The 56,612-nt window shown below is 73.5% G+C and carries 47 protein-coding genes, 1 pseudogene and 2 riboswitches (2 of these 50 cut by a window edge); of the genes and pseudogenes, 19 read left to right on the plus strand and 29 right to left on the minus strand.

Annotation, left to right across the window (positions count from 1 at the left end; translation table 11 throughout):
- From ACZ3YO_RS19965 to ACZ3YO_RS19985, 5 genes and pseudogenes are all read right to left on the minus strand, one after another.
- Positions 1 to 121 carry the start of a thioesterase domain-containing protein gene (locus tag ACZ3YO_RS19965; RefSeq protein ID WP_465571003.1) on the minus strand. The gene continues 719 nt to the left of window position 1, outside the view, so the window shows 121 of its 840 coding nt (coding positions 1-121); it begins with the start codon at positions 119 to 121; the stop codon falls past the left edge of the window.
- A gap of 147 nt (positions 122 to 268) precedes the next feature.
- Positions 269 to 475 (minus strand): annotated as a pseudogene (locus ACZ3YO_RS19970) (acyl carrier protein); the annotation flags it as partial.
- 190 nt (positions 476 to 665) lie between these two features.
- On the minus strand, positions 666 to 2,000 hold the full coding sequence (locus ACZ3YO_RS19975) for an MFS transporter (protein WP_465570903.1): 1,335 nt from the start codon (positions 1,998 to 2,000) through the stop codon (positions 666 to 668).
- Positions 1,997 to 2,671: an ArsR/SmtB family transcription factor gene (locus ACZ3YO_RS19980; RefSeq protein ID WP_465570905.1), complete on the minus strand. Its 675-nt coding sequence runs from the start codon at positions 2,669 to 2,671 to the stop codon at positions 1,997 to 1,999. Before ACZ3YO_RS19980 ends, ACZ3YO_RS19975 begins: the two co-directional genes overlap by 4 nt.
- A gap of 118 nt (positions 2,672 to 2,789) precedes the next feature.
- A complete protein-coding gene (locus ACZ3YO_RS19985; RefSeq protein WP_396322547.1) occupies positions 2,790 to 3,410 on the minus strand; it encodes a histidine kinase in 621 nt (206 codons plus the stop codon).
- A 534-nt stretch (positions 3,411 to 3,944) separates the two neighbouring features.
- On the opposite strand from ACZ3YO_RS19985, the gene ACZ3YO_RS19990 reads away from it, so the two are divergent.
- Positions 3,945 to 5,783, plus strand: coding sequence for a helix-hairpin-helix domain-containing protein (locus tag ACZ3YO_RS19990; RefSeq protein WP_465570907.1), 1,839 nt, complete (start codon positions 3,945 to 3,947; stop codon positions 5,781 to 5,783).
- A 457-nt stretch (positions 5,784 to 6,240) separates the two neighbouring features.
- On the opposite strand, the gene ACZ3YO_RS19995 is transcribed toward ACZ3YO_RS19990, so the two are convergent.
- From ACZ3YO_RS19995 to ACZ3YO_RS20005, 3 genes are all read right to left on the minus strand, one after another.
- A complete protein-coding gene (locus tag ACZ3YO_RS19995) occupies positions 6,241 to 6,897 on the minus strand; it encodes a response regulator (protein ID WP_465571005.1) in 657 nt (218 codons plus the stop codon).
- Positions 6,898 to 7,091: 194 nt separating this feature from the next.
- Positions 7,092 to 7,511, minus strand: coding sequence for a hypothetical protein (locus tag ACZ3YO_RS20000; RefSeq protein ID WP_465570910.1), 420 nt, complete (start codon positions 7,509 to 7,511; stop codon positions 7,092 to 7,094).
- Positions 7,512 to 7,775: 264 nt separating this feature from the next.
- Complete coding sequence (locus ACZ3YO_RS20005; protein WP_465570912.1) at positions 7,776 to 9,158, minus strand: sensor histidine kinase; 1,383 nt, start codon at positions 9,156 to 9,158, stop codon at positions 7,776 to 7,778.
- 463 nt (positions 9,159 to 9,621) lie between these two features.
- Here ACZ3YO_RS20005 and ACZ3YO_RS20010 point away from each other — a divergent pair, with 463 nt between their 5' ends.
- Positions 9,622 to 10,350 carry a (2Fe-2S)-binding protein gene (locus tag ACZ3YO_RS20010; RefSeq protein WP_465570915.1) on the plus strand — a complete coding sequence of 243 codons (729 nt, stop codon included), beginning with the start codon at positions 9,622 to 9,624 and terminating at the stop codon, positions 10,348 to 10,350.
- Between the two features lie 182 nt (positions 10,351 to 10,532).
- Here the strand turns inward: ACZ3YO_RS20010 and ACZ3YO_RS20015 are convergent, their stop codons facing one another.
- Both ACZ3YO_RS20015 and ACZ3YO_RS20020 read right to left on the minus strand, forming a co-directional pair.
- On the minus strand, positions 10,533 to 11,330 hold the full coding sequence (locus tag ACZ3YO_RS20015) for a FadR/GntR family transcriptional regulator (protein WP_465570917.1): 798 nt from the start codon (positions 11,328 to 11,330) through the stop codon (positions 10,533 to 10,535).
- 607 nt (positions 11,331 to 11,937) lie between these two features.
- Positions 11,938 to 12,897, minus strand: coding sequence for an SMP-30/gluconolactonase/LRE family protein (locus tag ACZ3YO_RS20020; protein ID WP_465570920.1), 960 nt, complete (start codon positions 12,895 to 12,897; stop codon positions 11,938 to 11,940).
- Positions 12,898 to 13,448: 551 nt separating this feature from the next.
- Here ACZ3YO_RS20020 and ACZ3YO_RS20025 point away from each other — a divergent pair.
- Entirely contained in the window at positions 13,449 to 14,669 is a 1,221-nt protein-coding gene (locus ACZ3YO_RS20025; protein WP_465570922.1) for a CaiB/BaiF CoA transferase family protein, read from the plus strand.
- Positions 14,670 to 14,718: 49 nt separating this feature from the next.
- Here the strand turns inward: ACZ3YO_RS20025 and ACZ3YO_RS20030 are convergent, their stop codons facing one another.
- The 5 genes from ACZ3YO_RS20030 to ACZ3YO_RS20050 all read right to left on the minus strand — a co-directional run bounded on the left by ACZ3YO_RS20030 (position 14,719) and on the right by ACZ3YO_RS20050 (position 21,597).
- Positions 14,719 to 15,801, minus strand: coding sequence for an ABC transporter permease (locus ACZ3YO_RS20030; protein WP_465570925.1), 1,083 nt, complete (start codon positions 15,799 to 15,801; stop codon positions 14,719 to 14,721).
- A gap of 212 nt (positions 15,802 to 16,013) precedes the next feature.
- Positions 16,014 to 17,678 (minus strand): alpha-amylase family glycosyl hydrolase, encoded by a 1,665-nt coding sequence (locus ACZ3YO_RS20035; RefSeq protein WP_465570927.1) that lies wholly within the window; start codon positions 17,676 to 17,678, stop codon positions 16,014 to 16,016.
- A 156-nt stretch (positions 17,679 to 17,834) separates the two neighbouring features.
- Complete coding sequence (locus ACZ3YO_RS20040; RefSeq protein ID WP_465570930.1) at positions 17,835 to 18,482, minus strand: bifunctional 4-hydroxy-2-oxoglutarate aldolase/2-dehydro-3-deoxy-phosphogluconate aldolase; 648 nt, start codon at positions 18,480 to 18,482, stop codon at positions 17,835 to 17,837.
- A complete protein-coding gene (locus ACZ3YO_RS20045; protein ID WP_465571008.1) occupies positions 18,479 to 20,119 on the minus strand; it encodes an N-acyl-D-amino-acid deacylase family protein in 1,641 nt (546 codons plus the stop codon). The genes ACZ3YO_RS20040 and ACZ3YO_RS20045 overlap by 4 nt, the downstream gene beginning before the upstream one ends.
- A 164-nt stretch (positions 20,120 to 20,283) precedes the next feature.
- Positions 20,284 to 21,597, minus strand: coding sequence for a type III PLP-dependent enzyme domain-containing protein (locus ACZ3YO_RS20050; protein ID WP_465570932.1), 1,314 nt, complete (start codon positions 21,595 to 21,597; stop codon positions 20,284 to 20,286).
- A gap of 129 nt (positions 21,598 to 21,726) precedes the next feature.
- Between ACZ3YO_RS20050 and ACZ3YO_RS20055 the strand changes: the two genes are divergently transcribed.
- The 3 genes from ACZ3YO_RS20055 to ACZ3YO_RS20065 are packed head-to-tail and all read left to right on the plus strand — an operon-like array spanning position 21,727 to position 24,068.
- Positions 21,727 to 22,875: a sugar kinase gene (locus ACZ3YO_RS20055; protein ID WP_465570934.1), complete on the plus strand. Its 1,149-nt coding sequence runs from the start codon at positions 21,727 to 21,729 to the stop codon at positions 22,873 to 22,875.
- Positions 22,872 to 23,624: an IclR family transcriptional regulator gene (locus ACZ3YO_RS20060; RefSeq protein WP_465570936.1), complete on the plus strand. Its 753-nt coding sequence runs from the start codon at positions 22,872 to 22,874 to the stop codon at positions 23,622 to 23,624. The genes ACZ3YO_RS20055 and ACZ3YO_RS20060 overlap by 4 nt, the downstream gene beginning before the upstream one ends.
- A gap of 27 nt (positions 23,625 to 23,651) precedes the next feature.
- Positions 23,652 to 24,068 (plus strand): RidA family protein, encoded by a 417-nt coding sequence (locus ACZ3YO_RS20065; RefSeq protein ID WP_465551664.1) that lies wholly within the window; start codon positions 23,652 to 23,654, stop codon positions 24,066 to 24,068.
- A 190-nt stretch (positions 24,069 to 24,258) separates the two neighbouring features.
- On the opposite strand, the gene ACZ3YO_RS20070 is transcribed toward ACZ3YO_RS20065, so the two are convergent.
- Complete coding sequence (locus tag ACZ3YO_RS20070) at positions 24,259 to 25,512, minus strand: MFS transporter (protein ID WP_465570939.1); 1,254 nt, start codon at positions 25,510 to 25,512, stop codon at positions 24,259 to 24,261.
- A gap of 194 nt (positions 25,513 to 25,706) precedes the next feature.
- On the opposite strand from ACZ3YO_RS20070, the gene ACZ3YO_RS20075 reads away from it, so the two are divergent.
- Entirely contained in the window at positions 25,707 to 26,426 is a 720-nt protein-coding gene (locus ACZ3YO_RS20075; protein WP_465570942.1) for a DUF2470 domain-containing protein, read from the plus strand.
- A 406-nt stretch (positions 26,427 to 26,832) separates the two neighbouring features.
- Here ACZ3YO_RS20075 and ACZ3YO_RS20080 read toward each other — a convergent pair whose 3' ends face one another.
- A complete protein-coding gene (locus ACZ3YO_RS20080) occupies positions 26,833 to 27,873 on the minus strand; it encodes a M23 family metallopeptidase (protein WP_465570944.1) in 1,041 nt (346 codons plus the stop codon).
- Positions 27,874 to 27,876: 3 nt separating this feature from the next.
- A riboswitch (cyclic di-AMP (ydaO/yuaA leader) is annotated at positions 27,877 to 28,036 on the minus strand.
- A 311-nt stretch (positions 28,037 to 28,347) separates the two neighbouring features.
- Here ACZ3YO_RS20080 and ACZ3YO_RS20085 point away from each other — a divergent pair.
- A complete protein-coding gene (locus ACZ3YO_RS20085; RefSeq protein ID WP_465570947.1) occupies positions 28,348 to 29,886 on the plus strand; it encodes an MFS transporter in 1,539 nt (512 codons plus the stop codon).
- Between the two features lie 58 nt (positions 29,887 to 29,944).
- Here ACZ3YO_RS20085 and purB read toward each other — a convergent pair whose 3' ends face one another.
- From purB to ACZ3YO_RS20105, 4 genes are all read right to left on the minus strand, one after another.
- The gene (gene purB, locus ACZ3YO_RS20090; RefSeq protein ID WP_396322567.1) at positions 29,945 to 31,375 is read right to left on the minus strand and encodes an adenylosuccinate lyase; all 1,431 of its coding nucleotides are present in this window, start codon (positions 31,373 to 31,375) and stop codon (positions 29,945 to 29,947) included.
- Between the two features lie 294 nt (positions 31,376 to 31,669).
- Positions 31,670 to 32,125, minus strand: a complete 456-nt coding sequence (locus ACZ3YO_RS20095) for a MarR family winged helix-turn-helix transcriptional regulator (RefSeq protein ID WP_396322569.1) — start codon at positions 32,123 to 32,125, stop codon at positions 31,670 to 31,672.
- A gap of 83 nt (positions 32,126 to 32,208) precedes the next feature.
- Positions 32,209 to 32,628 carry a DUF3037 domain-containing protein gene (locus ACZ3YO_RS20100; protein ID WP_465551677.1) on the minus strand — a complete coding sequence of 140 codons (420 nt, stop codon included), beginning with the start codon at positions 32,626 to 32,628 and terminating at the stop codon, positions 32,209 to 32,211.
- On the minus strand, positions 32,625 to 33,380 hold the full coding sequence (locus ACZ3YO_RS20105) for a HipA family kinase (RefSeq protein WP_465551679.1): 756 nt from the start codon (positions 33,378 to 33,380) through the stop codon (positions 32,625 to 32,627). The genes ACZ3YO_RS20100 and ACZ3YO_RS20105 overlap by 4 nt, the downstream gene beginning before the upstream one ends.
- 272 nt (positions 33,381 to 33,652) lie before the next feature.
- On the opposite strand from ACZ3YO_RS20105, the gene ACZ3YO_RS20110 reads away from it, so the two are divergent.
- A complete protein-coding gene (locus ACZ3YO_RS20110) occupies positions 33,653 to 35,011 on the plus strand; it encodes an NAD(P)/FAD-dependent oxidoreductase (protein WP_465570950.1) in 1,359 nt (452 codons plus the stop codon).
- A gap of 132 nt (positions 35,012 to 35,143) precedes the next feature.
- Here ACZ3YO_RS20110 and ACZ3YO_RS20115 read toward each other — a convergent pair whose 3' ends face one another.
- Together ACZ3YO_RS20115 and ACZ3YO_RS20120 are read right to left on the minus strand one after the other, a co-directional pair.
- A complete protein-coding gene (locus ACZ3YO_RS20115) occupies positions 35,144 to 36,352 on the minus strand; it encodes a GDSL-type esterase/lipase family protein (protein ID WP_465570953.1) in 1,209 nt (402 codons plus the stop codon).
- 156 nt (positions 36,353 to 36,508) lie between these two features.
- Positions 36,509 to 37,846, minus strand: coding sequence for an aminotransferase class I/II-fold pyridoxal phosphate-dependent enzyme (locus tag ACZ3YO_RS20120; RefSeq protein ID WP_465570956.1), 1,338 nt, complete (start codon positions 37,844 to 37,846; stop codon positions 36,509 to 36,511).
- Positions 37,847 to 37,880: 34 nt separating this feature from the next.
- On the opposite strand from ACZ3YO_RS20120, the gene ACZ3YO_RS20125 reads away from it, so the two are divergent.
- From ACZ3YO_RS20125 to ACZ3YO_RS20150, 6 genes are all read left to right on the plus strand, one after another.
- The gene (locus ACZ3YO_RS20125) at positions 37,881 to 38,543 is read left to right on the plus strand and encodes a pyridoxamine 5'-phosphate oxidase family protein (protein WP_465570958.1); all 663 of its coding nucleotides are present in this window, start codon (positions 37,881 to 37,883) and stop codon (positions 38,541 to 38,543) included.
- 13 nt (positions 38,544 to 38,556) lie between these two features.
- Positions 38,557 to 39,189 (plus strand): FMN-binding negative transcriptional regulator, encoded by a 633-nt coding sequence (locus ACZ3YO_RS20130; RefSeq protein WP_396322576.1) that lies wholly within the window; start codon positions 38,557 to 38,559, stop codon positions 39,187 to 39,189.
- Between the two features lie 118 nt (positions 39,190 to 39,307).
- Entirely contained in the window at positions 39,308 to 40,720 is a 1,413-nt protein-coding gene (locus ACZ3YO_RS20135; protein WP_465570961.1) for a sugar porter family MFS transporter, read from the plus strand.
- A gap of 64 nt (positions 40,721 to 40,784) precedes the next feature.
- Positions 40,785 to 41,486: a dienelactone hydrolase family protein gene (locus tag ACZ3YO_RS20140; protein ID WP_465570963.1), complete on the plus strand. Its 702-nt coding sequence runs from the start codon at positions 40,785 to 40,787 to the stop codon at positions 41,484 to 41,486.
- Between the two features lie 61 nt (positions 41,487 to 41,547).
- Positions 41,548 to 42,825 (plus strand): MFS transporter, encoded by a 1,278-nt coding sequence (locus ACZ3YO_RS20145; RefSeq protein ID WP_465570965.1) that lies wholly within the window; start codon positions 41,548 to 41,550, stop codon positions 42,823 to 42,825.
- Between the two features lie 101 nt (positions 42,826 to 42,926).
- A complete protein-coding gene (locus tag ACZ3YO_RS20150; RefSeq protein ID WP_465570968.1) occupies positions 42,927 to 43,460 on the plus strand; it encodes an HAD domain-containing protein in 534 nt (177 codons plus the stop codon).
- Here the strand turns inward: ACZ3YO_RS20150 and ACZ3YO_RS20155 are convergent.
- Entirely contained in the window at positions 43,438 to 44,226 is a 789-nt protein-coding gene (locus tag ACZ3YO_RS20155) for a CPBP family intramembrane glutamic endopeptidase (protein WP_465551697.1), read from the minus strand. The genes ACZ3YO_RS20150 and ACZ3YO_RS20155 overlap by 23 nt on opposite strands.
- Positions 44,227 to 44,319: 93 nt before the next feature.
- The gene (locus ACZ3YO_RS20160; RefSeq protein ID WP_465570971.1) at positions 44,320 to 45,825 is read right to left on the minus strand and encodes a glutamate-cysteine ligase family protein; all 1,506 of its coding nucleotides are present in this window, start codon (positions 45,823 to 45,825) and stop codon (positions 44,320 to 44,322) included.
- A 367-nt stretch (positions 45,826 to 46,192) separates the two neighbouring features.
- Here ACZ3YO_RS20160 and ACZ3YO_RS20165 point away from each other — a divergent pair, with 367 nt between their 5' ends.
- The gene (locus ACZ3YO_RS20165) at positions 46,193 to 46,765 is read left to right on the plus strand and encodes a hypothetical protein (RefSeq protein ID WP_465551701.1); all 573 of its coding nucleotides are present in this window, start codon (positions 46,193 to 46,195) and stop codon (positions 46,763 to 46,765) included.
- 405 nt (positions 46,766 to 47,170) lie between these two features.
- The gene (locus tag ACZ3YO_RS20170) at positions 47,171 to 47,362 is read left to right on the plus strand and encodes a DUF5999 family protein (protein ID WP_396322584.1); all 192 of its coding nucleotides are present in this window, start codon (positions 47,171 to 47,173) and stop codon (positions 47,360 to 47,362) included.
- A 121-nt stretch (positions 47,363 to 47,483) separates the two neighbouring features.
- Here ACZ3YO_RS20170 and gcvP read toward each other — a convergent pair whose 3' ends face one another.
- Positions 47,484 to 50,384 (minus strand): aminomethyl-transferring glycine dehydrogenase, encoded by a 2,901-nt coding sequence (gene gcvP / locus ACZ3YO_RS20175; protein ID WP_465570974.1) that lies wholly within the window; start codon positions 50,382 to 50,384, stop codon positions 47,484 to 47,486.
- Between the two features lie 240 nt (positions 50,385 to 50,624).
- A riboswitch (glycine riboswitch) is annotated at positions 50,625 to 50,728 on the minus strand.
- Between the two features lie 223 nt (positions 50,729 to 50,951).
- On the opposite strand from gcvP, the gene ACZ3YO_RS20180 reads away from it, so the two are divergent.
- Complete coding sequence (locus ACZ3YO_RS20180) at positions 50,952 to 52,229, plus strand: PRC and DUF2382 domain-containing protein (RefSeq protein WP_465570976.1); 1,278 nt, start codon at positions 50,952 to 50,954, stop codon at positions 52,227 to 52,229.
- Between the two features lie 191 nt (positions 52,230 to 52,420).
- Complete coding sequence (locus tag ACZ3YO_RS20185) at positions 52,421 to 53,911, plus strand: MFS transporter (RefSeq protein WP_465570978.1); 1,491 nt, start codon at positions 52,421 to 52,423, stop codon at positions 53,909 to 53,911.
- 142 nt (positions 53,912 to 54,053) lie between these two features.
- Here the strand turns inward: ACZ3YO_RS20185 and ACZ3YO_RS20190 are convergent, their stop codons facing one another.
- From ACZ3YO_RS20190 to ACZ3YO_RS20200, 3 genes are all read right to left on the minus strand, one after another.
- Positions 54,054 to 55,457 carry a DNA polymerase IV gene (locus ACZ3YO_RS20190; RefSeq protein WP_465570981.1) on the minus strand — a complete coding sequence of 468 codons (1,404 nt, stop codon included), beginning with the start codon at positions 55,455 to 55,457 and terminating at the stop codon, positions 54,054 to 54,056.
- Positions 55,458 to 55,591: 134 nt separating this feature from the next.
- Positions 55,592 to 56,323 (minus strand): SanA/YdcF family protein, encoded by a 732-nt coding sequence (locus ACZ3YO_RS20195; RefSeq protein WP_465570983.1) that lies wholly within the window; start codon positions 56,321 to 56,323, stop codon positions 55,592 to 55,594.
- Positions 56,324 to 56,431: 108 nt separating this feature from the next.
- A protein-coding gene (locus ACZ3YO_RS20200; protein ID WP_465570986.1) for a MerR family transcriptional regulator crosses the window boundary here: on the minus strand, positions 56,432 to 56,612 show its final stretch. 479 nt of this gene lie beyond the right edge of the window; 181 of the gene's 660 nt are visible here — the last part of the coding sequence; the start codon falls outside the window, past its right edge; the stop codon is at positions 56,432 to 56,434.

The following is a 56,612-nucleotide window of genomic DNA, read 5'->3' on the forward strand; positions in this document are numbered from 1 at the left end:
CGGAGAACTGCTCCGAGAGGACGAGGAACAGCGGCTCCCCGACACCGTCCGCGACGAGCAGGGTCAGGGCCGGCCCGCCGTGCGCGGGGGCGGGAGTGGGGGCGGGAGTGGGAGCTGACACGGCAGCTGGGGCCGACGCGGGGACGGACGCCGGCGTGCTGCCGGAGTCAGGCGCGGGGGCGGAATCCGTCAGCACGGCCGGGACCGGAATCCCGGCCGGCGGATCAACGGACCCGACGCCGCCCACCGTCAGGCTTTCGGCGAGCCGGGCCGGTGTGGGATTCCGGAACACCGCCGAGCTCCGCACGGATATTCCGCGTTGCCGTGCAGCGATGACGACATCGACCACCTTGAGCGAATTCCCGCCCAGATCGAAGAAATCGTCGTGCGGCTGGGCCGTGACGCCGAGGACGCCCGCCCAGATGTCACAGAGTTCTTGCTCGATCACCCGACACGATTTATTTTCTCCGGTCACTTGACGGACAGTAGGAGATCGCCGCAGCCGTCATCGGCAAGTCAACGGGCAACTGACCGGCAATCGGTGTCCGCCCGTTCCCCGGGCGAAACACCCTCGGCCGGCGCCCACGGGATCCAGCGTGCCGGGCATGCTGGGCGCGCCCGGTCAGCGTCCGTTCCGGGCGAGCCCGACGTCCGGAGGAACGGCGTCAGGCCGAGGCCGCCGACCGCGTGGGTTCCGACACCTCGCCCGCCGGGCCGTGGCCGCGCAGGCGGTCCATCTCCCGCCACTCCGGGCGGAGTCCGGCGAGCGTGGTGGTCGCGAAGTACAGGCCACCGCAGACGAACAGCACGGGTATCAGGCCGGTGAGGGCGACGGCGGCGCCGGCGAGAAGGCCGCCGAGGGGGATGCCGGCCCAGGCCAGGGAGTCACCGAGGGCACCGACACGGCCGAGCAGGTGCCGCGGCACCCGTTCGAACAGCATCGCGCCGAGGATCGGGTTGAGGAAGCCGGAGCCGAACCCGCCCACCACGAAGACGGCGAGCACGACGCCCATCGGTGCGTCCATGGCGAGGACCAGGAACCTCGGCGCCCCGCAGAGCAGGAAGCCGGTGAAGAAGACGATCCGGCGCGGGAGCCGGTGGGCGAACGCCGCCGCTATCAGGCTGCCGCCGACCGCGGCGATCCCCCAGGCGCTGCCGGTCAGGCCGATCGCCGCCGGGCCGCCGCCGGACTCCTGCGCCCAGACCGGCACCAGGACCGTCATGAACCCGGCGTCCAGCAGGTTGGTCAGACCGATCATCACGATCACGGTGAGCATCAGCGGCTCGCTGCGCACGAAGGCGAAGCCCTCCCGGAACATCCGCCAGTAGCCGGCCTCCTGCTCCGGCGCGTTCTCCCCTGTCGGCCGCGGAGCGGTGGCCGCCCGGCCCATGCCGCGCGGCAGCACGAGCGCGATGACGAGCGAGCCGAGGGCGAACGCGACCGCGTTGACCGTCAGACCGGCCATCGGGCCGAGCAGCGCGATCAACCCGCCGCCGATCGCCGGGCCGACCGTGGAGGCCAGCCGCTCGGTGACCCCGGAGAGCCCGGTGGCCCGCTCCAGCGGGATGCGGGCACGGTCGGCCGCCTCGGGGACCATCACCTCCTTGGCCAAGTCCCCCGGGCCGCGGACCGCTCCGACCAGCCCGACCATGACCAGCAGCAGCCAGAAGGGAAGCACCCCGAGGCCGTGCAGCAACGGGATCAGGCCCGCGGCCACGGCGCTCACCGCATCCGTCGTCCAGGAGATGACCCTCGGGCCCAGCCGGTCGATGACCGGCCCGGCCAGCGCCTTGACCAGGACGTAGGGCGTCATCTCGACGAAGGCGACGACACCCGTCATGGTGGCGCTGCCGGTGGTGGCGAGGACGAACCAGGGCAGGGCGATCGCCGAGACCCGCGTCCCCGTCAGGGAGATCGCCATCGCCCCGAGCACCCCGGCCAGCGGCCGGACCGTGCGCGGAGCGGCGGACCGGGGAGGCGCATCGGGGACGGCGCTCACCTCCGCCCCTCCGATTCGTCCGCCTCCGGCTCGCCCGCGGGGTCGGGCAGGACCTGGAGCACCACCGCGACCCGCTCGGCCCCCTCCGGCACCGCCTCGGCCTCCGGGCCGGCCCCAGCGGACCCGGCACCGGACTCGGGCCCCGCGGCCCAGCGGTAGCGGGCGACCACCTCCGCAACCTCCTCGGCGAGGCGGCGCGCCTCATCCGGCGTCAGCCGCAGCGCCCAGTCGCTGAAGTCGAAGGCGTGCCGCCACTCCCGCGGCATCGTCTCGAAGGAGTTCAGCGCACGCTGGGTGGTCAGTGCGTTGGCGGCGACGACCGACCGCAGATAGGCGAACGCGGCCTCGGGTTCCTCGTCGGCCAAGTCCCGGTCGGCGAACCAGGTCATCTGGTGGAGCGGCTTCCACCACCGCTCACGGGCGTTGCCGCGCTCGGTGTCCTCCGCGACGAAGCCGGCGGCCGCCAGCTGGCGCAGGTGGTAGCTGGTCGCGCCCGACGTCAGCCCCATCCGCTCGGCGAGCCTGGTCGCCGTGGACGGTCCGTGCCGGCGCAGCAGCCCGACCAGTTGCACGCGCACGGGGTGGGCGAGGGCCCGCAGGCCCTTGGCGTCGAGGACGACGACATCGGTCTGCGGATCCGGGCCGTGCGGCCACTTCTGCTCCTCGGTCATGGCAGCAGATTAAAACCGCAAGCACTTCTTTGCAAAGGGTTATTTGCAAAGAAGTCTTGGCGATCTTCCGGGTGCCGGGCCGGCCCGCTCGATACCGCGGGGTGGCCGTCCGTTGCGCTCAGTCGCCGGCCACCGCCAGGATCAGGACCACGGTGATGCCGCCACCCGGGGTCGGCTCCACCGCCAGCCGCCCACCGGCCGCGCGGATCAGCCCGTAGCCGGCCGGGCCCACCGGGCCGTCCGGGCGCACTCCGGCGAGCAGCCACTCACGGGCCTCCGGAAGTTCACAGGGACCGCGGTCCACCACCCTCAGCTCCACCCGGGCCCGGTCCGACGCCGCCCCGGCCGGCCCCGGCTCCCGGCCACGAACGGCCCGCGCCACGGTGCCCGACCCACCCGGACCGCGCGCGCCTCCGACGCCGCCCCAGCCGCCCGAACCCTTCCGGCCGGACACCGCGTCGACCCGGACCAGCACCCGGTCCCCCGCCGGGCTGCGCCGGATCGCATGGTCGACCAGCCCCGCCAGCGCGGACTCCAGCCGCCGGGCGTCCACGGCCACCACCGGCAGGCCGGCCGGTATCCGCACCGAAACCGACGCCGCCCGGCCGCCGCCCCGCAGCACCCGCTGCACCACCTCGGCCACCTGGACGTGCTGCGCCTGCGGATCGCAGCCCTCCGTACGCTCCGTCCACCGCACCCGCTCCAGTTCGGGCCTGCTGAGTGCCCGCGGTGCGGCCATCTCCCCTGGCGGCCACCCCGGGCCGCCCGCCCAGCCGGAGCCGGCGCCACCGGACCCGCCCGCGTCAGCGGCACCGTCCGAACCGCTCGCGAATCCACCGTCCCGGCCGCCGCCCCTGCGCCCGGCGGCCCCGGAGCCGCCCGGGCCGCCGAGTCCACCGAACGCGCCCAGCCCACCAAGTACCCGGGCACCTCCCGACGCGACATAGCCCCAGAGCTTCCCGCGTGCCATCGCCCTGCCCCTCGTACGTCACCGGCCGCCACCGCCGGAGGCGCAGCAGGCCGGACGGGGCCGCTCTCCGGGCCCCTGCGCCAAGCCTGCGCCTCCGCCACCCGGGTGACAATCCGGCTCATGGACGCAAATCGGCCACCGCACCCCGCCGGTCGGCGGGTACGGCCCGGCCGACCGGCGGGTCCGGTCCGCCGGATCCGCCGGTCGGCCGGGCCGTCGGAGCGCCGCCTGCCCGGAATGCCGTCCGGCGCCCACCCACCCGGCCACCCGGCCCGATCCGACCGCCGAACCTAGACTGACCCCATGACCCGGCTCAACGACCAGGTCCAGGAGCTGCTCCAGGAGTACGCCGACCTGATCTCGATCACCGGCGGGGACGCCTTCCGGGCCCGCGCCTACGAGAAGGCCGCCCGCGCCGTGGGCGGTTACCCGGAGGACGTCGCCGGGCTGGACGCCAAGGGCCTCCAGCAGATCCCCGGCGTCGGGAAGTCCACCGCCGAGAAGGTCGCCCAGTACCTCGCCACCGGCCGGATGGAGGCGCTGGAGACGTTGCGCGCCGCGATCCCGCCCGGGGTGCGCGAGATGATGGCCGTCCCCAGCGTGGGCCCCAAACGCGCCCTCGCCCTCTACCGCGATCTCGGCATCGCCTCGGTCGACCAGCTCGCCGAGGCCATCCGCGCGGACCGGCTGAGCGGGGTGGCCGGGTTCGGCGAGCGCAGCGGCGAGAAGATCCTGCACGGCATCGAGATGATGCGGCAGTCCGGCGGGCGGACGCTGCTCGACGCGGCCACCGAGCAGGCCGATCAGATCGTCGCGGCGATCGCGGCCGTGCCGGGCTGCACCCGCTGCGCGTACGCGGGTTCGCTGCGCCGGATGCGCGAAACCGTCGGCGACATCGACGTGCTGGCCACCGCCGAGGACTCCGCGCCGCTGATGGCCGCACTCACCGAACTCCCCTACGTGGCCGAGGTGATCGTGCGCGGTCCGACCAAGACCTCGGTGCGCACGACCAAGGGCCTCCAGGTGGACCTACGGGTGGTGCCGGAGGAGGACTGGGGTGCGGCGCTGGTCTACTTCACCGGCTCCAAAGCCCACAACATCAAGCTCCGCACCATGGCCGTCCGGGCCGGCCTGAAGCTCTCCGAGTACGGGCTGTTCGAAGCCGAGAACACCGAGGAAGCCGAGGACGCGGAGGGCGCGCAGGACGCGGAGGGCGCGGAGAAAGCCGAGGGCGCGGAGCAGACCGACAGCGGCACCGGCGACCGTGGCGCGGGCGCGGACGGCGCGAAGGTGGCGTCGGCGACCGAGGAGGAGGTCTACGCGGCGCTCGGGCTGCCGTGGATCGCGCCGCCGCTGCGCGAGGACCGGGGTGAGGTCGAGGCGGCGCTGCGCGGCGAACTGCCGGAGCTGGTCACCGAGGCGGACCTCCGCGGTGACCTGCACTCGCACACCAACCTCACCGACGGGCTGGCCACCCTGGAGGAGATGATCGACACGGCGGCCGCCCGCGGCTACGCCTACTACGCCGTGACCGACCACGCACCCGACCTGGTCATGCAGCGGATGACCGACGAGAAGATGCTCGCCCAGCGCGATCAGCTGCGCGAACTCGCCGGCCGGCACCGGCGGATGCGCCTGCTGCACGGCACCGAGCTCAACATCAGCCCGGACGGCGGAGTGGACTGGCCCGCCGAGTTCCTGGCCGGCTTCGACGTCTGCGTGGCCTCCGTCCACTCGCACTTCGGTGCCGACCGGGCCACCCAGACCCGTCGGCTGATCCGCGCCTGCGAGAACCCGTACGTTCACATCATCGGCCACCTCACCACCCGCCGGATCGGCCGGCGCGGGCCGATCGACGTCGATCTCGACGCGGTCTTCGAGGCCGCTGCCCGTACCGGCACCGCGATCGAGATCAACAGCTCACCGCAACGGCTCGATCTCCGCGACGAGGACGTTCTGCGGGCGAAGCGCTACGGAGTGAAGTTCTCGATCGACAGCGACGCCCACGCCACCGGCCACCTCGCCTACCCGCGCTACGGGATCGGCACCGCCCAGCGGGCCTGGCTGACCACCGAGGACGTGATCAACACCTGGACGTGGCAGCGGCTGAAGCGGTTCCTGCGCAAGGACGCCCTGCGATAGCGGCCGTCCCTCCTCACCAGCGCCCGAGGAGCCCCCGAGGAGCCCCCGAGCAGCCCCGGACGTCCTCCAGGCATCCCCTCGGGCCGGTCTCCCGACCTCGCGCCCTCCCGCCCGCGCCCGACCTGCATACTTTGCCCGATTTCGCACCGGAAGACTCTGGTGCAACCGGCACGGGAGGAGCATCATGGAGATGGACCTGCGAGGTAGATGAGGGAGTTCGACCGCAGGAGGCAGTGGCGACAGATCGAGACGGATCAGGGTCTGCCGCTGGTACCTCGGTCGACGATCGAACTGTGAGGCCGGAGGACAGGATGTCCGGAGGCCACCCCCGCCTCGCAGGTTCCCCGTGCCCGCCCCTCCCCGTATCCCCGGCGCTCTCCCCCCATCCCTCGCTCTCCCCCGCATCCCCTGCCCTTCCCGCCGAACGGCCGGGCAACGTGCGAGGGACACAGCGCCACTACGCGGTCGGGACCGCGTACCCCATCTCCCAGGCGTGCACGGCAATGCCGACCCGGTTCTGCACGCCCAGCTTCCGTTGGATGCTGGCGACGTGCGTCTTCACCGTGCCCGGTGAGATGAACAGCTCGGCGGCGATGTCCGCGTTGGTCCGGCCCGCTGCGACGTGACCGGCGACCTCCACCTCCCGTTCGGTGAGCGGCACGACGTGACCACGACGGCTCTCCGGACGCCGGGGCGCCGTCACGTGCTTCAGCAGCCGGACCGTGACGGACGGGCTGATCAGGCTCTCCCCGCTCGCCGCCGCCCGGACCGCCTCGGCCAGCAGGGCGGGCCCGGACCGCTTCAGCAGGAAGCCCGACGCCCCGTGCTGAAGAGCCGGGTAGACGTACTCGTCGAGGTCGAAGGTGGTCAGCACCACCACCCGCACCGGTGTCACGGCACCCGGCCCGGCCAGGCGTCGGGTCAGCTCCAGGCCGTCCATCCGGGGCATCCGGATGTCGACCAGCGCGACGTCCGGGCGCAGCTGCCCGGCGAGTTCGAGCGCGGCGGCGCCGTCGGCTGCCTCGCCGACCACGGTGATGTCGGGCTGCGCCTCCAGGATCCGCCGCACGCTCCGGCGGACCGCCTCCTGGTCGTCCGCGATCAGCGTGCGGATCGGAGCGTGGGCGGCCTCCGGCGGCTCCGCGCCGGCCACCGTCGCGGACGCGACCCCTGGCGGCACCGCAGCGGGCAGCGCTGCACGCGCCGCGGCAGACACGGGACTCCTCGGGCTGCGCTCCGGATGGGGACTCGTCACGGGGAGCAGTCTCGCACGCCCCGCACCGCCCCCACCCCGCGTCGCCCAGCGGCTCAGGCGGTGTCGCCCTTGAGCTCCGTCGCCCTGCCGTCGCGCAGCACGGTTATGTGCGGCGGGACTTCGACGCGGAACCGCGCGTCACAGTTGGCGATTCCGCTACAACTCGCTTCCAGAGTGGGGGTGTCGTCGTCCAACGCCCAGCTGCTTCTCTGCTTTCCGATGACGTCCGCCTTGAACCAGCGGGTGACCTTGATGTCCTGACGGTCCGCCACCACCAGATCGGCCGGAACGTGGTGGAGCGATACAACGTCGAGAGTGGTGCCGTGATAGCCGAAGGTCTTGTCCTCCGGCGTGGCTTCGTCGGCCTTCGCGCAACCGGTGACGGCCACCAGCGCAGCGAGGGCGACCAGCGCGACCACGGTGGCAAGCACCCGGCGGACGGGCGTGTCCGGCACAGCCGGTGTGGCGGTCATGGGATGGGTCCTCCCGGGGAATCGACGACGGCGGTGAGGGTGAGGGTGAGGGTGAGGGTGAAGGAGAGGGTGGTGATGGTGAGAGTGAAGGAGTGACGGTGACGGCTACGAGCTTCGCCGTTCCGCACGCCGCTGCCATCTGCCGTTCGGCAGATTTCCGGCCCCGAATTCGCCACGCTCAGCCCCGGTTCCGCCGGTAACCCCTGCCGAACGGCCTACCGACCGACCACCCCACCGGCTCCACACCGGCTCCCGCAGCTGCAACTACCGCACCGGCAGCTCGCAGCTGATCCGCCAGCCCGACGGCCGGTGCGGACCCGCGACGAGCGTCCCGCCGTGGGCGCCCACCCGCTCGGCCAGGCCGGTTAGTCCGGTACCGCCGCTACCCGGGAGCCGCCGCAGTAGCCCCTTCGGACCTCCCCCGCGCCCACCGTCGTCCGTCACCGACACCACCACCGACCGGAGCGCCACCGCCGCAACCCCGCCCCCATCACGCGAACCACCCGAGTCGTGGGACCCACCCGGACCCGCCGACCCGACCGGGCCGCCCACAACCGCCACCCGCACGATCACCTCCGCCGCACCGGGCGCATGCCGCCGCACATTGGTCAGGCCCTCCAGCACGACCGCGTAGGCAGTGGCCTCGGCCTCGCGCGACAGCAGCCCGGTGGCCTCCGGCGCCAGCTCGACGGCGGCCCGGGTCGAACCGCTCCCCGAGAAGCGCCCGCCCAACTCCGGCAGGTCGGCCAGCCCGTGCACCCGGGTGGCCCCGACCGCCCGACCCTCCGCCACCTCGTCCGTCTGCGGGTCGCGCAGCGCGCCCACCATCGCGTCCATCGAGTCCAGCGCCCGCAGACCGGCCTCCTCCAGTCGGCGCAGCAGGGCGACCGCCTCCGTTGCGTCCAGGCCGGGCAGCTGGCCGGCCTGGGCCTCCAGCACGATGCCGGTGATCTCGTGGGCGACGAAGTCGTGCAGTCCCCGGGCCACTTCGAGCCGCTGCTCGCGGCGGGCGCCGGCCACTGCCCGCTCCCGGCGGGCGTCCAGGGCCCGCAGGTAGAGGCCGGCCCCGGCCACACCGACTGCCGGAAGGAGCGAGAACAGCAGGGCGACGAGCGAACCGGTCCAACCCGCCTGCGGTACCCGGAGGGTGAAGCGCAGCGGCACCAACAGCACGGCCAGGCCGACCGCCACCCCGACCGGCCCCGCCCACCGGCCGGGCACCCGCCGCGCCGCCCGGCCGAGCAGCACCAGGAGCGCAAGCCACTCGAACGGCAGCCAGAACGCGGCGAGGCGGTACGGACCCGAGTAGCCCGCGTCCAGCACCAGCGAGGCGACCGCCACGGCACCCGCCGCGGCCGCCGGCGTCACCCGGCGGGACGGCCACCGCAGGAGCGCCACCGCCGCCGCGAGCGCGGCCATGGCGGCGACGAGCAACGCGGCCGCACGCTGGCCCGGGTGCGCCAGCACCACCGGCGCCAGCATGCCGAGCGCCGCGACGGCGGACAGCGGCCGGCGAAGCCGCGCCGCAAGGGCGGCCGGGGGCCCGGTCGGAGCCGGTCGATCCGGGGCCGGCCTGGGCGGGGCCGGCTGCTGGGGAGGGACAGCCGAAGTGGACCGGCCGTCCGGCGCCGGGATTTCGGAACGCATGCGCCCGAGCCTATGCGCGGCGCCCACCGGATTCCTCGGGCCCAGCTCCCGGGGGAGGCCGGGATCCTCCCCGAGACAATCACATCCCCCACCACAGACAGAGTGCTGACTGAACGTCAGATCGATCCGCCGGCGCCGAACATGCACCCTCGCCCTCCGTCACGACTCCCGGACAGCGGCGGCACCACCCTCACCAATGGTGCGGCGCGGTCACAACCCGGGGCGAGGGGCGTCCCGGTCCCGGGCCGCGGGGGCGCGGTACCGTTCGTCGGTACCGCCAACGGCAACGTCACGTACGGGGCCGACCGCCCGACCCGCCCGACCCGAAGGACCGCCCGATGCCCCACCACCGCCCGACCGCCGGCCGCACCGTCCGCGCCGCCCGCCCTCGGTCCGGCACAGGCGTCACAGCGGGCCCCACGGCGGGCCCGGTGGCGGGCCCGACGGACCCGGTGACCACCCGATGACCACCACCCCTCCCGGCTACCGCCGACTCGCCACCGTCGGCCCGTACTTCGCGCTGAACGCCGCCGCCGCACCCACCGACACGCCGCCTCCCGGCTTCCGGCCGCTGCACGAGCTCTACGCGAAGGGGCCGGACGGGTTGCTCCCCGCACGCGTGCGGGAGGTCGCGCGACGGCTCGGCACCGGCGAGCCCCGGGTGGCGGCCTCGATCCTGCACCTCGGACTGGCCGCCCGGTTCTGCTCGGTGAGCCTCGGCGCAGCCGTCCTGCTCGGCGTGGTCCCCTCCTTGGACCCCGGCAGTGCGTACGTACGCGTGCCGGAGCAGGGGCCGATCGATCTCTGGACGCCGTACGAGCTCCGGTCGGAGGACACGTGGGCCGACGGCGAAGAAGCCCTGACCCAACGCCTTCACCGAGCTCTCGTCCAGGGCCAGTTGGCGCCGCTTGCCGCCGCCGTCCGGGCCGCGGTGCCGCTCTCGGAGCGGCTCCTCCAGGGCAACGCCGCGTCCGCACTCGCGGGCGCGTTGCGGATGGTCGGCCCCCACGCGGCTCCCGGCCGGGCCAGGGCACTGGTCGCGGGGCTGCTCGACCGGCCGCCGCTGGCCGGCGCCGGGGTGTTGGACGACACCGGCTTCCGGCGGAACAGCTGCTGCCTCTACTACCGCGTGGGCCCGGGCGCGGGAGTCTGCGGCGACTGCTGCTTCACCCGGCCACCCCGTCGCACCTGAGCACCTCTCCTCCGCCACTGACGGCACCGCCGACACGGCCACAAGCGCAGCCACAGCCACAGCCGGACGGGATACCTCCGAGGTCGAAGGTCAAGCGCGCCAGCCCGGCACGCCCAGCCGGAAGGCCTTTCCCCGGCCCGGGACCAGGCCGGGGAACAGGCCCGGGGACCAGGCCGACACGCTCATGACCGCTCCGCCAGGAAGGTCGAGGACGCCGGCCGAGGAACCCGCGTCGGGTCCGTCAGCTCCAGGTGCCCCCGCACCAGGTGGTGCACGCACGCGACGGTGTGCGCCTCCGCCGCCGCGCGTGCGCCGGGCCCGTCCCCGGCAACCACCGCGACCAGGATCTCCCGGTGCTGTTCGGCGAACCGCTCCCGGTCGGGCGCGTAGGGCGCCGGCAGCCAGAGCAGCGGCCCGAGTTCGGCCTGGAGCCGGACGGCGAGTTGGGTGAGGCGCACCGACTGGGCGGCGACCGCGAGTTCGATGTGGAAGCGGGCATCGGCACGGCGCAGCTCGGCGGGGGTGCGGGCTTCCCGCAGCGCGGTGACCAGCCGGGTGAGACGGCCGGCCAGGTCGGCGGGCGCGCGTTCGGCGGCGAGCCGGGCGGCGGTTCCGGCGACTGCCAGCTCCTCGTCCCCCAGGTCACGCAACTCGACGGTGCCGAGTTCGCGCAGCCGGGTGAGCTGGAGGCGGTCCGATCCTTCCGCCGGGGTGCGGACGAAGCTACCGCCGTTGCGGCCGCGCCGGGTCTCGATCAGACCGGCGTCGCGGAGCAGGGCGAGCGCCTCGCGCAGGGTTCCGTTGGCGACGCCGAGTTGGTCGGCGAGGTCGTTCTCGCTGGGCAGTTGGTCGCCGTCGGCGACCAGGCCGAGGGCGATCGCCTCGGTGATCCGGCGGGCGACGGCATCGGCCCGGCCGCGGTCGGTGAGCGGGGCGAGGACGGCACTGAGCAGCGGGGTCGTACTCCCGGTGGTGGTCAATGGCGGGCCCTCCCCGATCACCGTCCTGCCGAGTGTTTCCGGCAGCGTACAACGCAGACACCCGTGGCCCCTTGCCTCTGGAAACTCACTCTCGTATGTTTCCCCGCGCCCTGACCCCGAGCGTCACGTCACGCCCCCGGTTCAGGCACGACATGAATTTCTGGGCCAATGTCTCCCTCAGGTTCACGTATCTCTCCCCCGCCGTCGGCGTCTGCACACTCCCATCTCCACCGCTCTCGCCACCGCCGGCCCGCCGATGCTCCGGAGCTTCCCGGTCGTCTGGCTCGTGGGCCGGCGGGGCCTCGGCCTGTGGGTACTGGCCGGCCGGAGCAGCCCGGACCAGCTGGCCACCAGGGTGGACAGCATCGAACTCACCCACCCCGCAACCTGGTTGGGCGGAAGTTGACGCGCTCTCAGCACAGCCCCCCACGGGTCACACCGACTCACCGCCCCCACCCGCATCCCTGTGCCCCTGCACCCCGTCCACCGGGGCCCCACCGGTGGCCCGAGCGAGGCCGATTCCCCCACCCGGGCCCACCGGCTCACCGCGACCGCATGCGAATCCGCAGCCGCAGCCAGCCACCGGCCACCGGCCACCGGCTACCGGCTACCGCTCCAACGTCGCGAGGAGCAGGTTGGGGTCGGTCCGGGTCACGTAAGCCGCACTCGGGACATACACGGTGTCGCCGCGGACGGCCACCGAGGTCGGGTTGGAGAGGCCGTCCTGTCCGGTGAGGACCGTGTGGTGGCTGCCGTCCCCGGCGATGTAGACGGCCTCGCTGGTGCCGTTGATCGCGGCGATCGCGTCGTTGCTGTGCCCTGGGAAAGCGAAGTCGTCGATGCCGACCATGCCGGTCGCGCGGGTCTCGGCCGGCCCGGCGGTGCCGTCACCGTCGATCGGGATGCGCAGCAGGTTGCCGGTGTCGGTGTTGCCGACCCAGACGGCGTGGTGGTGCACCTTGAGACCGTTGGCGCCGAAACCGCCATTGGGCTTGAGCAGCGCGTCGTCGGACCAGACCATCGAGGCCCCGCCCTCCCGAGGGGTGGCGTAGACGACTCCGAGCGCCGAATCGGCGGTGTAGAGCAGGCCCGCGCGCTCGTCGAGGGCGAGGCCGTTGGGGAAGCTGGTGACGGGGAGGGCGGAGATGCGTTCCGGGGTGCCGCCGGGGCAGAGGCGCCAGATGCCGGTGAGGTCCTCGGTGCCGGTGGCGTAGGCGAAGTAGAGGGTTCCGTCGTGGGCGCGGGCGATGCCGGTCACCACGGCCGCACCGACCAGAGGGGTGGCCGGCTGTGCGGGCGCGGGCAGGACGGCCAGCTCGGTGAGGTTTCCGGCCCGGTCGACCCGGCCGATCTTGCGGGCGAAGGAGAAGGTGAGGTCTGCGGAGCCGTCCGGTTCGAGGGCGATGTTCTCCGGTTGGAGGCCCAGGTCCAGGTTGAAGTGGGCGATGATCCGGGGCTGCGAGAGCGGCGGCGCGACGGCGACGGCCGGGGTGGCCACCAGCAGGGCGAGGGCTGTGGAGGCGGCGGTGCCGAGCAGGCCGGCAAGCCGGCGGGGCGGGCGGGTCATGGGTGTCTCCTCGAACTCGACGTCGAACTCGGAGTCGTACTCGAACTCAGAACCGAACGGGGGTGGGCTTAACGCGCACCTGTCAGCAGAGCACGCACACCGCCCCCGCCACCCGCGCTGCGCCGCCGCGCCACCACGAGATCCCCCGCTCGGGCCGCCGCCGTCCGGGGAACACGGCACCACGGACCCCGCCCGACGCAACGCCCATCCGGCCCTGGCACTCACGAGACATGGCGTCGACTGCGCCGGCTGCCCCTGGCCGCGCAGAATGATCCGCACCCGACGGACCGGCCGGGCGACAGCGCCGGGCCCGGCGACACAAAGCCCGGCTACACAAGGCCCGGCGACACGCAGCCGGGCGACACAAAGCCGGACAACAGGAAAAGCGGACGAGCGAGAGGGGGAGCGATGATGCTCACCAGGCAGGCAGCGGGGGGCGACCACCGCCTCCCGCGCCGAGCGGTACGGCGAGACGCCGGCCCGGGCGGTCCCCACCACCCGTACCGTGTACCTCCGCGTATGCGCCCCCTCCCCAGCACTGGAGGCACCTCATGAACCTCCCTCTCTCCGGCATCCTGGTGGCCGACTTCGGCCGCGTCCTCGCGGCGCCGTACGCCACGATGCTCCTCGCCGACCTGGGCGCGGACGTGGTCAAGGTCGAACGGCCGGGCACCGGGGACGACACCCGCGCCTGGGGCCCGCCGCACGTCGGGGGCGAGGCCACCTACTTCCTCTCCGTCAACCGCAACAAGCGCTCGATCGCACTCGACCTGCACGACCCGGCCGACCACGCCCGCGCGGTCGAACTGGTCCGCCGCGCGGACGTCCTGGTGGAGAACTTCCGCCCGGGCACGATGGCGAAGCACGGCCTCGGCTACGAGGAGAGCAAGGCCCTCAACCCCCGGCTGGTCTACTGCTCGGTGACCGGTTTCGGCACCGGCCCGGGCGCCGAACTGCCGGGGTACGACCTGCTGGTGCAGGCCGTCGGCGGGCTGATGAGCGTGACCGGACCGGCGCCCGGCGAGCCGGTGAAGACCGGCGTGGCCCTGGTGGACGTGCTGGCCGGGCTGCACGCCGCGGTCGGGGTGCTGGCCGCGCTGCGCGAGCGGGACGCCACCGGCGAGGGCCAGTTGGTGGAGGTCAACCTGCTCTCCACGCTGCTCTCCAGCCTGGTCAACCAGTCCGCCGGGTACACCCTGGCCGGCGTGGTCCCTGGCATCCTCGGCAACCGCCACCCGTCGATCGCGCCGTACGAGGTGCTCACCGCCGCCGACCGGCCGCTGGTGATCGCCGTCGGCAACGACCGCCAGTTCGCCGCACTCTGCCGGGGGCTGGACGTGCCGCAGCTCGCCACGGATCCCCGGTTCGCCACCAACTCGGACCGCGTGGCCCACATCGACGTGCTGGCCGCCGAACTCACCGCCCGCCTCCGGCACCGGACCGCCGCCGAGTGGTGCGCCCTCCTCACCCCGCTCGGTGTGCCGTGCGGACCGGTGAACGACCTGGCCGACGCCTTCCGACTCGCCGACGCCCTGGGCCTGGAGCCGCGGACCACACTGACCGGCCCGAACGGCACCGACGACGGCGGCCCGCTCGACCTGGTCGCCAACCCGATCGGCCTCTCCCGCACACCTCCGCGCTACGAGCGCCGCCCGCCCCGGCTGGGCGAGCACACCGCCGAGCTCAGAGCCTGGCTGGACGGCCGACTCCCCCACCGATCAGAGGACCGCCGACAGTCCCCACCCGGCACCGACGCCCCTGGCGCCGGGTGAGGCCGGGTGAAGCCGGGTGAGGCCGGGTGAAGCCCTCCGCGAGGGAGGGTCAGACCGCGACCGCCTCCTCCATCTCCTCCTCGGCCTCCGCCGACGTCTGCATCGAGGCCCCCACCGAAGCCTCCCGCCGCACCGCGGCCCGCCCGCGCTTCTCGTGGAGCGCCGCGCAGGCCGTCACCGCGCCGCCGAGCAGCAGCCAGAGCGCCAGCGTCATCACGTGCCCGCCGAGACCGGCGCCGCCGTCGAAGTACAGGATGCTACGCGCGCCCTCCAGGAAGCCGGCACCGGTCCAGAAGGAGTGCAGGCCACCGAAGAATCCGTTCTGCAAGTCGGGGCGGTAGATGCCGCCGGAGGTGGTGAAGTTCAGCATCACGAACAGCACCATCATGGTCAGCGTGGTCCACCGCTTGAGGAAGGTGTGCAGGCCGATGCCGATGGCGATGACGCCCGCCGAGTAGAGCCAGCCGAGCGCCCAGACGGCGAGCCCGTCGTGGTCGACGACATGGAAGAGCGGCCCCGCGGTGACGATCCCGATCACGCTCACCACGAGCGAGACGGCCACGCCGACCAGCGCCCGGATCCGCATGCTCAGCGCCGCGCCGGCCGCGCCGATCACGGCGACGCTCGCGTAGGAGCCGATGCTGAGTGCGACCAGCAGGAAGAACAGGCCCTGCCCGGTCGGGTCGCCCTTGCTCGGGGTGGTGAGGTCGGTGACGTGCAGCGGCACACCCTGCCTGTCGGTGACGTTCTGGAACACCGCCTCCGCCGCCATCGCGGAGGTGTCCGAGCCACCCTTGGCGACGATCAGCTCGGGGCTCCTGGCGTCCGGCAGGAACGCGCCGACCAGCTCGCGGTCACGCAGCAGCTGCTCGGCGGCGTCCCGGGTGGGGAGCGTGCTGACGTCGAGCGCCGGGCCGGCCTTGGCCCGGACGGCGTCCGCGAGGCCCTGCGCCTGCGGGGTGGTGCCGACGACGGCGACCTTCAGGTGATGGGGTTCGGGCTGGTGGAACGCGCCCTGGTAGGCGAGGGCCATCCCGAGGCACATCAGCAGTGGGGTGATCAGGTGGATGGCCAGGTGCTTGAGCGAGCGCCCCAGGGTGGGCGCCGCGACGGTGGTCTGGGGAGTGCTCATGGCGTTCGTTCCGTCCTCCGGTGCCGGTCACAACGATCTTTCACAATGGATGGTAAATACAACCATCTGGGTGCAGTGTACAACCGTTTTACGACCGGAGAAAAGCCCGCCCGGGCCCGCCCCCCGGAGTGCGACCCGGTCACCCGGGCCCGCCCCGGACCACGGCCCGCTCACCCGGGCCCGCCCCGGACCACGGCCCGCTCACCCGGGCGTCAGCCCAGCTCGAACACCCCGTACGAGAAGCCCTCCGCCCGCAGTTCCCCGTCGACCACCCGCACCCCCTGTACGTCCAGCGGCCGCGCAACGACCGGCCCGCGCCCCGCCGCCACCGAGCCCGGCAGCGCAACGACCGACCCGGGGCCCGCCGCCACCGATCCGACTCCCGCACCGACCGACCCGAGCGGCACCGAGCCCGGCTCCCGCCGCGGGTTGACGGCGACCAGGTACCGGCCCGCCCGGGTGTACACCAGCGGGTACCCGGCGTGCCGGACCTCCACTCCACCCTCCGCGCCGAGCCCCGGGTGGGCCCGGCGCAACGCGATCAGCCGGCGGACGGTGTGCAGCAGCGAGGTCGGGTCGGCCCGCTGGGTGGCGACGTCGGGCCGGCGGGGGTCGGGGTCGACGGGCAGGTACAGGCGCTCGGCCGGTGCGGTCGAGAAGCCGGCGTTCGGGCCGGGCGCCCACTGCATCGGCGTGCGCGAGCCGGCCCGGTTGTAGTGCGGACCGAGCACGCTGCCCTCGACGTCGGGCAGGTCCGGCAGGTAGCGCATGCCGATCTCGTCGCCGTAGTAGACGGCGGGCAGGGTGGGCCAGGTGAGCAGGAGGGCGAAGGCGGCGGCGAGTTGCTCGGCGGTGCGCGGGCCGGTGGCGAGCCGGGAGAAGTCGTGGTTGGCGGTGGGGAGCGCGATGTACCCGGCGCCCTCGGTGAGTTCGGCGGCGGAGCGCCAGGCGTCCAGGAAGACCTGCGGGGTGCCGAGGCCGTCGGCGTCGAAGTAGCAGGGGCCCTGCTTCCAGTACTCCTCCACCGTGCCGGCGTTGTTGTTCCAGAGCGAGCGCAGCGGCAGGCCCCGGTCGGCGCCGCCGAACTGGAGGAAGAAGTCGGCGTGGAAGCCGGCGGCGACGGCGGTGGCCGGGTCGCCCCACTCGGCGAACAGGGCGGCCTGCGGGTGGCTCCGGTCGAGCCAGTCGCGCAGTTCGGTCCAGAGCTTGGCGGTCTCGGTGAACCCGGGGTCGTCCTTGACCAGCGAGGAGGCCATGTCGACGCGGAAGCCGGCCACGCCGAGGCCGAGCCAGTGAGCCATGATCTCGCGCAGCGCGGCGCGGTTGGCGCGCGGGCCGTCGGCGTCGACCGGCTGGCGCCAGGGCTCGTCGTAACAGGTGCGCGCATAACCGAAGTTGAGCGCGGGCTGGCAGTCGAAGAAGTTCGGCCGGTACCAGCCGGGGCGGCTGCCGGGTGAGGCGACGAAGCCGTCGACCGGGCGGTCGGACCAGATGTAGCGGTGGTCGGACCGGTCCTCGGCGGCGGCGAGGAACCAGGGGTGGCGGTCGGAGGTGTGGCCGGCGACGAGGTCGAGCAGGAGCCGGATGCCCCGTCGGCCCGCCGCCTCGGCCAGGGCCGCGAGGTCCTCGGTGGTGCCGTAGCGCGGGGCCGGGGCGAGGTAGTCGCTGATGTCGTAGCCGGCGTCGCGGAACGGCGAGGCGAAGCAGGGGTTGAGCCAGACCGTGTCTACGCCGAGCCAGGCGAGGTGATCGAGATGGTCTGCGATGCCCGCGAAGTCGCCGATGCCGTCGCCGTCGGAGTCGGCGAAGGTCTGCGGGTAGATCTGGTAGAGGACGGCGTCGGCCAGCCAGTCGGGGCCGGGGCGGGTCGAGGTCATGGGGTGGATCCTCCTGCCGGGTCCGGGGGCCGGGTCTACCGATTCTCGTCCAATCCCGGCCGTCCCGACAGCCCGCATCCCCCACTCCCTGCCCCTGCCCCTCCCCGACCGGCCGACCCGGCCCGACCCCACCTCTACCCGGAACGCGCCGTACCGCTAGCGCGCCGCGACGCACGCCTCGGTGAACGCCTTCGCCCGCCGGGTGATCTCCGCCCAGTCGCCGGCCGCGACGACGTCCGGCGCCACCACATCCGTCCCGGCGCAGACCGCGAGGGCGCCCTGGGCCAGGAATTCCGCGGCGTTGCCCGCGTTGACGCCACCGGAGGCGACCAGCGGGACGTCCGGGTACGGGCCGCGCAGGTCCCTGAAGTAGCCGGGGCCGAACGCCCGGGCCGGGAAGATCTTGACGGCCGCGGCGCCGAGTTCGACCGCCTGCGCCACCTCGGTCGGTGTGAGCGCGCCGAGCACCACCGGCACCCTGGCGGCGTGCGCGCGCTGGGCCACGTCGGGCCGGAGTCCGGGGGTGACCAGGAACGCGGCGTCGGCGGCGAGGGCCCCCTCGGCCTGCTCCACGGTCAGCACGGTGCCGACCCCGACCCGCCAGCCCTCCCGTGCGGCACGGCGCAGATGTTCCGTCACATTCGGTGTGGTGTAGGTGAATTCGGTCAGATTGATGCCGCCCTCGGCGAGCGCGGCGCAGAGCGCGACGGCGTCGGGTATCCGGGGGGCGCGGACCACGGCGATGACGGGCGAAGCGGCCAGCACGGCGCGCATGCGGGCGAGGACGGCGGGCGTGGGGCTCATGCGGCTCGGGTCCCTCGGTCGGTTCGGCGCAGGGCGCGCCCGGGCCGGGCGCCCGTGGTGCGGCCCTGCCGGACAACGGCGGTGCCGTTGACATAGACGTGCTCGATGCCCGCGGCGGGCCGCCGGGGCTGCTCGAAGGTGGCGGTGTCCTGGACCTTCTCCGGGTCGAAGAGGACCAGGTCGGCGTGGTGGCCGGGGGCGATCAGGCCGCGCCGGTCGAGTCGGAGCCGGGCGGCGGGGCGGCCGGTCATCCGGGCGATGGTCTCCTCCAGCGTGAGCACCCCCGACTCCCGGCTGTAGCGGGCCAGGTAGCGGGGGAAGGTGCCCCAGGCCCGCGGGTGCGGGCGGGCTCCGACCAGCAGGCCGTCGCTGCCGACGGTGTGCACGCGGTGGCGCATGATCGCCCGGACGTTCTCCTCGTGGCCGACGTGCTGGAGGATGGTGGTGGCGAGCTCGTCCCGGCGCAGCAGGTCGAGGAAGACGTCCGTCCCGCTCTGCCGCCGCTCGGCGGCGAGTTCGGCCACCGTCCGCCCGACGGCCCCCACCAGCGCGGGGTTCCGGACGCCGGAGAGCTGGATGGTCGCCCAGTCGGTGACCACCCCGTGGCAGCCGTCACTGCCCTTCTCCTCCACCTCGTACCGGATCCGCTCGCGCGCGTCCGGCTCGCCGAGCCGGGCCAGGGTGGCCCGCGGGCCGCCCTCGGTGGCCCAACTGGGCAGCAGGGCGGCCAGGGTGGTGGATCCCGGCAGGTAGGGGTAGCTGTCGAGGGTGAGGTCGACGCCGTCGGCAAGGGCCCGGTCGACCAGGTCGAGCAGTTCGCCGGCCCGCCCCTGGTTGACGCCGAAGTTCATGGTGGCGTGGGTCAGGTGGACGGGGCAGCCGGACCGCCGGGCGATCTCCACCATCTCCACGTAGCCCTCCAACGCACCTGCCCCGTAGGAGCGTTGGTGCGGCGCGTGGAAGCCTCCGTACTGCGCGACCACCCGGCAGAGCTCGACCAGCTCGGCGGTGCCGGCATACATCCCCGGCGTGTACGTGAGCCCGCTCGACATCCCGACCGCCCCCTGCCGCAGGCCCTCCCCCAACAGCGCGCGCATCCGGTCGAGTTCGGCCGGGCGCGGCGCCCGGTTCTCCCAGCCCACGGCGAGCATCCGCAGCGTGCCGTGCGGGACGAGGTAGCAGGCGTTGACGCCCGCACCCACCCGGTCCAGCCGGTCCAGGTACTCCCCGACCGTCCGCCAGTCCCAGTCGAAGCCCTCCGGGTCGCCGTTCCAGCCGGCGATCTGGCGGCGCAGCGCCGGCAGTGTGGTGTCGTCGACCGGCGCGTAGGACAGGCCGTCCTGGCCGAGGACTTCGCAGGTGACGCCCTGGGTGACCTTGGCCGGGTGCTCGGGTTCGAGCAGCAGGGCGAGGTCGGAGTGGGCGTGCATGTCGATGAACCCGGGGGCCAGTACCAGCCCGTCGGCGTCCACCTCCCGTGTGGCGGCCAGGCCCTGACCGATCTCGGTGATCAGCCCCCGGTCCGTCCGGACGTCGGCCCGGTACCGGTCGGCGCCGCTCCCGTCGATCACGGTGGCGCCCTTGAAGACGAGCGGACCACCACTCACAGGAGCACCGCCCTCACGACCACCGAGCATCGGACCGTCGCACACCGGACCACCACTCATCGGATCACCGTGCACCGGACCACCATGCGCCGGACCACCAAGCACCGGACCACCATGCGCCGGACCACCAAGCACCGGACCGCCATGCGCCGGACCACCAAGCACCGGACCGCCACGCGTCCGGCCCGCAGCCATCAGAAGAAGGTCCTGACCAGGCCCGTGACCTTCGGCTCCGGCGCGGAGGCGTCGTCCAGCACCGGAATCAGCGTCCACCTGTCGAAGGCGGTGCACGGGTGCGAGATGCCGAGCCGCAGCACGGCGCCGACCGGGGCGAGGTCGCCGGCGTCGCGGAGGAAGGCGTGCTGGTCGTTGAGCGCGGTGATCCTCGCCGTCGTGCCGGTCAGATCAGCCCCTCCCCGGACCAGCTGCGGCTCGGGCATGCCCTCGTCGAACGGCAGGTCTCGCTTGCCGGCGTCCAGCAGGGCGAGTTGGGGCTCCGGCCGGGAGACCACCCGGGCCCAACCGTGCAGCGCGCCGCGGAACGGCGTGTCGCCGGCGCCCCGGACGAGCGGCGAGATCCCACGGTAGAAGCCGTCGTCGTGGGCGATGTACGCGCCCGAGCGGAGCACCACGAAGGCCTCCGGGAGGGCGTTCAACTCCTCGACCACCAGGTCGAAGTAGGCGCTGCCACCGGCGGTGACCAGCGGCGCGGCGGCGTCGTCGTAGGCGGTGGAGAGCCGCCCGTGCAGCTCGGCGAGGTCCCGTAGGTAGCCCCGGACGGTGGCCAGCCCGTCCGCACCGGCGTCGTGGGCGAGTGCGCCCTCGTACCCGCCGATGCCGGCCAGCCGCAGGGTGGGTGCGCGCAGCACGGCGGCGGCGACCTCGACCGCCGCGTCGACGCCGCGGGTGCCGGTGCGCCCGCCGGGGCCGCCGAGTTCGACCAGCACCTCGACCGGGCGATCGGCGCCGGCCGCCCGCAGCGCCTCGTCCATCAGCCGGACGCTCTCGGTGGAGTCGACCCAGGAGACGAAGGCGAACGAGGGGTCGGCGGCCAGTTCGGCGGCGAGCCAGCCGAGCCCGGCCGGGTCGAGCAGGGTGTTGGCGAGCAGGATCCGCTGTACGCCGAAGGCCCGCGCGACCCTGACCTGCGGCAGGTTGGCGAGCGTGATGCCGTGGCTGCCCGCGTCGAGCTGCGCCTGCCAGAGCGCGGGCGCCATGGTGGTCTTGCCGTGCGGGGCGAGCGCGACGCCGGCCTTGGCACACCAGTCGGCCATGGTCCGCACGTTGTGGTCGACGGCGGCCCCGTCGAGGGTGAGCAGCGGGGTGCCGAGCCCGGCGAGGGTGGGCCCGGTGGCGAGGTAGTCACGGGCGCTGAGGCCCGAGGCGGCGGGCGGCAGCGCCTTGAAGCGCCAGTCGAGCACCTCGTCGGCGAGGGCCGCCACCTTGCCGGTGTCGATCGCCGGCCCGGTGCCGGTGCTTGCGAAGGTGCCTGCGAAGGTCTGGTCCACCGTCTTCCTCCATCTACCTTTGTTGCAACATGTGCAACGAGGGTTGCACATGCTGGCAGCACGGTTCTAGCATCGGCGCCGGACCAAGGTCAACGGAACGGCCGCCGCAGCACGCGAGGAGCCCAGCTGATGCCCCGACAGGATCCCGCCGCGAGCTCGGGCACCCCTCGGCCCACGTCTCCGACGGCGGTCTGCGTGGGCGAGTCGATGGCGGTGCTGCTGCCGGACCGGCCGGGCCCGCTGGAGTCGGTGGAGCACTTCCGTCTCGCGGTCGGCGGCGCCGAGTCCAACGTGGCGGGCGCGCTGGCCGCGCTCGGCGTGCCGAGCGCCTGGATCAGCCGGGTCGGCGACGACGGCTTCGGCCGCCGCCTGCTCGCCGAGGTCGCCGCCCGCGGGGTGGACGTCTCCGCGGTCTCCGTGGACCGGCACCGCCCGACCGGGCTGTACCTCAAGGAGGTCGGCGGCACCACCGGCAGCCGCCACGACCTCGGGCCCGGGCGCAGCCGCCTGCACTACCACCGCCGCGGCTCGGCCGCCGCCACGCTCTCGCCCGCGCTGCTGGCCGACCCGGCGGCCGCCCGGCTGCTGGCCGGCGCCCACCTGCTGCACCTGTCCGGCATCACCGCCGCCCTCTCCGACGACTGCCTGTCCCTGCTGCGCGCCCTGCTCGCCGATCGCCGGCCGGGCCGGCTGGTCAGCTTCGACCTCAACTGGCGCCCCGCCCTCTGGCGCGACCGCGACCCGGCCGTACTGCCGCCACTGCTGGACGCCGCCGACGTGCTGCTGCTCGGCGCCGACGAGGCCGAGGCCGCCTTCGGCACCGGCGACCCGCGGGCGCTGCGCCGCCGCTTCCCCTCCCCGGCGACCGTGGTGGTGAAGGACGCCGCCCGGCTGGTCACCGCGCTGGACCGGGACGGTACGGCCGTCACCGAGCCGGCCCTCGCCGTCGAGGTGGTCGAGGCCACCGGAGCGGGTGACGCCTTCGCGGCGGGCTACCTGGCGGGCACCGTGCGCGGCCTGGACCAGCGCCGCCGGCTGCGGCTCGGCCACCTCAGCGCCGCCTGTGCGCTGACCGCCCACGGCGACCAGGCCGAGCTGCCGCCGGCGCCCGTGGTCGACGCCCTGCTGGCCGCCTCCGCCGCGGACTGGGCGGCGACCCGCGTGTCGGCGGACGGCATCGTGTCGCCCGTCCTGCCGACGACCGCGGGCGCAGCCGCCCGCCCCGGGCCGGCCACAGCCCCGCTACCGGCCCCTTCCCCGGCCCTTGGAGCCCCATGAGCCAGACCGTCACCCGCGCCCTGCGCATCCTCGCCGAGCTCGGCGAGGGCGAGCGTTCCCTGGACCAGCTCGCCGAGGTGCTCGGCGTACACAAGACCACGGTGCTGCGGCTGCTCCAGAGCCTCGAAGAGGAACGATTCGTCTACCGCGACCCGGCCTACCGCTACCACCTGGGCGCCGGCCTCTTCGCCCTCTCCGGGCTCGCCCTGGAGCAGCGCGGCGTCCGCCGGATCGCCGCCCCGCACCTGGCCGAGCTGAACGCCGCCACCGGCCAGACCGTGCACCTGGCCGCGTACGAGGGCGGCGACGTCGTCTACATCGACAAGTACGACTCGCGTCACCCGGTGCGGATGTACTCCCGAATCGGCCTGCGTGCGGCCCTGCACAGCGCGGCCGTCTCCAAGGTGCTGCTGGCCGACCTGCCGGCTGCCGAGCGGCGCCGAGTGGTGGCGGGCATCGACTTCACCCCGCACACCGCCCGGACGCTGACCACCCCCGAGGCCCTGATGGCCGAGCTGGAGAAGGTCGCCGCCCAGGGCTGGGCGCAGGACCACGCCGAGCACGAGGCGTTCATCAACTGCGTGGCCGCCCCGATCCGGGACGCCGGCGGACGTGTCGTCGCGGCCGCCTCGATCTCCGTCCCGGACGTCGTCCTCCCCTACGAACAGGTGCTGGAACTGCTGCCGCAGCTGCTCGCCACCACCCGCGCCATCTCCGCCGCCTGCGGGCAGACGCCCCCGGCCGGCTGATCGCCCGCCCCCGACCAGAGGAAGCTCATGAGCGACTCCATCCAGAAGACCGAGATCCGCACGGACGGCGCTCCCGCCCCGGCCTGGATGTTCTCCCAGGGCGTCCGCAAGGGCCCGATCCTCCAGGTCTCCGGCCAGGGCCCGCAGGACCCGGCCACCGGCGAGTACCTGTTCCACGGCGACGTGAAGGCGCAGACGCGCCGGACGCTGGAGAACGTCAAGGCGATCGTCGAGGCCGGCGGCGCCACCGTCGAGGACGTGGTGATGTTCCGCGTCTACCTCACCAAGCGGGCCGACTTCCCGCTGATGAACGAGGTCTACGCCGAGTTCATCGAGGAGAACATCAAGCCGGGCGGGGTGAAGCCCTGCCGCACCACGATCTTCGTCGAGCTGCCGCAGGAGCCGATGCTGGTCGAGATCGACGCGCAGGCCGTGATCGGCTGACCGGCCACACCCGCGAAGGGCCCGGACGACCGACCGTCCGGGCCCTTCCGCACCACCCACCTGAGCACCCCTCACCACTCACCGGAGCACCCCTCACCGGACCAGCCGGTCACGGGTCACGGGCCACCGGGCCACAGGTCACCGCTCACGGGCCACCCCACGCCGTGCCACCACGCACCGGATCACCGGCTCACCGCCCCGCGGTGACCGTCTCCTCGGCCGCCGTGCCCCCGCGCGCCACGACCTTGCCACCGACGCCGACACCGCCGGTGTCCACGCCGCCGGCCCCGCCGCGCCCGCCGGCCCTGCGCTCCAGCGCACCGGAGAACAGCGCGATGCCCAGGGCGAGGGCGGCCATCAGTCCGCCCACCCAGTTCGGCGCGTCGTAGCCGAGCCCGGCCGAGATCACCAGCCCGCCGAGCCAGGCGGCGAGCGCGTTGCCCAGGTTGAAGGCCGCGATGTTGGCGGCCGAGGCCAGCGTGGGCGCGCCCGCGGCCTGGTCCATCACCCGCTTCTGCAACGGCGCGACGGTCGCGAAGCCGAAGACCCCGATCAGCGGGATGGCCGCGATCGCGCCCACCTTGCTGTGCGCGGCGAAGGTGAAGGCGAAGAGCAGCACCGCCAGCACCGCGAGGATCACGTACAGGCTGCGCATCAGTGCGCGGTCGGCGAACCAGCCGCCGAGCAGGTTGCCGACGAAGAGGCCGACGCCGAACAGGAAGAGCAGCCAGGTGACGCTGGAGTCGGCGAAGCCCGCCATCTCGGTCATCATCGGCGTGATGTAGGTGAACATCGCGAAGATGCCACCCCAGCCGAGCACCGTCATGCCGAGCGCGAGCCAGATCTGCGGCTTGCGGAAGACGGCCAGCTCGGGGCCGAGCCGGGTGTCCGCGGCGCGTGGCTGGACGGGCACCAGCGCGGCGATCCCGGCGAAGCCGATCACACCGAGCGCCGCGACGACGTAGAAGGTGGAGCGCCAGCCGAAGTGCTGGCCGAGCAGGGTCCCCATCGGGACGCCGAGCACGTTGGCGGCGGTGAGCCCGGTGAACATCAGGGCGATGGCGCCGGCCCGCTTGTGCGGGGCGACCAGGTCGGCGGCGACCACCGAACCGATGCCGAAGAAGGCGCCGTGCGCGAAGGCCGCGAGCACCCGGCCGACGAGCAGCAGCCCGAAGGCGGGGGCGACGGCGGAGACCAGGTTGCCGGCGATGAACAGGCCCATCAGCATCAGCAGCATCCCCTTGCGGGGAATGCGCGTGCCGAGGACGGTGAGCAGCGGCCCGCCGACCACCACGCCGAGCGCGTAGCCGGAGATGAGCAGGCCGGCGGTGGGGATGGAGACCGAGAAGTCGCCGGCAACCTCGGGCAGCAGGCCCATGATCACGAACTCGGTGGTACCGATGCCGAAGGCACTGATCGCCAGCGCCAGGAGCGCGAGGGGCATGAGGGAACCGCTTTCCGGAGCAAACAAAGACGTTGCGTGTGCAACTACCAGCGTCGACAATACGACCGCTCGCCGGATACTTGCAAGCGCGGCCTATACCCACATGCACACTCACTCCGAAGTCGCCCCGCCCACCTTGCCCTCGTCCGGCAAACTTATTAGGTTAGGCTCACCTAACTTATCCGGAGGTCGTCATGAGCCCCAGCCCCACCGACGTCGAGGTGTCCGAGCCCACCGCCGCCGAACGGGTCTGCAGCCTGCTCGGCGCCACCTCCTCGGTGGTGGTCCGCGCCTGCGGCGAGCATCACGACCTCGACACCCCGGTCGCGGTGCACGGCTCCCGGCTGCGCCTGAGCGCACCGCTCGACTCGCCGCTCACCCTGGCCGTGACCCGCGAACCGGACGGTCTCGCCGTCGTCCTGGACCTCACCGACGTCGCCCCGGTCGCCGTGCGCGACCGGGTCCGCGGCCGCGTCACCCTCGCCGGCCGGCTCCACGTCGCCCACCTCGCCGACGACGGCATCAGCGTCCACCTCCGCCTGGACGTCGCCCACGCCGTCCTCGCCACCCCGTACGGCACCAGTGCGCTCACCGGCGCCGATCTCGCCCTCGCCGCGCCCGACCCGCTCGCCCCGTACGAGGCCGGCCTGCTCACCCACCTCGCCGACGACCACCGCGACGCGCTCGCCGTGCTCACCCGGCTGATCGACCCCCGACTCCTCGCCGGCCGCCCGGAGATCCGCCCCCTCGCGCTCGACCGGTACGGCCTGGTGCTCCGCCTCGACCACCCGCACGGCCACCGCGACGTCCGCCTGGTCTTCCCCGAACCGGCCCGCGACGCCGACGAGTTCGGCCACCGGGTGCACCAGCTGCTGACCGCCGCCCACAGCGGACTGCCCGCCCACCGGTTCTGACCGGGCGGGCGGGCAGCGCGAACCGACGTACGGGCCGAACCGGGCCCCCGGCACCGGGCCGGAAGCCGGACCCGCCACCGAACGCCACCGAACCGCGACCCAGCCGAGAACCGAGGCGTGAAGCGCGTCGGGAACCCGGTCGAGACCCGAGGCGGCGAGACCCGAGCGAGGCGGGACCCGAGCGAGGCGGCGTGAACCGGGTCGAGCATCGCTCCAGGAAGCTCCCCGGAAAACGACAACGGCCGGCCCGGCCCGCGAAGTAGCTTCGCGAGCCGGGCCGGCCTGGGCGTGTCCCGCGCCCGTTGTTCCGCCGGTGGTGCGGCGATCACCCGGTCGAGCGGTCACCCGACATGACCATCCCGGGAGGTCGTACGCCCCGCACCCTGCGGTGGTCTCTGCCCGAAGGTCAGATGGAGACGCCGTGCGCCCGCAGGTAGGCGATCGGGTCGATGTCCGAGCCGTACTCCGAGCCGGTGCGGATCTCGAAGTGCAGGTGCGGGCCGGTCACGTTGCCGGTCGCACCGGAGAGACCGATCTGCTGGCCGGCGGTGACGGTCTGACCGATCTTCACGCCGATCGAGGACAGGTGCGCGTACTGGGCGTACTTGCCGTCGGCGAGCTTGATCTCGACCTCGTTGCCGTAGGCGCCGCCGTTGCCGGCCTTCACCACGGTGCCGGCCGCGATGGCGCGCAGCGGGGTGCCGGTGGAGGCGACGAAGTCGGCACCGGTGTGGTGGCCGGAGGCCCACATCGAGCCGGCCACGCCGTAGGCGGTGCCGAGCTTCGGGTTGGCGACGGGGGCGACGTAGCCGGAGGTGCTGGCCACCGCGGCCGGGGCCGGGGTGGTGGCCGGGGCGGCCGGCTTGGCGGCGGCGGGCGCCGGCTTGACGGCCGGGGCCTGCGCGGGCTTGGCGGCCTGGACCGGCTTCGGGGCGGCGGCGTGGGTGGCCGGCTTCGCCGAGTCCTGCGAGGCGGGCTTGGCGGGGGCGGCCGGCTTGGCGGCCTCGGCGGCGGCCGGAGCGGCGACGGCCTTGGCGGCGAGCGCGAGCTTCTGGCCCGGGAAGATCAGGTTCGGGTTGGAGCCGACGACCGAGCGGTTGTGGTCGTACAGCGCCTGCCAGCCACCGTCGACGTGCTTGGCGTTGGCGATCTTCGACAGGGTGTCCCCGCCGACGACCTTGTAGCTCTCCTCGACCGGGGCGGCGGCCGGCTTGGCGGCCTCGGCGGCGGCCGGAGCGGCGGCCGGAGCGGCGGCGGCCGGGGCGGCGTCGACGCTGGTGGCGCCGGTCCAGGTGCTGGTCTGCGCGGGCTTCGCGGCCGGGGCGGTGTGGGCCTGGGCGCTGATGGTGGTCACCAGCGGAAGGGCGAACGCGGCGCCGGTGACGGCGGTGGCGATACCGATGCGGGCGGCGCGGGGCAGGGCGATACGACGAGCCTGTGCGGGCATGGGGAATTTCCTCTCCGACGCCTGCGAGGTGAGCTGTCGGGTTCGGGCTGGAGTTGCCCGGCCGCATGCGCGGCTTCACCCCAAGCCGGACCGTGAATTCCGGTCCGGCGACTTACCTTTGGGTCCCCCGCTCCTGCCGTACAGAGTTCAGTTCGTACCACCAGGCAGCGGCAGGACTAGGCGTTCCACCCGGTGGCCACCCGGGCCAACGCCGGGCGGTCGCTGAACTAAAGCCCATCCGATCGGGTGAAGCAATGTCGATCTCTTGAACGGGCAACAAAAGCCGGAATGACGGTGACACTCCGAATGATCGGCTGCACAGTACGTGCACAATCGATTCACCGCGAGCCACTGATCCACGACGCTCCGCCGATTTCGGTGTCCGTCCGCATGCGATCACCTACGGAAAGCCATTCACCGACACACCCCCGGTGACCCTTGTCACGTCGGCCCCCCGGGGCGGACGATCGGGCCGTGACCAACTCCGAGGCCGGCACTCTGCGCCTGGGCACCGCGCAGGGCCGCTGGGTACTACTGGCGACGGTGCTCGGCTCCAGCATGGCGATGCTCGACGGCACGGTCGTGAACGTCGCCCTGCCCCGGATCGGCACCGATCTCGGGGCCCCGCTCGCCGCGCTGCAGTGGACTCTGAACGCCTATCTGCTCACCCTGGCCGGGCTGATCCTGCTCGGCGGCGCGCTCGGGGACCGCTACGGCCGGCGCCGGGTCTTCCTGCTCGGCGTCATCTGGTTCGCCGTCGCCTCGGCGGCCTGCGCCGCCGCACCCACCATCGAGGTGCTGATCGCCGCCCGCGCGGTCCAGGGCATCGGCGGGGCACTGCTCACGCCCGGCTCGCTGGCGATGCTTCAGGCCGTCTACCACCCGGACGACCGCTCGACGGCGGTCGGCCTCTGGTCGGGCCTGGGCGGGGTGTCGGCCGCGGTCGGCCCCTTCCTCGGCGGCTGGCTGGTGGACGGCCCCGGCTGGCGGTGGATCTTCCTGCTGAACATCCCGCTGGCCGTGGTGGTCGTGGCCGTGGCGTCCCGGCACGTGCCGGAGAGCCGGGACGAGAGCGCGACCGGCCGGTTCGACGTGCTCGGCGCGGCGCTGGCCGCGCTGGCCCTCGGCTCCGTCACCTACGCCCTGACCGCGGCCGGCGACGGGCTGACCCCCGGGGTCTGGCTGACCGGCGCGGCCGGGCTGCTGCTGGGCGCGGCCTTCGTCGTGGTCGAGCGCCGCACCCCGGAGCCGATGCTGCCGCTCGGCCTCTTCTCCTCCCGGCTGTTCACCGCGGTGAACCTGGTCACCCTCTGCGTCTACGCCGCCTTCAGCGGGGTGTTCTTCCTGCTGGTCGTGCAGTTGCAGATCGTCTCGGGCTTCTCGCCGCTCGTCTCCGGGCTGGCCCTGGTGCCGATCACCGTGCTGATGCTGGCGCTCTCCGCCCGGGCCGGCCGGCTGGGCAAGCGGATCGGCCCACGGGTGCCGCTCACCGTGGGCCCGCTGATCTGCGCGGCCGGCGTGATGCTGATGCTGCGGATCGGCCCGGGAGCCTCGTACTGGACGGACGTGCTGCCGGCCGTCACCGTGATGGGCTGCGGAATGGTGCTGCTGGTGGCACCGCTGACCGCGACCGTGCTGGCGGCGGTGGAGGTCCGGCACGCGGGCATCGCCAGCGGCGTCAACAACGCCGCCGCCCGCGCGGCCGGCCTGCTCGCGGTCGCCGCGCTGCCCGCACTGGCCGGGCTCAGCGGCGACGCCTACCAGGTGCCCTCCTCCGTGAACTCCGCCTTCCGGACGGCGATGCTGATCTGCGCCGGGCTGCTGGTCACGGGCGGGCTCACCGCGTTCACGACCGTCCGGGGCAACGTCCTGGCCGCCGAGGACCACCCGGTGGCCGAGCCGGACTGCCACTACTCCTGCGCCACCAACGCCCCGCCGCTCGACCCGGGCCACCTCGCCGCCGGGGCGTCCGCCCCGCGGGCCCCCGAAACGCCCGAGGGCCCCGCCACCTGACCGGCAGCGGAGCCCTCGTACGTCTGGGAAATCGTCAGGGAGATCGCCTGAGAAACCGTCAGAGAATGTCGCCGGGCGCGTACTTGGCGGCCTCCGGGTAGGCGGCCGCAACGGCCTCGACCTGGCGGACGACCTCGGCGACCTGTGCACCGGCCGCGCCGGTGAAGGAGAGCCGGTCGGCCAGCAGCGCGTCCAGCGCGGCCCGGTCCAGCGGCATCCGCTCGTCGGCGGCGAGCCGGTCCAGCAGCTCGTTCTCCCGGGCGCCGGCCCGCATCGCCAGCGCCGAGGCGACGGCGTGCTCCTTGATGACCTCGTGCCCGGTCTCCCGGCCGACGCCCGCGCGCACCGCGCCCATCAGCACCTTGGTGGTGGCCAGGAACGGCAGGTAGCGGTCGAGCTCGGCCTCGATCACGGCGGGGAAGGCACCGAACTCGTCGAGGACGGTCAGGAAGGTCTCCAGCAGACCGTCGAAGGCGAAGAACGCGTCCGGCAGCGCGACCCGGCGGACCACGGAGCAGGAGACGTCGCCCTCGTTCCACTGGTCACCGCCCAGCTCGGCGGTCATCGACGCGTAGCCGCGCAGGATGACGGCCAGGCCGTTGACGCGCTCGCAGGAGCGGGTGTTCATCTTGTGCGGCATCGCGGAGGAGCCGACCTGGCCCTCCTTGAACCCCTCGGTGACCAGCTCGTGGCCGGCCATCAGGCGGATCGTCTTGGCCAGGCTGGACGGCGCGGCGGAGAGCTGGACGAGCGCGGTCAGCACCTCGAAGTCCAGCGAGCGCGGGTAGACCTGGCCGACGGAGGTGAGCACGTTGTCGAAGCCCAGGTGGCCGGCCACCCGGCTCTCCAGCTCGGCGAGCTTGTCGGTGTCGCCGCCGAGCAGGTCCAGCATGTCCTGGGCGGTGCCGACCGGGCCCTTGATCCCGCGCAGCGGGTAGCGGGCGATCAGCTCCTCCAGGCGGCGGAAGGCGACCAGCAGCTCGTCGGCGACGGTCGCGAAGCGCTTGCCCAGCGTGGTCGCCTGCGCGGCGACGTTGTGCGAGCGGCCGGCCATGACCAGCTCGGTGTACTGGGCGGAGAGCCGGCCCAGGCGCACCAGCACGGCGACCGTGCGGTCGCGCACGTGCTCCAGCGACTGGCGGATCTGGAGCTGCTCGACGTTCTCGGTCAGATCCCGGGAGGTCATGCCCTTGTGGATCTGCTCGTGGCCGGCGAGCTCGCTGAACTCCTCGATCCGGGCCTTCACGTCGTGGCGGGTGACCCGCTCACGGGCGGCGATCGAGCCGAGGTCGACCTGGTCGATCACCCGCTCGTAGTCGGCGACGGCGCCCGCGGGCACCTCGACGCCGAGGTCCTGCTGGGCCTTCAGGACGGCGAGCCACAGGTGGCGCTCGAGGACCACCTTGTGCTCGGGGGACCAGAGCTGGGCCAGGGTCGCCGAGGCGTACCGGGAGGCCAGGACATTGGGGATCTGGGGCTTCGCGCTCACGCTTCGCAAGCCTAACAGCCGAGGTCAGGCGGAACGCCGCCGGACCGGGTGGACGGCCGCGACGCGCGCACGGCAGCCTCCCGCGCCCCCCTGCCCGCCGGCAGCCCCGACGGCCAGGCCCGGCCGCAGCCGCATCGACGGCCACGCCGGGGCGGGCCGGAGCCAGTCGCCCGCGCCGGAGGCCAGCCCGTCCACCAGCGCCCCGAACTCGCCCTCCCGGATTCCCGGCCCCACACCGGGCCCCCGGGCCGCGCGGCCCAGACTGCGCGACTCCGGGCCGCGCGGAGGCCCGGTCTACTGCGCGCCGGCGGCCCGGCCGGTCAGCACCGGCAGCACCTGGGAACAGATCGAGTGCAGCGACACCCGCTGCTCGTCCGTCATCGCCTCGAAGGCCTGGTGGGTACGGCTCATCTCGGCGCGGATCAGGCCCAGGATCTCCCGGCCCTGCCCGGTGATCACGACGATCTTGACCCGCCGGTCACCGGCCGCCGCCTCACGGTTGGCCAGGCCCAGCGACTCCAGCCGGTCGACGATCCCGGTCACATTGGAGGCGTCACAGCCGAGCCGCCCGGCCAGCGCCCGCATCGGCACCGGCTCCTGCACCGCGCCGAGCGCCTTCGCCTGCGAGGAGGAGAGCCCGTGCCGGGCCGCCGCAGCCGCGAAGTCCTGGAAGTAGGCGGCGCCGACGGCGGCCAACGCCTCCATCAGCTCGGCGTTGGTCGGTACGGTCGTCGTCGCTGTCGAACCCATGGAGCCAGCGTACGGCCGAGTGCTTCAGCAACTCAAGCTTTGACCACGGCAAAGGTCCTCGGTCCGGCTGCCCGGGCCGTGGCTCAGAGCACCAACTGGTCGAAGAGCCGCCGCAGCTCGGCCTCCGGGTCCGCGGTCAGCCCGGTGTGCACCGGCCCCGGCTGGACGACCGCGCTGCGCGGCGCCGTCAGCCAGCGGAACCGCTGCCCGGGGCTGTCCGACGCCGCCGGGCCGGCCGGCGGCCCGCCCGCGCAGACCGCCTCGATCCCGTGCAACGCGCGCCGCACTCCGGCGACGTCCGCCACCGGGTCCAGCGCCAGCAGCCGGGCCTGGTCCAGGTGGGTCCGCGCCGCCAGGTGCGCGCTCTGCCGGCAGTACAGCAGCACGCCGACGTTGATGCACTCGCCGCGCTCCACCCGGGGCACCGCCCGGACCACCGCGTACTCGTAGTCGTGCAGCTCTGCGACGGCCGGCAGGGCAGCCGGCAGCACGGGCTCGGTCATGCGGACACCTCCGGCAGCCAGTCGCGCGGACCGGCCAGTCGCTCGGTCAGCTGGGCGCGGTACGCGGCGCGCACCGCCTCGGGCGAGTCGAAGCCCGGTTCGTCCGCGAGCCAGACGTCGGGGATCTGCGCCACCGCCGCCTCGATCGCCGCCTCCGCGAGCGGGGCGAGCGCCTTGTCCGCCGCCACCAGGTCCGGTTCGGCCCGCAGCAGCGCATGGTCGGAGGCGTCGTACGGACGGCGGACCCACCCGGCGGCGCCGGGCCAGTGGTGATGGAAGATCAGGCTGGCGCCGTGGTCGATCAGTCGCAGGCCGCCGGTGGCGACCAGCAGGTTGGGGTTGCGCCACGAGCGGTCCACATTGCCGATCAGCGCGTCGAACCAGAGCACCTGCCCGGCCAGCCCGGCGTCCACGTCGAAGCAGACCGGGTCGAAGTTGAGCGCGCCGCTGACGAAGGCCATGCCCAGGTTGAGACCGCCACTGGCGCGCATCTGGTCCTGGACCTGCTGGTCCGGCTCGCTGCGGGCGAGCACCGGATCGAGGTCGACGGTGACCAGCTCCGGCACCGGCAGGCCGAGCCGGCGGCCGAGCTCGCCCGCCAGCACCTCCGCCACCAGCGCCTTGCGGCCCTGCGCCGCGCCGACCCATTTCAGCGCGTACAGCCGCCGGTCGTCGGCCTCGACCAGGCCCGGCATCGAGCCGCCTTCTCGCAGTGGGGTCACATAACGGACCGCCGTCACCTCGGGGAGCACGCCGGACAGCCTATCGGGCATATGCACGGCCTGGGCTCTCCCAACCCACCTCCGGCCACCGCGCCACCCACCGCACGGAGGCCCCGAGCCCCGCACCGTCCGACCCGCACCGACCGGCCCGCACCGACCCCACCCGACCCCCGAAGGCCCCACCACCCCCGTCTCCACCATCCGCGCCGCCCCGGTGGCACCCCGCCCTGGGCCGTGCGAGTGTGGCGGGCAGTAGTGGCCTCGGACCCAGCGCGGTACGACCTGCACTGTAAGGATGAGCGATGGAACGATCTCGGATCCTGATCGTGGGCGGCGGCTTCGCCGGACTGGAGTGCGCTCGCCGCCTCGAACGCAAGCTCTCGCCCTCCGAGGCGGAGATCTCGCTGGTCACGCCGTTCAGCTATCAGCTCTATCTTCCGCTGCTCCCGCACGTCGCGGCCGGGGTGCTCACCCCGCAGTCGGTCGCGGTCTCGCTCCGCCGGTCGCTGCGCCGTACCCACATCGTCCCGGGCGGCGCGATCGGCGTGGACCCGCGCTCCAAGGTCTGCGTGGTCCGCAAGATCACCGACGAGGTGGTCGCGCAGAAGTACGACTACCTGGTGCTCGCCCCCGGCAGCGTGACCCGCACCTTCGACATCCCGGGCCTCACCGACTACGCGCGCGGCATGAAGACGCTCGCCGAGGCGACCTACGTCCGCGACCACGTGATCGCCCAACTCGACCTCGCCTCGGCCACCCTGGACCAGAAGGAGCGCGAGTCTCGGCTCCAGTTCGTGGTGGTCGGCGGCGGCTACGCGGGCACCGAGACGGCCGCCTGCCTCCAGCGTCTGACGACCGCGGCCGCCCAGCGCTACCCGCGGCTGGACTCCCGGCAGATCAAGTGGCACCTGATCGACATCGCCCCGAAGCTGATGCCCGAACTGGGTGACGCCCTCGGCACCGCGGCCCTGGAGGTGCTGCGTGGGCGCGGCATCGACGTCTCGCTCGGCGTCTCGGTGGCCGAAGTCGGTGCCGAGTCGGTCAAGTTCACCGACGGCCGGGTGCTCCCCAGCCGCACCCTGATCTGGACGGCGGGGGTCGCGGCCAGCCCGCTGATCGCCACCCTGGACGCGGAGACCGTCCGCGGCCGGATCGCGGTGACCGCCGAGATGCGGGTCCCGCAGTTCGAGGGCGTCTTCGCGCTCGGCGACGCGGCCGCGGTGCCGGACCTCGCCAAGGGCGACGGCGCGGTCTGCCCGCCGACCGCCCAGCACTCCGCCCGCCAGGGCAGGGCGGTGGCGAACAACGTGATCGCCGCGCTGCGCAACCAGCCTCTGGAGCCCTACTACCACAAGGACTTGGGCCTGGTGGTGGACCTCGGCGGCAAGGACGCGGTCTCCAAGCCGATCGGCGTCGAACTGCGCGGCGTCCCCGCCCAGTTGGTGGCACGCGGCTACCACCTGATGGCGATGCGCACCAATGCGGCCAAGTTCCGGGTCGGCGCCAACTGGCTGCTCAACGCCACCGCCGGCGACGACTTCGTCCGGACCGGCTTCCTGGCCCGCCAGCCCGCCCGGCTCCGCGACTTCGAGTACACCGACGCCTACTTGACGAAGGATCAGGTCCGGGCGCACGCCCAGGCCCTGCTGGCCAAGGGGTGACGGCCGCCGGGCCCGCCCAGCCACCCGGCCCCGACCCTGACCCCGGCACGACCCCAGCAACAACGCGGCACGAACGCAGCACGACCGGTGCCCCCGCCGAGCCCGGCAGGGGCACCGGCCCGTCCCCGGCCGCTACTTCGCGGTCAGGTACATCCCGCTCGCGTCCCTCCCCGCGGTGTTGCGGCACGCGTAGTCACCGCTGGGCCGCGCGTACAGCAGGGTGAGGCACTGCCCGAGGGCCTGCTGCCCGTAGTAGTTCGGGTGCATCGACTCCTGGACGACGCCCTGCGAGGAGCTGAGCCCGCCGTCGACGAACCGCGCCCACTCGCTGGTGGTGGCGGACGGCGCCGTGGTCGAGGTCGCCTGGCGGGCGGACTTCGCACACACCTCACGCCCCTGCAGCATGTCGGCGAGGTCCAGGAACTGCGCGCCCTTCGCGGCGGCGACGGCTGCCAGCGCCCGGGAGATCTGCGGGACGAGCGAGTCCCGTGCCCAGTCGGCGTCCCCGTTCCAGAACGGGCAGCCGCCGGTGTCGGAGCGGGTCCAGCCGCTCTCGGGGTAGCGCATCTCGGCGCTGCGCGGGATCGGCGAGGGGTATGACTGCAGCACGATCCGGTAGTCGCCCGTCTTGTAGCCGGCGTTCGACATCACCGCCCGGATCTCGTCCAGAGCCTTGCCGACACCGGCCATCGCGGCGGGCATCCGGGAGTCGATCGCGGACTGCTGGTCGTCGTTGCAGTAGGAGTACCAGACGAGGTAGTCCGAGACGCAGGTGGTGATCACGTCGGCGAAGCCGAGGTCGTTGCCGCCGATCGAGAGGGTGATCAGCTTGACGTTGTACTGGCCGGCCACGGTGGCGAGTTGGTCGGCCTGCGGGGCCTCGCCCTTGAACGACTGGCCGCCGTTGGCGGCGCGGTAGACGTTGGCGGCGACGGCGCCGGAACAGGCCAGGTTGATCTGGGCCTGCGCCACCGAGGGCGCACTGCGGACCTCGGCGACGTCCGAGCGGTCGCACCCGCTCGCCGCGGTCGCGCCGTACACCCGGCTCGGGTCGTACGCGCTGCCGGTCCAGGCCCGGTCGGTCCCGGCCCGGTTGCCGCTGGTGACAACGGAGTTGCCCTTCCAGCGGCCGGCCTCGCCGGAGATGTAGCTGTCGCCGAGGGTCACGCTGGCGGTCGTCCCCGTCCCGGCGTCGGCCCGGGCGGGTGCGGCGGCGACGGCCAGCAGGCCGGCCGCGCCGAGCGGGAGGGTGAGCCCGGCGGCGAGCAGCCGGCGGGCGAATCGGGTCAGTCGGGTGGTGCGGGTGGTTCTGCGAGTGATGCTCGAACAGCTTTCGGGCACGGCGGAACTCCTGCGGTCGGTCTCGCCCGCGCTGTGGGGGCGGGGAGACGCGTAGGTGAGGGTGGGCCGCCGGCCGGTGGCGCGATGAACATGACACGCCCGCACTTGTTACCGCTAGGTATCTGCACCAGGTTTCTCGCTGTGTTACCGGTCGGTTCAGATCGGTCGCGAGACGGCACCGTCCGTTCCCAGGACGGCCGCCAGGTCGTCGGCCAGCCGCCGCGCGTCGGCGGGGTCCAGCTCCGCGACGGTGATCCGCAGGCCGGGCGGGGAGTCCAGGCGGAAGCGTGCGCCGGGCGCCGCGACCCAGCCACGCTGCACCAGTGCAGCCAGCACGGTGGCCTCGTCCGGCACCGGCACCCAGACGTTGAGCCCGCTCGCACCGTGCGCCTCGATGCCGCGCGCGGCCAGCTCGCCGAGCAGTGCGCCACGCCGGGCCCCGTAGGCGGCGGCCACCCGCGAGACCGGCGCGGCGTCGGTGCGCCACAGTTCCGCGACGGTGCACTGCAGCAGGTGGCTGACCCAGCCGGCGCCGAGCCGCTGGCGGCCCAGTACCCGCCCGATGGTCTCCGCGTCCCCGACCGCGACCGAGAGCCGCAGGTCCGGCCCGTACGCCTTGGCCGCCGAGCGCACCACCGCCCAGTGCTCCGATCCGGCGCCGGCCAGCGGATGGTACGGCTGGTCGACGATGCCGTGGCCGTGGTCGTCCTCGATGAGCAGGACGCCGGGGTGCTCGGCCAGAACGGCGCGCAGCTCCCGCGCCCGCTCGGCGGTGAGCACGGCGCCGGTCGGGTTCTGCGCCCGGCTGGTGACGACCACCGCGCGGGCACCGTCCGCCAGCACCCCGGCGAGCGCGTCGGGCAGCGGGCCGTCGTCGTCCAGCCGCACCGGGGCGGCGCGCAGCCCGAGTGCCGGCAGCAGGTCCAACAGGCTCCCCCAGCCCGGGTCCTCGACCGCGACGACGTCGCCGGGGCGCAGCCGGGTGGCGAGGATCCGTTCGATGGTGTCGAGCGAGCCGGAGGCGATGGCGACCGGCCCGGCGGGCAGGCCGTCGGCGCGGAAGCCCTCGGAGGCCAGTGCGAGCAGTCCGGGGTCGGCGGAGGCGCGGCCGTAGCGCACCGGGTCGCGGCGGGCGGCCTCGGCGGCCGCGGCGAGGGCCGGGGTGAGGTCGGGCAGCTGCGCCGGGTCGGGGTTGCCGTTGGAGAGGTCCCGGGCGTGCGGCGGGACGGGCATCCGGATCTGGTCGCGCGGGGTGGTCGCGGGCCGCGGGCGGATCCGACTGCCCTTGCGGCCGGCGGTCTCGATGACGCCCCGGTCGCGGAGGAGCCGGTACGCGGCGGCGACGGTGTTGGGGTTGACGCCGAGTTCGGCGGCCAGGTCGCGCAGTGGGGGCAGCGGGGTGCCGGGCGCGAGTCGTCCGGCACTGACGCCATGTTCGACGTCGGCCGCGATTTCGCTGGCGCGCCGCCCCTTGATCGGATAGTCTCCTAGCACAAAAGAGATTATGCACTAGTACATAGAGGTTGTCATGTCAGGCAGCGCTGCGTCCTACTCCCGCACCCCCCGCACCACTCCGACCCGCTACAAGGACCGCGCGACCTGGGAGCAGGACGCGATTCACGCCATTCTGGACAGCGGCTACCTCTGCCACCTCGGATTCATAGCCGACGGCGCCCCCGTCGTGCTGCCGACCATCTACGCCCGGGTCGGCGACCGCCTGTACGTCCACGGCTCCACCGGCAGCCGGCCACTGCGCGGCGCCAAGGGCGACGAGGGGCTTCCGGTCTGCGTCACCGTCACCCTGGTCGACGGCCTGGTACTGACCAAGTCCGCGTTCAACCACTCGATCAACTTCCGCTCGGTGGTCGCCCACGGCACCGCCCACCAGGTGACCGACCCCGAGGAGCTGTCGGTCGCACTGGACGCGCTGGTCGACCAGACCGTCCCCGGCCGCTCCGCCGAGGTCCGCCCGGCCAACGCCAAGGAGCTGGCCGCCACCGCCGTCATCCGCCTCGTCCTGGACGAGGTCTCCGCCAAGACCCGGGCCGACGCCGCCGACGACGACGAGGAGGACCTCGGCCTCCCGCACTGGGCCGGCGTGGTGCCGGTGACCACGGTCTACGGCACGCCCGAGCCGCACGAGTCCACCACCGTGCCGCTCCCCGCGCACCTGCGCGACTTCACCGGGTGACGGGGGCCCGGCGATGCTGATCAGGTCCTGGGACCGGGGCGACGAGGCCGAGTGGCAGGCCTGGCTCGCCGAGGGGCGCGACTTCGGTCTGCTCGCCGCCAACGGCCGCGCCGGCGAGGGCCCGGTGCTGGTCCCCACCCACTTCCTGCTGGACGCGGAGGCCGGCGAGATCCTGCTCCACCTCGCCGCACCCAACCCCCTGCTCGCCGCCGTCCGCGCCGACCCCGCGGTCACCCTGGCGGTGACCGACGACTACGCCTTCGCCCCCGGTCACTGGCGCGGCGAGCCGGGCACGCCGACCAGCTACTACGCCTCGGTGCACTTCCACTGCACGGCCTCGGTCGTCGAGGACGCGGCCGGCAAGGCGGAGATCCTCAACCGTCAGCTGGCGCACTTCCAGCCGGAGACGCCGGACACCCGGGTCGCCCCCGGCGAGCGCCCGTTCGGCCCGCTCCTTCCGGGCCTGCGCGGGCTGCGGCTGGCGGTCCGCGAGGTACGGGCCAAGTTCAAGTACGACGACAAGAAGCCCGCCGACGAGCAGTACGCCCTCGCGGACCGGCTCGCCGAGCGCGGGCACGGCCTGGACGCGGGCGTCCGCGCCCAGCTGCTCCGGCGCAACGCCCGCCGTACGGGGTCACGACACTGACGCAAAGTCACCCGTTCGGGCCCTGGTACCGGGCGGGCCACCACGGTCGCTGATCGAATGTGAGACGAGTCCTGCCCATACGGCCGTGCCGGCGGGCCCGTCCACTCGGGGAGCGTGCGTGTCCACAACCCACACCCATCCGGCCGCCGGTGAGGCGCACCTCGGGCACGTCGTCTTCATCTCCGCGGCCGCCGCGATGGGCGGCTTCCTGTTCGGCTACGACAGCGCGGTGATCAACGGCGCGGTGACCGGCATCCAGAAGCACTTCGGGGTGGGCAACGGCGAGACAGCCTTCGTGGTGGCCATCGCGCTGCTCGGCTCGGCGGCCGGCGCGGTGGCCGCCGGCCGGCTCGCCGACCACCTGGGCCGGGTCCGGACCATGCTGCTGGCCGCCGTGCTGTTCGCGATCAGCGGCATCGGCTCGATGTTCCCGCCGACCATCCAGGTGCTGGCCACCTGGCGGGTGGTCGGCGGGGTCGCGATCGGCATCGCCTCGGTCATCGCGCCGACCTACATCGCCGAGGTCGCGCCGACCGCCTACCGCGGCCGGCTCGCCTCCTTCCAGCAGATGGCGATCGTGCTCGGCATCACCGTCTCGCAGCTCGCCAACTGGGCGATCAACCAGGCCGCCGGCGGCGAGTCCACCGGCCACCTCGGCGGCATCCAGGCCTGGCAGTGGATGCTCGGCGTGGAGACCATCCCGGCCCTGGTCTACGGGCTGATGGCGCTGGCGATCCCGGAGTCCCCGCGCTACCTGATCGCCGACCACCGCGAGGCGCAGGCCCGCGAGGTGCTGGTGGAGGTGGAGGGCGAGGGGGTGGACCTCGACGCCCGGGTCGCCGAGATCCGCGCCGTGCTGGAGTCCACGCACAAGCCGCGCGCCAAGGACCTGCTGGGCGGCCGGTTCGGGCTGCTGCCGATCGTCTGGGTCGGGATCGGCGCCTCGGTGTTCCAGCAGTTCGTCGGCATCAACGTGATCTTCTACTACTCCTCGTTCCTCTGGCAGTCCGTCGGCATCAACGAGGCCAACTCGCTGCTGATCAGCCTCTCCACCTCGATCGTCAACGTGATCGGCACGGTGGTCGCGATGGTGCTGGTCGACCGGATCGGCCGCAAGCCGCTCGCGCTGGCCGGCTCGGCCGGCATGGCGCTCTCGCTGGCCACCGCCGCCTGGGCGTTCTCCTACCGGCAAGGCACCGGTGACACCGCCACCCTGGACGACGCCCACGCCACCGTCGCCCTGGTCGCCGCGCACGTCTTCGTGTTCTGCTTCGCCTTCTCCTGGGGCGTGGTGGTCTGGGTCCTGCTCGGCGAGATGTTCCCCAACCGGATCCGGGCGCTCGCCCTGTCCGTGGCCGCCTCGGCCCAGTGGATCGCCAACTGGGCGATCACCGTCAGCTTCCCCGACCTCGCCGACTGGAACCTGTCGGCGACGTACGTGATCTACGCGGTCTTCGCGCTGCTCTCCATCCCCTTCGTGGCCTTCTGCATCAAGGAGACCAAGGGCCGCGCCCTGGAGGAGATGGGCTGAGCCCGCCGTCCGCGGCACCGCCGTCCACGCCGCCGCGCGCGGCCCGTCCCACCGAGAGGAAGCCATGCCTGAGCAGGGCGGCTCCCGGCAGAACGTCACCTTCCCCAGCAACGGCCGCGAGGCCCACGGCTACCTGGCCCGGCCGCCGCAGGGCGTCGGACCCGGGCTGGTGGTGGTCCAGGAGTGGTGGGGCCTCACCTCGCACGTCGCGGCGATGGCGGACCGTTTCGCCGCCGAGGGCTTCACCGTCCTCGCGCCGGACCTCTTCGGCGGTACGACCACCCACGACGCCGCCGAGGCCGCCCGGCTCAAACGCGAACTCCCGGTCGGGCAGGCCGTGGTGGACCTGCGCGGCGCGGTCGGCTTCCTGCTCGGGCTGGACGGCGTGGTCGGCGACGCGGTCGGGGTGGTCGGCTTCTGCATGGGCGGCGGCTTCTCCCTGCTGCTGGCCGCCGCCGAGGGCGACCGGGTGGCCGCGGTGGTCCCGTTCTACGGGCTGCCGCCCGACCCGGACTTCGACTACCGCGGCCTGACCGCCCACGTCCTCGGCCACTTCGCCGAGCACGACCGCTCGATCCCGATGGCCGCCGTGGACGAGGCGGCGATCCGGATCGGCGAGGCCACCGACGTCCGCCCGGAGATCCACTTCTATCCGGCCGGGCACGCCTTCATGAACGACGAGAACCTGCTCGGCACCCATGACGCGCTCCAGGCCCGGATCGCCTGGCGGCGGACGCTCAGCTTCCTCTGGGGCCATCTCGGCTGACGGAGGCCGTAAGGGCCGAAACGCGCTGGACAGCTGACAGTTCCGCGGTCATAGTCGCCGGGTGCAGAGCCAACCCCCACCCCCGCACCGGCGCCGCTTCCCCTGGGCCGGCCGCAACTACCGCATCCAGACCGCCGCCACCGTGATCAGCGGTCTCGGCAATGCCGGCGCCCCGATCGCCACCGCGTTCGCCGTCATGGAGAACGGCGGCTCCACGGCCGAGGTCGGCTATGTCACCGCCGCCCGGCTGGTCCCGGTGGTCCTGCTGCTGATGGTCGGCGGCGCGCTCGCCGACCGTCTGCCGCGCCACCACGTCATGGTCGCGGCCAACCTGTTCAGCGCCGTCTCGCAGGCCGTGCTGGCCGCCCTGGTGCTGGCCGGGAACGTCCAGCTCTGGCAGCTGATGCTGCTCTCCGCGGCGGGCGGCGCCGGCCACGCCTTCTACGCCCCCGCATCCGAGGGCATGATCATGCAGAGCGTGGCGGCCGAACACGCCGGCCGGGCCTTCTCGGTCTTCCGGATGGCGCTCAACTCCGCCCAGATCGGCGGCATGGCGCTCGGCGGCGCCCTCACCGCCGCCGTCGGCCCCGGCTGGGTGCTCGCGCTGGACGCCGGCTGCTTCCTGCTCGCCGCCTCGCTGCGCTTCCTCCTGGAGGCCGAGCCGGCCGCTGCGGCCGAGCCCGGCGGCGGCATGCTGCGCGACCTGCGCGAGGGCTGGCAGGAGTTCGCCTCCCGCCGCTGGCTCTGGGTGATCGTGCTCCAGTTCGCCGTGCTGATGGCCTGCATCACCGCCGTGGACGCGGTGTACGGGCCGATCGTCGCCGAGCAGCGGCTCGGCGGGGCCCGCGACTGGGGCCTGGCACTGGCCGCGCACGGCATCGGCCTGGTGGTGACCGGCCTGGTGATGGTCCGCTGGCAGCCGCGCCGGATCCTGCTGATCGGCAACTGGGGCGTCTTCCTCTTCGGCCTGCCCGCCCTGGCGCTCGCCCTGGCCGTGCCGCTGCCGGTCCTGGTGGTGGCGATGTTCCTGTCCGGCGCCGGGGTCACCGTCTTCGGCGTCAACTGGATGATCGCGCTCCAGCAGGAGATCCCGGCCGAGGCGTTCTCCCGGGTCTCGGCGTACGACCAGCTCGGCTCGCTCTCGCTGGCTCCGGTCGGCACCGCCCTGGCCGGCCCCGCAGCGGACGCGCTCGGCCTCTCCGGCGCACTCTGGGCGTGTGCGGCGCTCTGCCTGCTGCTGAGCGCCGTCGTCCTGCTGGAACCCCAGGTCCGCCGTCTCTCCCGGCGTACCGCCGACCGGCCGTCCGCACGGCTCGCGGAGCCCGCCACCACCCGCTGACGCGCCCGGTGCGCCCCGCGTGCGCCCTCCGGTGGGCAACCACCGGCGGACGCCGCTCGTCCGACCAGGTGACGACGGAGTCAGACCTGGGGGGGCGCCCGATGCCGAAGCCACTGCTGTTCCTGGACGTCGACGGCGTGCTCAACCCGGTCTGCCCCGAAGCGGACGCCGACTTCGACGCCCACACCCTGCTCGGCTACACCGTGCTGCTCTCCGCCCGGCACGGCACCTGGCTGCGCGAGCTGGCCGGTACGTACGAGCTCGTCTGGGCCACCACCTGGGAGGAGCAGGCCAACGCCCACATCGCCCCGGTGATCGGCCTGCCCGAGCTGCCGGTGGTCCGCCTCACCGGCTACGTCCCGCAGCCCGGCGACCCGAAGATGCCGCTGATGGAGCTGTTCTCCGCCCACAAGTGGGCCCCGCTGCTGCGGTACGCCGCCGGCCGGCCCTTCGCCTGGGTCGACGACGTCATCCCCGGCCGTCTGGTCCGCAACTCGCTCTGGCGGCGCGACCGCCTCCTGCTCCCGATCGACCCGGGCCAGGGCCTGGAGCGCCCGCACGTCGACCGGCTGCTCGCCCGCCCGCCGCGCGCCCTCGCCGTCCCGCCGTTCGTCAGCCGGTGGGCAGCCAGCTGACGTGCCCGGCCAGCAGCGCGTACCCGACGAAGGCCACCGTGTCGATCAGCGCATGCGCCACCACCAGCGGCATCACCCGGCCCCACCGCCGGTACAGCAGGCAGAACACCGCGCCCATCACCATGTTGCCGACCAGCCCGCCGACCCCCTGGTACAGGTGGTACGAGCCCCGCAGCACCGAGCTGGCCACCAGCGCCGCCGGCCACGACCAGCCCAGCTGCCCGAGCCGGCGCAGCAGGTAGCCGAGGACGACGACCTCCTCCAGGATCGCGTTCTGCCAGGCGGAGGCGACCAGCACCGGGATCCGCCACCAGACGTCCGGCAGCCCGGACGGCGCCACCGTCAGGTTGTACCCGGCCGCCTGCGAGAGCAGGTAGAGCGCCAGCCCGGAGCCGCCGATCGCGGCGGCCACGACGGCTCCGCGGCCGAGGTCGCGCAGCTTCTGCCCGAGGTCGAAGCCGATCACCCGTAGCGAGGTGCCCTCGCGCACCAGCAGGTAGCCGACCAGGACGACCGGCATCAGCCCGCGCCCGATGTAGTAGAGCTGCCAGGCGAGGTCCAGCCAGGGGCGGCCGGGCGCGCGCGAGGAGTTCAGGGTGGCGACCTGCTGGCCGAGGCTGAGCGTCTCGGTGAGCGATCCCGTGAAGCTGATCAGCGCGCCGATGCCACTGGCCCCGAGGGAGAGGCCGAGAACGGTCAGCAGCTCGACGCCGAGCAGCCGGCGCGTGGGCTTCGCGGTCTCCGGTTCGGTCGAGGCGGTGGTCACGGCGTGCTCCAGCGGTCCGGCATCGCTCCGGCCGTCGGCCGACCGCCGGAGCGGTCATCCTTCCACAGGGGCGGTGAAGGGGCGGTCGGACCCTCAGCCCACCGGCCAGGTGTGCACCGGCTCGCCGCCGCGCATGTACTCGACGTACCGCCGGGTCATCGCCGCCAGTGCGGCCGGCCGGTCCATCCCGAACTGCTCGCGCAGCCGGTGGAAGGTGGCGCTCTGCCAGGAGGCGCCGTTGACCCGGCGCAGGCAGCGCTGCTCGATGATGCCGAGGTAGCGGTCCCGGTCGGCGGGCTCCACGCCCCACTCGTCCAGCCCCTGGTGGGCCATCGGCAGCAGTTCGTTCATGATCAGGTCGACGGCGGGCACGGTGGTGAGCCCGCCGCCGCGACCGGCCCGGCCCTGCCGCGGCCACTGGAAGACGGCGTCGATGCCGTACCGGGCGGCCTGCCGGAAGTTCTCGTCGGCCCGCTCGAACGGCAGCCTGTTCCAGATCGGCCGCGGCTGCTCGGCCAGCACCCGTACCAGGCCGTAGTAGAACGCCGCGTTGGCCAGCGTGTCGGCGACGGTCGGCCCGGCCGGCAGCGCGCGGTTCTCCACCCGCAGGTGCGGCACGCCGTCGCTGACGTCGTACACCGGCCGGTTCCAGCGGTAGATGGTGCCGTTGTGCAGCCGCATCTCGGCGAGCCGCGGCACGCCCCCGGAGGCGAGCGTCTTGACCGGGTCCTCGTCGTCACAGATCGGCAGCAGCGCCGGGAAGTACCGCAGGTTCTCCTCGAAGAGGTCGTACGCCGAGTCCACCCACCGCTCGCCGAACCACGTGATCGGGCGCACGCCCTGGGCCTTGAGCTCCGCCGACCGGGTGTCGCAGGCCTGCTGGAAGAGCACCGGCCTGGTCTCCCGCCAGAGCTCGCGCCCGAACAGGAACGGCGAGTTGGCGCCGAGTGCGAGCTGCGGGCCGCAGATCGCCTGGGCGGCGTTCCAGACCGAGGAGAACCGTTCGGGGGTGACCTGCAGATGCAGCTGCAACGAGGTCGCGGCGGCCTCGGCGACCATGGTGATCGACTCCAGCTGGAGGCGTTCGACGCCCTCGATGTCCAGCGTGATGTCCTCGCCGCGGGCGGCCAGGATCTGGTCGCTGAGCAGGCTGTACCGCTGGTTGTGGGACATCGCGTCCAGCCCGGTGTGGTCGTGCTCCAGGGTCGGCAGGATTCCCACCATGACGATCCGCGCACCGGCCTCGGCGGCCCTGCGGTCGGCGTAGCGCAGCCCGGTGTCGATCTCCTCGCGCAGCTCCTCGAACACGTGGCCGCAGAGCCGGTGCGGGGTGATGTTGACCTCGATGTTGAACTGCCCGAGCTCGGTCTGGAAGTCACTGGAGCCGATCGCGCTGAGCACCTGGGCGTTGCGCATCACCGGCAGGCCCTGCTCGTCGGCGAGGTTGAGCTCGATCTCCAGGCCCATCACCGCCCGGGGCCGGTCGAAGCGGTCCTCGCGCAGCATCCGCCCGAGCGCGTCGAGGCAGGACTGGAGCTTGCGGCGGTACAGCTGCCGGTCCGACAGGTCCGCGCGCGTCGCCACGACCTTCTCGCCCATGATCCCCTCCTCCTGAGCCGCCCGGCCGAGCGACCGTGCATGCATCATGCCCACCTCGAAGATCGATACCCGATTGCTTCGAACGGCTTGCAATGCAAGGAAACTGACGGTCTTTCAGCACATCCGCCGACTTGCCCGGCGCCACCGCCTGTGATAAACAGGTCACCCTGCGCACCTGTTCGATAGAATTCGCACTGCGCCCAGGCCGGCCCGCTGCCGCTCCGAAACCCTCGTCGACGGCGGCGGCCGTACCCGCACCGCGATCATGCACAACCGGACATGGCCAGGTCCCGTCACCGACGACACACCGCGCCATGCCGGTATGCCGCACTCGCACGCCGATCTCGCACGGAGAGGCGACCCCGCCATGACTCTGCAGACCCCCCAGCCCCCGCCCAGTGCCCTGCGCGCCGTCCTCGCCGCGCTCGACTCGGAGGACGCGCTGCGCCAGCCCGCCGCCGCAGCACTGCGTCATCCGACCGGACCGCTGCTCCCCGCGCACCCGCTCGCGGTCCACGTCCTGGACGGGCCGCGCCCCGAGCTCACCGCCGCCCGGCGGACGGGCTGGCGCTTCCTGATCAAGGACGGCACCGAGGTGGCCGCCGCGGCCGAGGTGGTGCAGGGCGTCGAGGGCCACACCTTCTCCCACTTCACCGCCGGGCCCTACCTGGACTCCACCGTCCGGGCGCTGCGCCAGGCCTGGCAGCTCACCCAGACGTCACGGGCCCGCCGGCAGCCCCGGCTGCTGACGTTCCCGGGCCAGTACGCGACGGCGCTCTGGCTGCACAGTCCGGACGCCGACCCGGGGGCGGACCTTCTGATCCCGCTGGCACCGGCCCCGCTCGGGGTCACCGCGCACCGCGCCTACCCGGCCGCCGACCTGCTGCCGGTGCTGGCCCGGGCGCCGCTGGGCCGGCCGCTGCTGCTCGGCTCCTCCTGAGCCCTCCCCCGCCGGCCGGCTCCCTCGCCGGCCGCTCCCTCACCGATCGCCCCGCCGGCGCGCTCCGCGCCGGCCCCGCTCTGCCCGCCCCACCCGGACGGGCCATCGGACATGGCCCTGAAAGGCCAGCCGCCTGATGGCCCGTCCGGGGGCTTTTCCGGGCCGCAGCCACCTGAACGGGTGATCTCTGCCCTCGGCTTGTGGCGCATGTCACCAAACTGCTGCGCGATCGTCCCGGGATGCCGACACTGGGAACCAGCGTGGAAGGACCACCTGTCCTACCCACTTGAGCGCCGGTCTACACCCGTCCGGCGCCGGACAGGATCCGACTACCGCGGCGGCTCCCGACGGGCATCCGACGGCGCCGCACCACGGGGAGGATCGCAGAGCGAAGCGAGGGTACGTATGTGCCAGCACCGTCCTGAATGCCCGACGGCCGAGTCCGAGGACCGCGAGGCGGCCGTACCGGTGGCCTGCCACCCGGAGCAGGGTTGGAGCCTGCTCTGCAACGGCGTCCTGCTCTTCGAGGACACCGGCGAACTGCTGCCCGACGGCCGGGTGATCGCCCCGCGCCGCCCCGTCGCCCACGCGGCCTGACCCGCAGGCGGGGGCAGCCGCCGACAGAAGTCGAGGAACGGGCAGGGCCCCGGTGATGGAGCACCTCCCAGCCGAAGGCTGGGGGACTTCCGCACCGGGGCCCTGCCGTAGCTCGGATCGCTCAGTTGCCGTACTCGTCCAGCGGCGGGCAGGAGCAGACCAGGTTGCGGTCGCCGTACGCGCCGTCGATGCGACTGACCGGGGGCCAGTACTTGTCCGCCGGGTTCACACCCGCCGGGAAGACCGCCTCCTGCCGCGAGTAGCCGTGCGCCCAGTCGCCGGCCAGCGTGGCGGCGGTGTGCGGGGCGTTACGCAGCGGGTTGTCCTCGGCCGCCCACTCGCCCGAGCCGACCTTGTCGATCTCGGCGCGGATCTCGATCATCGCGTCGCAGAACCGGTCGATCTCGTGCAGGTCCTCGGACTCGGTCGGCTCGATCATCAGGGTGCCGGCCACCGGGAAGGACATCGTCGGCGCGTGGAACCCGTAGTCGATCAGGCGCTTGGCGATGTCGTCCACCGTCACGCCCGTCTCCTTGGTGAGCGGGCGCAGGTCGATGATGCACTCGTGCGCGACCAGGCCGCCGGGGCCGGTGTAGAGCACCGGGAAGTGCGGGGCCAGGCGCTTGGCGATGTAGTTGGCGTTCAGCACCGCCACCTGGGTGGCGCGCTTGAGGCCCTCGCCGCCCATCAGCCGGACGTACGCCCAGGAGATCGGCAGGATGGCCGCCGAGCCCCATGGCGCGGCCGAGATCGGGCCGACGCCGGTGGCCGGGCCGGCCTCCGCCTGGAGCGGGTGGTTCGGCAGGTACGGCGCGAGGTGCGCGCGGACCGCGACCGGGCCGACGCCCGGGCCGCCGCCGCCGTGCGGGATGCAGAAGGTCTTGTGCAGGTTCAGGTGCGAGACGTCCGCGCCGAACTTGCCCGGCTTGGCCAGGCCGACCAGGGCGTTCAGGTTGGCGCCGTCCACGTACACCTGGCCGCCGGCCTCGTGCACGGCCGCGCAGATGTCGGTGATCTCGGTCTCGTACACGCCGTGGGTGGACGGGTAGGTGACCATCAGCACGGCGAGCTGGTCGCGGTGCTGCTCGATCTTGGCCTTCAGGTCGTCCACGTCGACGTCGCCGTCGACCAGGGTCTTCACCACGACCACGCGCATGCCGGCCATCACGGCGGAGGCCGCGTTGGTGCCGTGCGCGGAGGACGGGATCAGGCAGACGTCACGCTGCGTGTCGCCGTTGGCGTGGTGGTACGCGCGGACGGCCAGCAGGCCGGCCAGCTCGCCCTGGGAGCCGGCGTTCGGCTGGATCGAGACGGCGTCGTACCCGGTCACCTCGACCAGCTGCTGCTCCAGCTGGCGGATCAGGGTCAGGAAGCCCTGCGCCTGCTCGATCGGCGCGAACGGGTGCAGCTGGCCGAACTCGGGCCAGGTCACCGGCTCCATCTCGGTGGTCGCGTTGAGCTTCATGGTGCAGGAGCCCAGCGGGATCATGCCACGGTCCAGCGCGTAGTCGCGGTCCGACAGGCGGCGCAGGTAGCGCAGCATGGCGGTCTCGGAGCGGTGGCTGTGGAAGACCGGGTGGGTCAGGTACTCGTCCTCGCGCAGCAGCGCGGCCGGCAGCGCGTCGGCGCTCTCGGCGGCCTCCACGCCCTCGACGCCGAACGCGGCCCAGACGCCCGCCAGGTGCTCGCGGGTGGTGGTCTCGTCGGTGGAGACCGAGATCCGGTCCTCGCCGTCCTGGTGGACGTTGATGCCGTGGGCGCGCGCGGCCTCGGCGACCGCGGCGGCGCGGCCGGGGACGACGGCGGTGACGGTGTCGAAGAACTCGCCGTGGAGCAGCTCGACGCCGCCGGCCCGCAGGCCCTCGGCGAGGGCGGCGGCGTAGCGGTGGGTGCGGCGGGCGATGTCGGCCAGGCCGTCCGGGCCGTGGTAGACGGCGTACATCGAGGCCATCACGGCGAGCAGCACCTGGGCGGTGCAGATGTTGCTGGTGGCCTTCTCGCGGCGGATGTGCTGCTCACGGGTCTGCAGCGCCAGGCGGTAGGCGCGGGTGCCGTCGGCGTCGACGGAGACGCCGACCAGGCGGCCGGGCAGCGAGCGGGCGTACTCGGCACGCACCGAGAGGTAGCCGGCGTGCGGGCCGCCGAAGCCCATCGGCACACCGAAGCGCTGCGAGGTGCCGCAGGCGATGTCGGCGCCGAGCGAGCCCGGGGACTTCAGCAGGGTGAGCGCCAGCAGGTCGGCGGCGACGGCGACGACCGCGCCGAGGCCGTGGGCCTGCTCGATGACGGGGGCGAGGTCGCGGACCACACCGGTGGCGCCCGGGTACTGCAGCAGCACACCGAAGACGCCGCGCTCGGCGATCTCGGCGGGGATGCCCGCGGAGAGGTCGGCGACGACGACCTCGACACCGGTCGGCTCGGCACGGGTCTCGATCACCGCGATGGTCTGCGGCAGGGTCTCGGCGTCGACCAGGAAGACACCGCCCTTGACCTTGGTGACGCGGCGGGCCAGCGCCATCGCCTCGGCGGCCGCGGTGCCCTCGTCCAGCAGCGAGGAGCCGGAGGTGGCCAGGCCGGTCAGGTCGGAGACCAGGGTCTGGAAGTTGAGCAGCGCCTCCAGGCGGCCCTGCGAGATCTCCGGCTGGTACGGCGTGTACGCGGTGTACCAGGCCGGGTTCTCCAGGACGTTGCGCAGGATCACCGGCGGGGTGAAGGTGCCGTAGTAGCCCAGGCCGATCATCGGCTGGAGCACCTGGTTGCGTCCTGCCAGCTCGCGCAGCTCTGCGAGGACCTGCGCCTCGCTGCGGCCGGCGGGCAGGTCCAGGCCGGTGATGGAGCGGATCGCCTCGGGCACGGCGGTGGCGGCGAGCTCGTCCAGCGAGCCGTAGCCGACCTGGGCCAGCATCTTCTCCTGCGCGGCGGCGTCGGGGCCGATGTGGCGGTTCTCGAAGGGACTGGCCAGCTCAAGCTCGGTGAGGGTCGGGGCGCCGGTGGGGCGTCCCTCGTTCGGCTGGGCGTTCATGGTGGTCGAGGCCTCCTGGTCACGGACCGGCGGGGGTACGCACGCCGTACGGCTCCGCCGCTGCGGACAACAGCGGAAGGGCCTGGACGGGCGGACCCAACAGGCCTCCCCCTCTGTCATCGGGACCTGAGAGCTTCGCCCGCGCGGCACGCCGTGGGCGCGCCGCCGGCTTGCACCGTCGGTGAGGGTGGTGGCCACCGGCTCCCTCGCCGGTAGTCCTGCCCTGCTTTCCAGAGTGACCTATCCCACACGGTACGGATGCCTGAGAGATTCCGGGGAGGAGTTGCTCCTTCGGCGCCCCGACCAGTGGTTTTCGCTGTCGGGGACTCTCCCGAGCGGGCTCGGCGGTCGCGCCCAGGGTACCAGCGGGAGGCCCTTCGATCACGGGTGCGTCGGGTCGATCCCGGGACGGCCCCGTGACCCGGACGGCGCAGCACCGGGCCCGTCCGGCCCTGCCCCGGTCGCGGGCGTCCGGTTCATGGCTTTTGGTGTGAAGTGGCGGATGGAACGGGCGGCCCGGCCGTCGGCCTTCGGGAGTTCCGCAGGCGCAGCGCACTGGAGGAAAGAGTGCAGACCGATATCGACCCCCGGGACCTCATCGGCCACAAGGCGGTCGACCGCAACGGAGACAAGATCGGGACGGTCGACGAGGTGTACCTGGACGACGCCACCGGACAGCCCGAATGGGCGGCCGTCCGGACCGGCATCTTCGGCCGGGACGCCTTCGTCCCCCTGACCACGAGCGAGTTCTCCGGCGACGAGCTGCGGGTGCCGTACGACAAGTCACTGGTGAAGGAGTCGCCGGACTTCGGCGTCGGCCAGCACCTGTCGCCGGCCCAGGAGCTCCAGCTGTACCGCTACTACGGACTGGATACCCCGGTGGACGGACGCCCGTCGGCGGGCGACGGCTCCGGCTCCGATCCGGCCGACCACGACTTCGGCTCCGTCCCGGCAGCGGCCCCGAGGGCGGCCGCCGGCACCGTGGTGGCCGCGGCCACGCACACGGCGCCGGCGCCCGCGGACACCCCGGCGGCCCCGAACGCCGGACCGGCCGCGCCCGTCGCGAAGCCGCTCGCCTTCCACTCGGCCGACACCCCGGCCGCCTCCCCCCACAGCACCCCGGCAGCCGACCTCGGCAAGCCGTCCGAACCCGCCACGGAGGCCAACGTGCGGACCCTCAGCACCTCCGCACCCGCCGCCCCCACGGCGCCGGTCACCCCCGAGTCGCGCCCCCAGGCCGCGCCGGCCACCACCGGCCCGGTCGCCCCTGCCGCCCCGGCCAGGTCCACGTCCGCGCCGGCCTCGTCCGCGCCGACGTCGTCCACGTCCGCCCCGGGCGCCTCCACCTCCGGGCCGGCCTCGTCCGCGCCCAGCGGCCCGGTGGAGATCACCTGCCGCGAGGAGCGCCTGGACATCACCACCGAGTGGCACGTCCTCGGGACCGCGAAGCTGCGCAAGTACGTGACCAGCGAGCCGGTCGAGCGCCGCGTCCCGGTGGTCCGCGAGCGCGTGCGGGTGGAGCGGATGCCGGTCGGCGAGGCGGAGCGGGCCTCGCTGAGCGAGAAGGACATCGCCGAGGCGGTGGAGGAGGTCACGCTGCGCGAGGAGCGCCCGGTGGTCCGCAAGTACGTGGCCCCGATCGAGCGGGTGCGCCTGGTGGTCGAGCGGTACACCACCGAGGAGGTGATCCGCGACGAGCTGCGCCGCGAGCACGTCGAGGTCCACGACAACACCGCCTCGGCCTCGACCCCGGCCCCGCCCCCCGCAACGCCGCCCACCCACGCCCACACCCCCGCACCGGCCGACGAGCCGTCCCGCCCGGCCCCCCTCAGGCCCCTCGCCTGACGGAGCAGTTCACCGAGGACTCCGGGCCCGCCACGGCCCGGGGTCCTTCGGGTTCTCCACCCCGCGACCCCGGCCTTCGGGGCCGCGGTCCTTCGACTTTGCCAAAGCTTCACCGATCGATATTTGACACACTGAAGTATCTCCCTGCATGGTTATTTCAGTTCATTCACTATGTACGGGAGGAAGCAACCGTGAGTGAGGCACCACAGCCCACCACCGCGGCCGAGAAGCAGAGCAGCGCCCGGGTCCTGCCGGCCCTCATCCTGGCGATGCTGTCGTTCAGCGTGGTGCAGACCGCGGTCGTCCCGATCCTGCCCTCGCTGGCCAAGGAGCTCAGCGTCTCCGGCTCCAGCATCACCTGGCTGATGACGGCCAACCTGCTCTCCGCCGCCGTGCTGACCCCCCTGCTGGGCCGCTTCGGCGACCTGCGCGGCCGCAAGCCGATGCTGCTGATCTCGCTGACCGGCCTGGTGGCCGGCTCCGCGCTGGCGGTCAGCACCCACTCCTTCACCTGGCTGGTCGTCGCCCGTGTCCTGCAGGGCGCCGGCGGTGGCGTGCTGCCGCTGGCGATCAGCATCGTCCGCGACGAGCTGCCGAAGCAGAAGGTGACCGGCGGCGTCGCCGCCATCAGCGCCTCGATGGGCGTCGGCTCCGGCCTAGGCCTGGTGGCGACCGGTCTCCTGCTGGAGCACTGGAGCTACAAGTCGATCTTCTGGATGGGTCTGGTCTTCGGCCTGATCGCGGTCGCCCTGGTCGCCCTGCGCGTTCCCAGTGACCCGGTCACCGACAAGGAGGGCGGCGCCGACCCGCTCGGTGCCATCACCCTGGCCGGCTGGCTCTCCGCCCTGCTGGTCGCGGTCAGCCAGGGCAACAACTGGGGCTGGACCTCGACCAAGACCCTCGGCCTGTTCGCCGTCGCCGCGGTCGTCGCCCTGATCTGGGGCGTCATCGAAGTCAAGGTGAAGCACCCGCTGGTGGACATGAAGATGATGTCCCGCCCGGCCGTCGCCTTCACCAACCTGGCCGGCCTGCTGATCGGCTTCGGCATGTACGGCTCGTTCATGGTGATCAGCAACTTCGCCCAGACCCCGGAGAAGTTCACGCACTACGGCTTCACCGCCACCGTGCTGCACGCCGGCGTCATGCTGCTGCCGTCCGCCATCGGCTCGATGGTCGCCGCCCCGCTGGGCGCCCTGCTCATCGCCCGCCGCGGCCCGCGGCTGCCGCTGGTCCTCGGTGGCGTGCTCGGCGCGATCGCGATGGCCTACCTGGCCGCGCGCCACAGCCACGAGGCCGACATCTACACCGCTTCGGCGATCTTCGGTCTGGGCATCGGCCTCGCCTTCTCGGCGATGCCCGCCTACATCAACGGCGCCGTCCCGGTCGAGCAGAGCGGCATCGCCAACGGCATGAACGCCGTGCTGCGTACCGTCGGTGGCGCGATCGGCACCGCCGTGATGGCCGCCATCCTGACCGGCGACACCATGAAGCTGCCGATCCCGGTCTCGCTGCCCACCCTGGACGCCTACAAGCACGCGTTCTGGACCGCCGCGGTGGTCTGCGCGATCGCCGGCGCCGTCCCGTTCCTGATCCGCTCCGTCAAGCCGGCCGCCACCGTCGCCGCCGGCAACGAGGTCGCGGACCTGAACTCCAGCCCCGCGCTGGCCAAGACCGACGCCTGACGAGGCGTCCACCCCCCGCGCCCAGGGACAGGGCGCGGGGGACCGGTCCCCGAACGGTCGACGAGGGCATCGCGACCATCCGAGGCCGGCACTTCACACGGCCCCACCCGGTTCCCCTGCCGGGTGGGGCCGTTTCGTGCGCTCAGCCCTCCCCCCGGCCCCCGTCCCCGTCTGCGCCCCCGCCCTCGCGGCCCCGCAACGGCAGCGCACGCGCGGGCTCCAGCGCCGGGTCGTCCACCGCGAACGTCCGCACTCGGCCCGGCCCGCTCCACGGCGTCTCGAACCGCACCGTCACCCGCCCGACCCCGCTGCCCTGCACCCACCCGGGCCCGAACTCGCCGTGCCGCACGTCCTGCCCCGGCATCCAGTGCCGCACCGCGGGCCCGGCCGGCTCCGGCTCGTCCTCCTCCTCGCCGTCCCCCACCTCGTGCTCGGCGGCCTCCTCCCGGACGGCCTGCGCGAACAGGTCCTCCTGGGTGTAGTCGGCAAGCTGCGAGACCCCGACGCCGAGCAGCCGCACCCCGCCGGTGATGTCCACCTGCGACGCCAGCCGCCGGGCCGTCTCGGTGATCACCGCCTCGTCGTCCGTCGGGCCGCGCAGCGTCTCCGAACGGGTCAGCGTGGAGAAGTCGAACCGCCGCACCTTCAACACCACCGTCCGCCCCGACCGGCCGGCCGCGCGGAGCCGCCGCACGCACCGCGCGGCCAGGACGTCGACCTCGCGCAGCACGCGGTCCCGGTCCGCGAGGTCCACCTCGAAGGTGTCCTCCACCGACACCGACTTGGCGTCCTGGTCGGCGACGACCGGCCGGTCGTCCACCCCTGTCGACATCTGGTGGACGCCGGCGCCGTGCGCCTTCCCCAGCAGCTGCACCAGCTCCGCCTCCCCCGCCTCGGCGAGGTCGGCCACCGTGTTCAGCCCGGCGCGCCGCAGCACCTGTTCGGTGGCCGGGCCGATGCCGGGCAGCGCGCGCACCGGCATCGGCCCGAGCACCGCGCGCTCCTGGCCGGGCTCGATCAGCACCAGCCCGTCCGGCTTGGCCTGCTCGGAGGCGATCTTGGCCATCAGCTTGGACCCGGCCGCCCCGACCGAGGCTGTCAGCCCGGTCCGCCGGTGGATGTCGGCCCGCAGGTCCTCTGCGAGGGCCAGCACCAGCCGCTCCCCCGTCCCGTGGTCGGCCGCCGCCAGCGCCGGACCGTACGGACCGGCCTCCAGGTCGACGAACGCCTCGTCCAGGCTGAGCGGCTGGACCAGCGGCGACAGCTCCCGCAGCAGGCCCATCACCAGCTCGCTCACCTGCCGGTAGGCCTCGAAGCGCCCGGACAGGAACGCCGCGTTCGGGCAGAGCCGGCGCGCCTGCGCCATCGGCATCGCCGAGTGCACGCCGAACTTCCGCGCCTCGTACGAGGCCGTGGAGACCACCCCGCGCCCGCCCAGACCGCCGACGATCACCGGCTTTCCGCGCAGGCTCGGCTTGGCCGCCTGCTCCACCGCGGCGAAGAAGGCGTCCATGTCGAGGTGGATGATGCTCGGCAGTGACCGCACCTGCCGATCATGCCGCACCGGTACGACAGTCCGGCCGAACCCGGCCGCCTCCCCGCACCCGGCGAGGTCCCGCCCCGGCGAAAGTCCCGCCCCGGTGACGTCCCGCCCCGGTGACGTCCCGCCCCCGACAGGGCCTACCGCTGCTGCGCCGCCCCCGCATCGGCCAGCGCCCGCGGGATGCCCTCCTCCTTGGGCCCGAGGAACAGCGGGTCCGGCCGCAGCCAGGCGTTCAGCGCGGCCTTGCCCGCCCCCGGGATCTCCCGCAGCCCGCCGTACAGCCAGGTGGCGTCGTGCACCTCCGGCACCCCGACCGCGTACGCGTCGATGCCGGCCGCCTCACAGAGCGCCAGCGCCCGCCGGACATGGAAGTCCTGGCTGACCAGCACCGCCCGGTCCACCCCGAAGATCCGGTGCGCCCGGGTGCAGGAGTCCCAGGTGTCGAAGCCCGCGTAGTCGCCCACCACCCGTACCTGCGGCACCCCGTGCTCGATCAGGTACTGCCGCATGGCGTCGGTCTCGTCGTAGCTGTCCCGCCCGTTGTCGCCGGTGACCAGGACCGCCTGGACCTTCTGCTCCCGGTACAGGTCGACCGCCGCGTCCAGCCGGTGCGCCAGGTACGGCGACGGCTTGCCCTCGGACAGGCCCGCGCCGAACACCACCGCCACCGGTGCCTTCGGCGCGCTCGCCACCGTACCGACCCGGTCGTCCGCCGAGATCCACAGCCAGGCACTCGGCGCCAGTGCCAGCGCGCAGACCGCGGTGACGAGTTGGAAGATCCGGCGCTGCGTGCGCCGCCGTCCCAGCCGGACGCCGAGCCGCCGTGCCCGCCGCCGCAGCAGGCCGGGTATTCCGGAGCCGAACCGCACGTGCTCCCCCTTGAGTCGCTCACCAGGCTTGATCGGTTCACCAGGCACGACGAGGCCGCGGGCCCGGACGGTTCCCCGTCCGGGCCCGCGGCCTCGTCAGTACGCCTGTCAGACCGCGCGGTTGCGGCGCTGCGCCAGCTCGTCGCCCGGGTCGTGCCCGACCACCGTCTCACCGGTGTCGGTCCGCTCGGCGTGCAGCCGCCCGAGAGCCAGCTCCAGTTCCTTCCAGACCGCGCCGACGGCGATGCCGAAGACGCCCTGACCGCCCTTCAGCAGGTCGACCACCTGC

The organism is Kitasatospora sp. NPDC022785, from assembly GCF_055561295.1.

Bases quoted from the DNA above. Each gene is read 5' to 3' on its own strand.
- ACZ3YO_RS20170 (WP_396322584.1), top strand. From the start codon at position 47,171: ATGTGCCAGCACCGTCCTGAATGCCCGACGGCCGAGTCCGAGGACCGC.
- ACZ3YO_RS20045 (WP_465571008.1), bottom strand. From the start codon at position 20,119: ATGCTCGGTGGTCGTGAGGGCGGTGCTCCTGTGAGTGGTGGTCCGCTC.
- ACZ3YO_RS19985 (WP_396322547.1), bottom strand. From the start codon at position 3,410: ATGGCCGCACCGCGGGCACTCAGCAGGCCCGAACTGGAGCGGGTGCGG.
- ACZ3YO_RS19990 (WP_465570907.1), top strand. From the start codon at position 3,945: ATGACCCGGCTCAACGACCAGGTCCAGGAGCTGCTCCAGGAGTACGCC.
- ACZ3YO_RS20065 (WP_465551664.1), top strand. From the start codon at position 23,652: ATGAGCGACTCCATCCAGAAGACCGAGATCCGCACGGACGGCGCTCCC.
- ACZ3YO_RS20100 (WP_465551677.1), bottom strand. From the start codon at position 32,628: ATGACCGAGCCCGTGCTGCCGGCTGCCCTGCCGGCCGTCGCAGAGCTG.
- ACZ3YO_RS20080 (WP_465570944.1), bottom strand. From the start codon at position 27,873: ATGCCCGCACAGGCTCGTCGTATCGCCCTGCCCCGCGCCGCCCGCATC.
- ACZ3YO_RS20040 (WP_465570930.1), bottom strand. From the start codon at position 18,482: ATGAGCCCCACGCCCGCCGTCCTCGCCCGCATGCGCGCCGTGCTGGCC.
- ACZ3YO_RS20005 (WP_465570912.1), bottom strand. From the start codon at position 9,158: ATGCGTTCCGAAATCCCGGCGCCGGACGGCCGGTCCACTTCGGCTGTC.
- ACZ3YO_RS20000 (WP_465570910.1), bottom strand. From the start codon at position 7,511: ATGACCGCCACACCGGCTGTGCCGGACACGCCCGTCCGCCGGGTGCTT.
- ACZ3YO_RS20125 (WP_465570958.1), top strand. From the start codon at position 37,881: ATGTCAGGCAGCGCTGCGTCCTACTCCCGCACCCCCCGCACCACTCCG.
- ACZ3YO_RS20060 (WP_465570936.1), top strand. From the start codon at position 22,872: ATGAGCCAGACCGTCACCCGCGCCCTGCGCATCCTCGCCGAGCTCGGC.
- ACZ3YO_RS20150 (WP_465570968.1), top strand. From the start codon at position 42,927: ATGCCGAAGCCACTGCTGTTCCTGGACGTCGACGGCGTGCTCAACCCG.
- ACZ3YO_RS20095 (WP_396322569.1), bottom strand. From the start codon at position 32,125: ATGGGTTCGACAGCGACGACGACCGTACCGACCAACGCCGAGCTGATG.
- ACZ3YO_RS20140 (WP_465570963.1), top strand. From the start codon at position 40,785: ATGCCTGAGCAGGGCGGCTCCCGGCAGAACGTCACCTTCCCCAGCAAC.
- ACZ3YO_RS19980 (WP_465570905.1), bottom strand. From the start codon at position 2,671: ATGACCGAGGAGCAGAAGTGGCCGCACGGCCCGGATCCGCAGACCGAT.
- ACZ3YO_RS20020 (WP_465570920.1), bottom strand. From the start codon at position 12,897: ATGACCCGCCCGCCCCGCCGGCTTGCCGGCCTGCTCGGCACCGCCGCC.
- ACZ3YO_RS20165 (WP_465551701.1), top strand. From the start codon at position 46,193: ATGACTCTGCAGACCCCCCAGCCCCCGCCCAGTGCCCTGCGCGCCGTC.
- ACZ3YO_RS20035 (WP_465570927.1), bottom strand. From the start codon at position 17,678: ATGACCTCGACCCGCCCCGGCCCCGACTGGCTGGCCGACGCCGTCCTC.
- ACZ3YO_RS20010 (WP_465570915.1), top strand. From the start codon at position 9,622: ATGACCACCACCCCTCCCGGCTACCGCCGACTCGCCACCGTCGGCCCG.
- ACZ3YO_RS20130 (WP_396322576.1), top strand. From the start codon at position 38,557: ATGCTGATCAGGTCCTGGGACCGGGGCGACGAGGCCGAGTGGCAGGCC.
- ACZ3YO_RS20160 (WP_465570971.1), bottom strand. From the start codon at position 45,825: ATGGGCGAGAAGGTCGTGGCGACGCGCGCGGACCTGTCGGACCGGCAG.
- ACZ3YO_RS20110 (WP_465570950.1), top strand. From the start codon at position 33,653: ATGGAACGATCTCGGATCCTGATCGTGGGCGGCGGCTTCGCCGGACTG.
- ACZ3YO_RS20025 (WP_465570922.1), top strand. From the start codon at position 13,449: ATGAACCTCCCTCTCTCCGGCATCCTGGTGGCCGACTTCGGCCGCGTC.
- ACZ3YO_RS20055 (WP_465570934.1), top strand. From the start codon at position 21,727: ATGCCCCGACAGGATCCCGCCGCGAGCTCGGGCACCCCTCGGCCCACG.
- ACZ3YO_RS20030 (WP_465570925.1), bottom strand. From the start codon at position 15,801: ATGAGCACTCCCCAGACCACCGTCGCGGCGCCCACCCTGGGGCGCTCG.
- gcvP (WP_465570974.1), bottom strand. From the start codon at position 50,384: ATGAACGCCCAGCCGAACGAGGGACGCCCCACCGGCGCCCCGACCCTC.
- ACZ3YO_RS20075 (WP_465570942.1), top strand. From the start codon at position 25,707: ATGAGCCCCAGCCCCACCGACGTCGAGGTGTCCGAGCCCACCGCCGCC.
- ACZ3YO_RS20070 (WP_465570939.1), bottom strand. From the start codon at position 25,512: ATGCCCCTCGCGCTCCTGGCGCTGGCGATCAGTGCCTTCGGCATCGGT.